Here is a 55,436-nt window from a genome sequence, read left to right as displayed (position 1 = left end):
GCTGCTGACCAGCTCCGCCAGCGAAGGCGCGGCCTGGGACGTGATCTATCTCGATCCGATGTACCCGGAGGACGGCAAGAGCGCCCTGCCCTCCAAGGAAATGCAGGTGCTGCGCGACCTCACCGGCGGCGACGCCGATGCCGACAGCCTGCTCGATCTCGCCCTGGCCTGCGCCCGTCAACGGGTGGTCATCAAGCGGCCTGCGAAGGCGCCCTGGCTGGCTGGCCGCAAACCCGGCCTGGAGCTGAAAGGCACCCAGGCGCGCTTCGACATCTACCTGCCGTCGCCCAGGCCCTGAGGCAGTGCCGCCCCCGGCTGGCTGCGCTTGAGCCGCAGCCAGCGCGCGACGGTACGCAGCAACACTTCCGGATCAATGGGCTTGGCGATGTGGTCGTTCATGCCCGCAGCCAGACAGCTTTCACGGTCGCCGCTCATGGCATTGGCGGTCATCGCCAGCACCGGCAGGTCGTGGAACTGCGGCTGCTCGCGGATGCGCCGGGTAGCGGTGTAGCCGTCCATCACAGGCATCTGCAAATCCATCAGCACCGCGTCGAACTGCCCCAGCGCCAGCTGCGCCAGGGCCTCGCGACCATTGCCGGCGGTGCCGACCACCGCGCCGGCCTGGCGCAGCATCTCGCTGGCCACTTCCAGATTGATGGCGTTGTCGTCCACCACCAGCAGGCGCGCGCCCTTGAGCAGGGTCTGGCTGTCCGCCGGTTCCAGTGGCGGGCTGCGCCAGTCCGGCGCAGCCGGACTCAGCTTGAGCACGAAGGAGAAGCAGCTGCCCTTGCCAGGCTCGCTCCGCGCACTGAGATCACCGCCCATGAGATTCACCAGCTCCTTGCTGATGGTCAGGCCCAGCCCGGTACCGCCGAAGCGTCGGGTGGTGGAGCTGTCGGCCTGGGTGAAAGCCTTGAACAGGCGCGCCATCTGCGCCGGCTGGATGCCGATGCCGGTGTCGTGCACCGCGAACCGTAGCTGGGCCCCGCTGGCGTCCTGGCCTAGCAACTCCACCTCCACTCGCACTTCCCCGGTTTCGGTGAACTTGATGGCATTGCTGATCAGGTTGAGCAGCACCTGGCCGAGGCGCAAGGGATCGCCGACCAGATCGTGCGGCAGCGTCTCCGGCCGTTGCAGGCTCAGCCGCAGTCCCTTGCTGGAGGCGCGCTCGGCCATCAGGCCCTCGACCCGATCCAGCACGTTCCAGAGATCGAAAGGGATGTGCTCCAGACTCATCCGCCCGGCCTCGATCTTCGAGAAGTCGAGAATGTCATTCAGCAGGCCAAGCAGGCTCTGGGCGGCATCTTCGACCTTGCCGAGCTGCTCGCGCACGCCCGGCTCGGCGGTCTGGCCGTGGGCGAGGTGGGTAAGACCGATGATGGCGTTCATCGGCGTGCGGATCTCGTGACTCATGTTGGCCAGGAACCGGCTCTTGGCCTCGTTGGCGGCATCGGCCTCTCGGCGTGCCTGCTGCAGCGCCAGTTCCAGCCGCTTCTGGTCGGTGACGTCGATCCAGTAGCCGTTGAGCAGCACCCCGCCCTCCTCCTGGAAGATGTTGGCGGAGGAGCGCAGCCAGCGCAGCTGCTCGCCACCGCTACCGGGGACGCTGACCCGGAACACCTGGGTGTGCTCGCTGCCGTTGAGCACGGCATCGCTGATCGAGGCCATCAGCGCCGAGTAGTCCTCGGGGTAGACCCGGTCCAGCACGGTCTCGAAATTGGCCAGCGCCTGTTCGCGCGACACCCCGAAGACCTTTTCGACACCGGCGCTGACGAAGCGCAGCGACATCGGTTTCCGCTGCGGACGAAAGATCTGGTAGACCGCGCCGGGCATCGAGTTGGTGATGTCGCGCAGCAGGCGTTCGGCCTGGCGCAGGGCCTCGGTACGCGCCTCCACCCGTTGTTCCAGCTGGTGGTTGAGCGACTCCAGCTGGCTCTGCGCCCGCTCGCGCCGGAACGCCAGGCCCAGCTGCTGCGCCACGCCCTCCAGCAGCTGCTGGTGGCTGGCCTCCAGCGGCGTCTCGGCGTCGAGCGCGAACACCCAGACCCCGCCCACCGTGGTGCCATCGGTATGGATCGGCGCGAACAGGCCGCGCTCGCTCTCCCGGAATGGCTCGGAGCAGCTGCGGTGGCTGTCGAGATCGACACGGGCGCAGACCCGGTCGGCCTGCGCCCAGGCCTCCGGCAACAGCACGGTGACCCGCCGCAGCATCTCGGCGAAATCGGCATCGACCCAGCCCAGCAGGTCGGCCACCCGGTACAGGACCTGCTGCTCGCGCATCCGGTCGGCGAGATCGCTCTGGCGGGCGGCGACGCTGCGGTCGCGGGCGTGCAGATCGTCGATCAGACGGCCAATGCTCAACACCAGACTGCCCAGCTCATCCTTGCCCTGATAGTCGACGCTCGGCACCGGCCGCCCCTGCCCGACCTGTTGCACCGCCAGCGACAGTTGTTCCAGCGGCCGCGAATAGCGGCGCGCCACCCGGTACAGGATGGCACTGGCGACCAGTACCGCCAGCAGCAGCAACCCGGCCAGCAAGGCCTGACCGGGCCGGGCAAGCTGTGCCACCTCGCGCTGACTGCGCGCGTGGAACAGACGCCAGCCGGTCGCTTCGACGATGGCGGTCCCGACGAAGGCGGCGTCCAGTCCCGGCCAGCTCAGATCCCGCTGGCTGGCGGCCGCTTCATGCAGCTGCCCGGCGATCAACGCGGCAGCGGCGCTGCCGGCCGGTGCGAAATCGGTATAGGGTCGGCCCAGCCGGCTGGCCTCGCGGGCGTAGAGAATGCGTCCGGCCGTGTCGAGCAGCAGCCAGTCGCTCGCCGCCGTCGATACATCCGCCGCCAGCAGGCGCGGCAACAGGTCGAGCCGCAGCTCGGCGCGCAGCGCGCCGGCAAACTGCCCGTCGCGATAGAACGGCACCAGATAGGCCAGCACCCAGCTCGGCGCCGGGCCGGGCAACAGATCGGGGGCCGTCCACTGCGGCTTTCCTCCGGCCTTGACCTCACTGAACCAATCGGGGTCGGCAGCGCCTGCGGTTACGGTGGAGGACGGCGTCTGCGCCCGGCTGCGGTACACGGCGCGGCCGTCGGCATAGCGCAGACCGAGCCCGTACAGGACTCCCGGCCGTGCCAGCAGCCGATCCAGCCACGACCGCAGCTCGGCTTCCGGCAGCTCGTCCCGCAGTGCGAGCAGATCGGCGCTGCGCTCGGCGTCAGCGGCGGCCAGCCGCAGCGCCAGAGACAGTTGGTCGGCGCGCCGCGCCGTCTCCATCCGCACCTCGGCCCGCTGGACCCGCTGCTCGCTCTGGTAGAAGTGCAGGAGGGTCAGCAGGCCGAGCAGACCCAGCACCAGCGCGGTGGGCAGAATGGCGCCGAGGACGATCTTCTGGTGTAGGTTGAGTCGCATGTCCCGGGTCGGCCTTCGTCGTTGCGGACTGGGAAGGCCACAGTTCACTGACGTCGCGGCAAGATGCCACATCCGCCATCAAATCGTTACACAACTCGCCTAGCGTTCCCGGCATGCGCCTGCTGACCCTGATCCGCCACGCCAAATCGTCCTGGGACTACCCGGGGCTCACCGACTTCGAACGCCCGCTCAACGACCGCGGCCGAAGGGACGCGCCACGCATGGCACAGCGACTGGCGCGCCGCTGTAAGCCGCCCCTGCTGCTGCTCAGCAGTCCCGCCACCCGGGCGGTGACCACCGCCCGGCTGTTCGCCGAGGCATTGGGCGTGGACTTCGACGAAGTGCTGATCGAACCGCGCCTTTACGAGGCCAGCCGCAAGACCCTGCTGGAAGTGATCGCCGGCCTGCCCGAGCGCCGCAGCCAAGTCCTGCTGTTCGGCCACAACCCCGGGCTCAGCGAACTGGCACATACCCTGGCCGCCTGTCCCTTCGACGAGCTGCCGACCTGCGCGGCCGTGCAGCTGCAACTCGACATCGCCAGCTGGGCCAAGGTCGGCCCTGGCTGCGGCAAGCTGCTGCACTACGGATTCCCGAAAGACGGCCTGGATTGAACCCCGCGCTTCAGGACAGCGCCAGGCCGGCGTGGCGCTGTTCGCGGCGGCTCCAGTAGCGGTCGTGAAAATGCGCCGCCAGGGTATTCAGGAATGGCTCGACCAGGGCACTCATGCCACCCGCCACCAGACTGCCAGTGAAGGCGTAGGTGACGCTGAAGGCGATGCCGAAGTGCAGCAGGGCGAAGCTCAGGGTCTTTTTCATCGCGGCGCTCCCGCCGATGGGAAGGCCTCGAATGATATTGATTCCCAACCGATCCGCCGCAACCCGGCATTGATCGCGCCGATAGCAGCCGCCAATCAGACGCCGGTCAGCGGCCGCAGGCCCTTGGCAAAGCGCTGGCCGTTCTGGACGTAGTGGCGCGCCGAAAGTGTGATGAAGGCGATCTCCTGCGCACTCAGTTCACGCACCACCTTGCCCGGGCTGCCCAGAATCAGCACTCCCTCGGGGAAGCTCTTCCCTTCGGGGATGACCGTCCCCGCACCGACGATGCTGTTGCGGCCGATCACCGCGCGGTTGAGCACCACGCTCTGGATGCCGATCACACAGTTGTCGCCAATGCTGCAGCCGTGCAGCATCACCTGGTGACCGATGGTGCAATCGCGGCCGATGTGGAGCGGCACGCCGAGATCGGTGTGCAGTACCGAGCCGTCCTGGACATTGCTGTTCTCGCCGACGGTGATCGGCTCGGTATCGCCGCGCAGGGTGGCACCGAACCAGACGCTGCTGCCGGCGTGCAGCACCACCTTGCCGATCACGGCGGCGTTGTCGGCGATGTAGTGGCCTTCGCCCAGCAGTTGCGGACGGTGTTCATCGAGGGCGTAGAGCATGGGTGGGGCCGGCGGAAAGGGGCTGCGAAGAAAACCACATCCCGGGCGGACAAGGAAGCGGGAATCCGGCTTTCCCAAGCGCCATCGCCGGCTACACTGATCCCGACCCCGATCTGGAAGATGCCATGCACAGCCTCGCCCAGCTGCTTGCCGGACTGTTGGACCGCATCCTCGCGGTGGTGCTGGCGATCACCGCTGCCCAGGCACCGATCTACTACGCGCAGTACCTCCAGGTGCTTTCCGGCGTGCGGCTGGAAGCCGAGGCGCGCTACCTGGAACTGCAGCGGGAAGCCCAGCAACTGCATATGAGCGTCGAGGCCTTCGTGACCCGCCACGAGGCCAACGCCGATCCGGCGTTTCAGGCCTCCGGCCGCATCCATCGCAGCACCCTCAGCCGCTACCGGCAGTACGACGCCGCCTGGCAGGCGCTGAGCAGCGCCAGCGCCGACCAGAAGCCGGCGCGGCTGTGGCGCCACTTCGATCCCCGCATCCATGCGGCCGTGCGGTTCACGCCCGGTCTGCCGCTGAATCGCGAAGGCCTGGTCTGGGCCGGCATCGGCCTGCTGCTGGCCTGGCTGCTGGCCAGCCTGGGGCGTTGGTTATTGCTGCCCTCGCCGCGAAGCCGCAACGCCCTGCGCTGAGCCGAAACGGGTGCCAATGAAAAGGCCCGGTGCTTGCGCACCGGGCCTGCTTTCCCGCGTGGGGAAGCTTACTTGCCGGCGCTGGCGTTCAGGCGCTTGAGCACGTCGGCGGTGACGTCCACCGCCGGGCTGGCGAACACCGGGTCCTGCACGATCAGGTCGGCGCCCTTTTCCTTGGCGACCTGGGCAATCACGTCCTTGATCTTGGACATCATGTCCTGGGTCAGCTCGCGATCACGGTTCTGCAGATCTTCCTGGAACTTGCGCTGGGCGAAGTTGAGATCGACCTGGCGGGCGTTGAGGTCCTTCTCCTTCTTGGCGCGCTGGTCGGCGGACATGGTGTCGGCGTCGCGCTGATAGGCCTTGACGTCGTCGCCGAAGGCCTTGCCCTGGGTTTCGATGTCGGCGCGGCGCTTTTCGAACTCGGCCTTCATCTTGGCCTCGGCAGCCTTGAACTGCACGGAGTCACGCACCACGTCGGCGGAGCGGACCACCAGGATCTTGGTCTCCGCCTGGGCGGCGGTGGCAGCGGCGAACAGAGCAAAGGCAGCAAGGGCAATACGGGTACGCATAAGAGGTTCTCGGTGATCGATTGTTGTGGTTGAGACGACGAGGCCGGCCCGGCCTCAGAAACCAGAGCCGAAAGTGATCTGGAAGCGGTCCACCTCGTCCTGCGGCTTGGCGTTGAGCGGGAACGAGTAGGACAGCTGCAACAGACCGAGGAAGGGCGTGAAGTAGGACACCGCCAGACCCATCGACTGACGCAGCTCGTTGACCTCGAACTGCCCCGGCTCGGCGAAGATGTTGCCGACATCATAGAACAGCGACACCCGGCTGCTCTTGCCGTCGGAATCCAGCGGCGTCGGGATGATCAACTCGGTCTGCGCGGTGGTGCGCAGCTTGCCACCGTAGGGATTGTTGAACGGCGTATCACGCGGCCCCAGCGTGCCGTCCTTGTAGCCGCGAACGGTGCGGGGACCACCGGCGAAGTAGTTCTCGTACGGCGGCACCGTGCTGCTGTCGCCATAGGTATCGACGTAGCCGACGGTGCCGTCGAACTCGATGAAGAACTTATAGAACAGCGGGATGTACTGCTGGTGCTGGTAGAACAGGTTGTAGAACTCGATGCCGCTGCCCGGCACCGTCACGTCCAGATTCAGGCGGTTGAGCGTGCCGCGGCTGGCGAAGAAGGTGCGGTTGCGGGTATCGCGGGTGATACCGGTGCGCAGGGTGAAATCGGTGAACGAGGAACCGTTCTCGCGCACGAAGCGCAGCACTTCGTCGGCGGAATAGGCCGGGAAGGTCTCGATGGCGGTCTGGGTGACACCGCCGCCGATGCGCAAGGCGACGAACTCCGACAGCGGGATGCCGTAGGTGAGATCGGCGCCGATGGTGTTGGAGTTGAAGCCGGAGCTGTAGCGGATCACCGACTCCGCCTTGCGGTAGTAGGTGGAGATGGTCTGGCTGATGCCGTCTTCGGTGAAGTACGGATTGGTCCAGCTGAAATTGAGCTGACGCGAGTACTGCGAGTTGTCGATGGACAGCTCGACACGGTTACCGGTGCCCAGGAAGTTGGTGTGGGTCAGGCTGGCGTTGACCAGGAAGCCCTGGGCGCCGGAATAGCCGACACCGAACTGCACCGATCCCGGAGCGCGCTCCTTGATCTTGAAGCTGACGTCGACCAGGTCGTCGGAGCCCGGCACCGGCTTGGTGTCGACCTCCGCTTCCTCGATGAACGGCAGACGCGTCAGGCGCACGCGCGAGCGTTCCACCGCCGACTTCGAGAACGGCGAAGCCTCCAACTGGCGCATTTCGCGGCGCAGGGTCTCGTCGTTGGTATCGCCGTGACCGGTGAAATTGATCCGGCGCACATAGGCGCGCTTGCCGGGCTCGATCACGTAGTTGAGGCTGACCTGCTTCTTTTCTTCGTCCACTTCCGGCAGCGGCGTGACCTTGGCGAAGGCGTAGCCAACGTCGGAGAGCGCCGCTTCGATGCGATTGGCCGACTCGGTGGCTTCCTTGCGCGAGAAGGTGTCACCGGGCTTGGTCGACAACAGGCGGAACAGGAACTCCTCGTTGAGGATGGTCTCGCCGCTGAACCGGCGATCCTTCAGCGAGTACTTGTCGCCTTCCTCGACGTTGACGGTGATGAAGATGTCCTTCTTTTCCGGCGACAGCGCCACCTGCACGGAAGCGACGTTGAACTTCAGGTAGCCGCGGTCCTGGTAGTAGGACTGCAGGGTCTCGAGGTCGCCGCCCAGCGATTGCTTGGAGTAGCGGTCGGACTTCTGGAACGGCACCCAGTTGGTCGGCTTGAGCTGCAACTGCTCCTTCAGCTCCTTAACCGGGAAGGCGGTGGCGCCGAGGATGTTGATGTCCTTGATCTTGGTGACCTTGCCCTCGGTGACCTTGATCTTGATGTCAACACGGTTGTTGGCGAGGTCGGTGACCGTGGTGTCGATGCCGACGTCGTAGTAGCCGTTGGCGTAGTACTGGCGGCGCAGTTCCTGCTCCACCTGGTCGAGCAGCGCGCGCTTGTAGGTTTCGCCATTGGCGAGGCCGAGATCGGCCAGGGATTTCTTCAGCTCGTCGCCGCCGATCTTCTCGTTGCCCTCGATCTCGAACTTGACGATCTGTGGCCGCTCCTCGACACGGATCACCAGGGCATTGCCGTCACGCAGCAGTTGCACGTCCTGGAACAGGCCAGAAGCGTAGAGCGCGCGGATCGCCTGCCGGGAGGTGATGTCGTTGAGCTCGTCGCCGGTGGTCAGCGGCAGATAGGTGAGGATCGTGCCCTCGTCCAGGCGCTGCAGGCCCTCGGCGCGAATCTCGCGCACGGTGAACGGTTCTAGTGCCCAGCTGGCCGGGATGAAGAGCAGTGAGGCGCACGCGGCGAGCGCGCGCTTTCGGAGCGAGATGGTCAAAGTGGGCCCTGAAGTCTTGCTTGAGAAAGGGTTCAGCCAATCAAGCGTGAAAGGTCATTATAGAAGGCAAGACCCATCAAAAGCGCGAGGAAGGTCAGGCCGAACTTCTGGCCCAGCAGCTGGACGCGTTCGGACAGCGGCGCGCCACGAACCATCTCGACGGCGGTGAACAGCAGATGACCGCCATCCAGCACCGGCACCGGCAGCAGGTTGAGCACCGCCAGACTGACGCTGACCAGGGCCAGGAAGCTGAAGAAGGCCGCCGGCCCGATACTGGCCGAGAATCCCGCCGCCTCGGCGATCTGCAAGGGTCCGCTGACGTTCTTCACCGACACTTCGCCAGTGAACATGCGGCCGAACATCTTCAGGGTCAGCATCGACATCCGCCAGGTCTGGTCGATGGCGGCCGGGATCGCCGCCAGCGGCGGCAGCCGGTCCTCGGCGCGCAGGGCATCCCAGCGGGCGCCGTCGATGTTGATGCGGGCACCAAACCGGCCGAGGCGCTTTCCATCCTCCTCGACCTGGCCCAGCAATACCGCCTTGCTGAGCGTCTGGTCACCCCGCTGGAAGGCGATCTCGGTGACCACGCCAGGGTGCGCGCGCACCCAGGTGGCCCAGGCCTGCCAATCGCTGATCGCCTCGCCATCGCGACTCAGCAGGCGATCTCCGGCCTGGAAGCCGGCCTGTTCAGCCGCCCCGCCCGGCTCCACCGTGGAAATCACCGGCTCGATCAGGGGCTGGAACGGCGACAGACCGAGATCGTCGAAGAGCCGCTCGGGGTCGATGCGCACGCCCTCCAGGCTCAGCGCCAGCGTCCGCCGCTGCTCCGGCTGATCGACCGCGCGTTGCAGTTCCAGCTGCAGGCTGTGCTGGGCGACCACCTTCTCCAGCAGCAGGGTGCGTAGCTGGGTCCAGGTGGCCACGGCCTCGCCGTTGACGCGCAGGATCACCTCGCCTTCCTGCACCCCGGCGCGGGCGGCGGCGGAGGCGGCCGGTGGCGCCTGCACCACCGGCTTGAGGCCGGGCTGGCCGAGCACCAGCACCAGCCAGAAGAAGGCCACCGCCAGCAGCAGATTGGCCACCGGGCCGGCGGCGACGATCAGAAAGCGCTTCCACGGCGGTTGGCGGTTGAAAGCTTGCGGCGCCTCGTGGGCGGCGACCTCGCCTTCGCGCTCGTCGAGCATCTTCACATAGCCGCCGAGCGGGATCGCCGCCAGCACGTACTCGCAACCGTCGGCACCGCGACGGGTGATCAGCGGCCGGCCGAAGCCGACCGAGAAGCGCAGCACCTTCACACCCAGGCGGCGAGCCACCCAGAAATGACCGAACTCGTGAAAGGCCACCAGCACGCCGATGGCCACCACGAACCACAGGGCACTGCTCAGCACATCGTTCATCGGGACTCCCTCTTAAGCATCCTGCGCCAGCCGGCGTTCAGCCTCGCCGCGCGCCCAGGCATCGACCGCCAACACGGCCTCAAGTTCGTCGCCAGTGACGAGGTCCGCAGAACCTGCCGCCTCCAGCACCCGCTCCACCAGGCCGGCGATGGCGGTAAAGGCCAGGCGACCGTCCAGAAAGCGCGCCACGGCCACCTCGTTGGCAGCGTTGAACACATTGGGCGCGGCACCGCCGGCGCGCAAGGCCTCCCGGGCCAGGCGCAGCGCCGGGAAGCGCAGGGGGTCGGCCGGCTGGAAGCGCAACTGCGCCAGCTGCCGCCAATCCAGCCCTTCCACGCCCGACTCCCAGCGCTGCGGCCAGGCCAGCGCATGGGCGATGGGCGTACGCATGTCCGGCCGCCCGAGTTGCGCCAGGGTGGAGCCGTCGTCGTACTCCACCATCGAGTGGATGATGCTCTCGGGGTGGATCACCACCTCGATCTGCGCCTCGCCGAGTCCGTAGAGCACCGCCGCCTCGATCAGCTCCAGACCTTTGTTCATCATGGTCGCGGAGTCCACCGAGATCTTCCGCCCCATGCTCCAGTTGGGATGACGTACCGCCTGCTCCGGGGTCACCGCCGCCAGGTCCGCCAGCGGCGTCTCCCGGAACGGCCCGCCCGAGGCGGTCAGCAGGACCCGGCGGATACCCGGCGGCACCGGTGCGCCGCAGCGGGCCTGGGCCGGCAGGCACTGGAAGATGGCGTTGTGCTCGCTGTCGATGGGCAGCACGGTGGCGCCGCTGGCGGCGGCGGCGCGCATCATCAGCGCACCGGCCATCACCAGGGGCTCCTTGTTGGCGATCAGCACCCGCTTGCCGGCCTGGAGCGCCGCCAGGGTCGAGGCCAGGCCGGGACTGCCGGCGATGGCAGCCATCACCTGATCGGCCTGCGGGGCGGCGGCGATGAAGTCCAGCGCGGCGCTCCCGGACTCGACCCGCGTCGGCAAGCCTTCCGTCCGCAGCGCCTGACGCAGCTGCTCGGCGGCGGCGGCCTCCACCAGCACCGCCCACTCGGGCCGGAACTGCCGGCACAGCGTCAGCAGGCCGGCGGCATCGCGATGAGCACTCAGCGCCCAGACTTCCAGCTTGTCGGGATGCCGGGCGGCGACATCGAGCGTACTGCGACCGACCGAGCCGGTGGCGCCCAGAACCACCAGACGCTGCCGCACAGTCATAGGCCGGACAGGCGCAGGCCGAGATAGAACACCGGCGCGGCGGCGAGAATGCTGTCGATACGGTCGAGCACCCCGCCATGACCGGGCAGCAGCTTGCCGCTGTCCTTCAGGCCACGCAGGCGTTTGAACAGGCTCTCCAGCAAATCACCGACGACGGACAGGGCGGCGGTCAGCACCGCGATCAGCACCAGCAGGCCGAGCTGCACGGGCGATTCGAAGCGGAACACGTAGGGGCCGGCGGCCAGCGCCCACAACGCCACCAGCACCAAGCCGCCCAGCGCACCCTCGACGCTCTTGCCGGGCGACACCGCCGGCGCCAGCTTGCGCTTGCCGTAGTTGCGGCCGACCAGGAAGGCACCGATGTCGGCGGCAAAGACGATGAACAGCATGAACATCAGCCGCCAGGCGCCCTGGTCCTGGGCGTGCAGCGCCGACAGCGCCAGCAGGGTCGAGGGGATCAGCAACAGACCCAGCGGCGCCATCCGGGATGGCGGCCAGGGGCCCTGGGCGAAGTTGGCCGGGAACCCGCGCACCAGACCGAAGGCATACAGCCACCAGACCAGGGCCAAGCCACACAGGGCCGGCACGCCCCAGGCCAGGCCGTGCAGCGGCCAGACTGCGGCCAGCGCCAAGGCCATGACCAGCAGATACGCCAGACGCGGCGCCAGCCGGGCCAGGCCCATCAACGCGGTCCACTCCCAGGCGGCCGCCAGGCCGACCAGGCAGAACACCAGATAGAGCTTCGGCGTGGGCAGCAGGAAGATCGCCGCCAGCAGCAGCGGCAGTAGTACCAGGGCAGTCAGTACGCGCGGGATGAGCATCGCCGGTCCTAGCTGGCCTCGGGCACGCGCCCGAAGCGGCGCTGACGACCGGCGAACCAGGCGAAGGCCTCCAGCAGGTCATCCGCGCCGAAGTCCGGCCACAGGGTGTCGCAGAAATACAGCTCGGCGTAGGAGAGCTGCCAGAGCAGGAAATTGCTGATGCGGATCTCACCACCGGTACGCACCATCAGGTCCACGGCCGGCAGGCCGGCGGTGACCAGGCGCTGCTCGATGGCCTGCGGCGTGACGGCGATCCCTTCAGCGGCAGCACGGGCGGCGGCCTGGGCGATGTCCCATTGACCACCGTAGCCAACCGCGATCAGCAGGGTGAGGCCCTGGTTGTCCTTGGACATGGCCTCGGTGTCGCGCATCAACTGCTGCAACTCGGCCGGAAAGGCGCTGTGCTCGCCGATGAAACGCCAGCGCACCTGATTCTTCATCAGCGAGCGGATCTCACGCTTCAGCGTCTGCACGAACAGCCGCATCAGCAGGCTGACCTCTTCTTCGGGACGGTGCCAGTTCTCCTGCGAGAAGGCGAACATGGTCAGCACCTCGACGCCAGCGGCGGAAGCGGCACGCACAACCCGCCGCGCCGAGCGCACCCCGGCATGGTGACCAAAGGCGCGCGGACGCATCTGCTGTTTCGCCCAGCGGCCATTGCCGTCCATGATGACGGCGACGTGGCGTGGGTGAGACGGGTCTTTGGGCGACAGCCGGTGGCTGTCGCCCCCGTCGAACGCCCGTCCAGGGATGGACGGGCCGGGGGTGGTCATGCCCACAGAGGCCTCGCCAGGGACGGCCAGCGTGAGGCTGGGTAAACAGATGGAACCGCAGAAGTCATGTCAGCCCAGCCCCCTCACATCGACATCAGCTCTTTTTCCTTCACCGCCATCAGCTCTTCAGCCTTGGCGATGTGCAGGTCGGTAAGCTTCTGGATGTCGGCTTCGGCACGCTTCTCGTCGTTCTCGGAAATCTGCTTGCTCTTGAGCAGATCCTTGACCGCCTGCATGGCGTCACGACGGGCACCACGGATGGCGACGCGGGCGCCTTCGGTCTCGTTCTTCACCACCTTCACCAGGTCCTTGCGGCGCTCCTCGGTGAGCGGCGGCAGGATGATGCGGATGCTCTGGCCGGCGGTGTTCGGGGTCAGGCCCAGGTCGGACTTCAGGATCGCCTTCTCGATCGGGCCGGTCATCTGCTTTTCCCAGGGCGAGATGGCGATGGTGCGGGCGTCTTCCACCACCACGCTGGCGACCTGGGAGAGCGGCACGTCAGAGCCGTAGTAGTCGACCAGCACATGGTCGAGCAGGCCGGCATTGGCGCGGCCGGTACGCAGCTTGCTGAAGGCGGTCTTGAGCGCGTCCAGGCACTTGAGCATGCGCTGGGTGGCGTCTTTCTTGATGGGATCGATCATGGCGTAGTCCTGGGAGCAGCCAGGCCGGAGGCTGGCGGAGTATGGGAATCGGTCGACGCTGCGGCTAGACGGTGACCAGGGTGCCGATCGGCTCGCCGTTGACGATGCGCAGCAGCGCACCCGGGCGGTCCATATCGTAAACCCGCAGTTTCATCTTCTGGTCGCGGCACATGACCATGGCGGTCTGATCCATGACGCCCAGGCGCTTGTTGAGCGCCTCGTCATAGCTCAGATGCTCGTACTTGGTGGCGGTCTTGTCCTTGAACGGATCGGCGGTGTAGATGCCATCCACCTTGGTGGCCTTGAGCATCAGGTCGGCGCCGATCTCGACCGCGCGCAGGGCGGCAGCGGAGTCGGTGGTGAAGAAGGGGTTGCCGGTGCCGGCGGCGAACACCACCACCCGACCGTTTTCCAGATGGCTGACCGCGCGGCGACGGATGAAATCCTCGCAGACCTCGTTGATGCGGATCGCCGATTGCACCCGCACCTCCAGACCCAGGCGCTCGACCGAATCCTGGATCGCCAGCGCGTTGATGACGGTCGCCAGCATGCCCATCTGGTCGCCGGTGACCCGGTCCATGCCGCCCCGGGCCAGGCCCTCGCCACGGAAGATGTTGCCGCCGCCCACCACCACCGCCACCTGCACCCCGGCGTCGATCGCCGACTTGATCTCGCCGGCGACGAAATTCATCACGTCGGGGGCGATGCCGAAATTCAGTGACCCCATCAGCGCCTCGCCCGACAGCTTGAGCAGGATGCGTTTGTAGACCGGGGCGGGAGCGGAGTCAGACGGCATGGGCAGAAGTCCGAAAGGCAGTTAAAGCAAGGCCCCGTTACCGGGGCCTTGCAGGATGCAGCAATTGTACCGCTTCGACCTTAGCCCTTGGCTGCCTCGGCAACCTCGGCGGCGTAGTCGGTGACCTTCTTCTCGATGCCCTCGCCCACCGCCAGGCGGACGAAGCGGGCAACCGCCGCGCCCTTGGCCTTGAGGGTCTTTTCGACCGGCTCGTCGGCCTTGGCGCCGTAGGCGTCGTTCTTCACGAACGGCTGGCCGTGCAGGGAGATTTCCGAGGTGAACTTGTTGATCTTGCCGTCGATCATCTTGGCGACGATCTCGGCCGGCTTTTCCTTGTACGGCTTGCCGGTTTCCTCGGCCAGCGCCTTGGCTTCGGCCTGCTCGGTAGCCACCTGACCCTCGATGATCTTGCGCTCGGCGGCAATCGCCTCGGCGGAGACATCGGCGGAGGAGAGCACCTTCGGCGCCATCGCGGCGACATGCAGCGCCAGGTCCTTGGCCAGGGTCTCGTCGCCGGCGTGCAGGGCCAGCGCGACACCGATCTTGGTGCCGTGCAGGTAGTGCACCGCCGGGCCGGCGGCCTTGGGAACGACCTCGAAGCGGCGGATGGTGATGTTCTCACCCAGCTTGGCAACCAGGGCGCGGCGCTTCTCGTCGAGCGTCGCGTCGCCGTCCTTGAGCGCCACCAGTTCCTCGACGCTGCCCGGCTTGTGGGCCAGGGCGAGACGGGCGGCGGCATCGGCCAGGGCGACGAAATCGTCAGCCTTGGCGACGAAGTCGGTCTCGGAGTTGACCTCGACCAGGGCGATGGCATCGGCACCGGTGGCGACCGCGATGCGGCCTTCGGCGGCGACACGGCTGGCCTTCTTGTCGGCCTTGACCATGCCGTCCATGCGCATCTTCTCGGCGGCGGCGTCGATGTCGCCTTCGGTCGCGACCAGGGCCTTCTTGCAGTCCATCATGCCGGCGCCAGTGCGCTCGCGCAGTTCGGCAACCAGCTTGGCGGTGATATCAGCCATGTTGCTTAGGCCTCCGTACGGGCAGCGGGCTTGGCGCCACGGCCGGCACCGGGACCGTTGCGGCGCGGAGCGCCACGGTCGTCACGGCGCGGCGGCTTGCGGGCGCCACGGTCTTCGTCGGCACCTTCCACCGGCTCCGGACGCGGAGCGGTGGTGATGGTGCCCTTGCCTTCGATGATGGCTTCGGAGATGGCGGTGGCGTAGACCTTGATCGCGCGGGTGGCGTCGTCGTTGCCCGGGATCACGCACTCGATGCCGGACGGGTCGTTGTTGGAGTCGACCACGGCGATCACCGGGATGCCCAGCTTCTTGGCTTCGGCGACGGCGTTCTTCTCGTAGCCGGTGTCGATGATGAACAGGCAGTCCGGCAGGCTCGGCATGTCCTTGATACCACCCAGGGACTTGCGCAGCTTCTCGATCTCGCGGGTGAAGTTGAGCTGTTCCTTCTTGTTCAGACGGTTGATGGTGCCGTCCTCGACCTGCTTCTCCATCTCCTTCAGGCGCTTGATCGAGAGCTTGACGGTCTTGAAGTTGGTGAGCATGCCGCCCAGCCAGCGCTGGCTGACGTAGGGCATGCCGGCGCGGACGGCCTCTTCCTGCACCACGTCGCGGGCGGCGCGCTTGGTGCCGACGAACAGGATGCGGCCACCGTTGGCGGCCAGCTTGCCGGCGAAGTTGCAGGCGTCCTTGAGCAGCGGCAGGGTCTGCTCGAGGTTGATGATGTGAATGCGGTTGCGGGCGCCGAAGATGTAGGCTTCCATCTTCGGGGACCAGTAGCGGGTACGGTGGCCGAAGTGGGCGCCGGCTTCGAGCAACTGGCGCATAGTGACGTTAGACATGGTTCAAGCTCCGATGGGTTAGGGCTGATCGCGCGGTGCACACCGGGAACCCGATGCACCCAAAGGCCGCGCGAATGAGTTAACTCCCTGGATTGCCAAGGCAATTTCGGGATGTCCGGGGCGGGATTGCCTCCGGAGGGCGCGCTTTATACCATGCGCGGCCTTTTGGAACAACGAGTTGCGGCGCTTAAGCCAGGGTTCTATGACCATTACTATCAAAACCCCTGCCGAGCAGGACGCCATGCGCGCCGCCGGTCGAGCCGCCGCCCAGGTACTGGAGTTCATCGCTCCGCAGGTCAAGTCGGGCGTCACCACCGGCCAGCTCAACCAGCTCTGCCATGACTACATCACCGGCGAGCTGGGCTGCGTGCCGGCGCCGCTGGGCTACGGCGGCTCGGGCAGCCGGCCGCCGTTCCCGAAGTCGGTCTGCACCTCGATCAACCATGTGGTCTGCCACGGCATTCCGGGCGAAAAGCCGCTCAAGCGCGGCGACATCGTCAACATCGACGTCACCGTCATCAAGGACGGTTTCCACGGCGACACCAGCTACATGTTCTGCGTCGGCGAGCCGCCGGTGCTGGCCAAGCGGCTGGTGCTGGTCGCCCGCGAGGCGATGCTGGCCGGCATCCGGGTGGTCAAGCCCGGCGCCCGGCTCGGCGACATCGGCTTCGCGGTACAGAAGGTGATCGAGGCCAACGGCTTCTCGGTGGTGCGCGATTACTGCGGCCACGGCATCGGCCGGATCTTCCACGAAGACCCGCAGGTGCTGCACTACGGCCGCCCCGGCACGGGAATTGAATTGCAAGAAGGCATGACCTTCACCATCGAACCCATGGTCAACGCCGGCCGCCACGAAACCCGGCTGCTGCCGGACGGCTGGACGGTGGTCACCAAGGACCACTCGCTGTCCGCCCAGTGGGAGCACACCGTGCTGGTTACCCACAACGGGGTCGAAGTCCTCACCCGCCGGCAAGGCGAGGTTCTGTGAGCGCCGAGCTGGATCTCGCCGAGGACACCGCCGCCGAGGTGTTCTCGACCCGCAAGGTGCGCGGCCGCCTGCGCGCGCCCGGCCGGCCGGCCATCGCGGTCTTCAAGGAAACCCTGGCCTGGGGCAAGGACCGGCTCTATGGCCTGTTCCACGACGGCGCTCCCGCCGACGTGCTGGTGCGCGCCCGCTCGCTGCTAATCGACGAACTGCTGCGCGAGGCCTGGGAGCGGCATCTTGGCCCGGCCGCACCCGGTCTGGCGCTGCTGGCGGTCGGCGGCTACGGTCGCGGCGAACTGCTGCCGCATTCCGACATCGACCTGCTGCTGCTGCACGATGCCGAGGCGCTCGACGGCTACAAGAGCCAGCTGGAGCCGTTCTTCGCCTTCCTCTGGGACATCGGCCTGGAAGTCGGCTCCAGCGTGCGTACCGTCGCCGACTGCGCCCGCATCGCCGCCGAAGATCTCACGGTCATCACCAACCTGCTGGAATCGCGGTTGCTGACCGGCGATCCGCGGCTGGCCCAGGAGCTGGCCGAGCAGATCGGTCCGGATCACATGTGGCCGGTGGCGAAGTTCTTCCACGCCAAGCTGGAAGAGCAGCGCCGGCGCCACGCCAAGTACGACGACAGCGGCTACAAGCTGGAGCCCAACGTCAAGGAGTCTCCCGGCGGCCTGCGCGACATCCACACCATCGCCTGGGTGGCCAAGCGCCACTTCGGCGCCACCTCGCTGACCGAGTTGCGGGATGTCGGCTTTCTCACCAAGCAGGAGTGCGACGAGCTGTTCGCCGGCCAGGATTTCCTCTGGCGGGTGCGCTTTGCCCTGCACATGGTCACCGGCCGCCACGAAGACCGCCTGCTGTTCGACCATCAGATCCGCATCGCCAGCCTGTTCGGCTATGTCGATCTGCCGGCCGAGGACGGCCAGCGGCAGGACAACCGCGCGGTCGAGCAGTTCATGCAGCTCTACTACCGCACCATCAAGTCGCTGAGCTGCCTCAACGACATGCTGCTGCAGCTGTTCGAGGAGGCGATCCTCGACCAGCACGACGACCCGGCGGAGGTGAACGTACTGAACGCCCGCTTCCAGGTCCGCAAGGGCGTGATCGAGGCGCGCGACGACCAGGTGTTCAAGAGCCAGCCCTGGGCGCTGATCGAAATCTTCCACCTGATGCAGACGCATCCGGAAGTCGACAGCGTGCGCGCCGAAACCCTGCGGATGATTCGCCGCGACCTGCGCCTGCTCGACGACAACGTGCGCCAGGACCGCCGCGCGCGCGGCCTGTTCATCGACCTGTTCCGGGTCGGCGACGGACTCACCCACGGCCTGCGGCGGATGAACCGTTACGGCGTGCTGGGCCGTTACCTGCCGGCGTTCGGCAAGATCGTCGGGCACATGCAGTACGACCTGTTCCACACGCTGACGGTGGACGAACACATCCTCTACGTGGTGCGCAACGCCCGCCGCCTGGCGATGCCGATGTTCCGCCACGAGCTGCCGTTCGCCTCCGAGGTGCTGGAGCGCCTGGCCAAGCCGGAGCTGCTCTACCTCGCCGCCTTCCACCACGACCTCGCCAAGGGCCGAGGCGGCGACCACTCGGAACTGGGTGCGGTCGACGCCGAGAAGTTCTGCATCGAGCACGGCCTTTCGCATGCCGACGCCGAGCTGGTCGGCTGGCTGGTGCAGAACCACCTGCTGATGTCGCTCACCGCCCAGAAGCAGGACGTGCAGGATCCGCAGGTGGTCGCCCACTTCAGCGAGCGGGTGCAGACCCGCGAACGTCTGGACTACCTCTACCTGCTCACCGTCTCCGACATTCGCGGCACCAACCCCAAGCTCTGGAACAGCTGGCGCGACTCCCTGCTCAAGGAGCTTTACAAGGCTACCGCCCGGGCATTGGAGCAGGGCATCGGCAGCGTCTACACCCTGGAGGAGCGCGCCGGCATCCACCGCGCCCAGGCCCTTGCGCGCCTGGCCCAGCAGGGCATCGAGGCCGAGGTGGCGAAAGCCGTCTGGGCCCGCTTCGACACCGACTACTTCCTGCGCCACACGGCGGACGAGCTGGCCTGGCATCTGCCGGAGATCCTGCGCGCCGGCGAGGCGCCGGTGGTGGTGGCGAAGAACTTCGAGGACCGTGGCACCACGGTGTTCCTGTACTGCCGCGACCGCGATCATCTGTTCGGCCTGTCCACCGGCGTGCTGGCACGCCTGGGCCTCAACATCCTGGACGCCCGCCTGCACACCACCGCCGACGGCTATGTGCTCGACAGCTACGTGGTGCTGGAAGCCGACGGCTCGCCGATCAACAACCCACACCGCTTCGCCGAGATCGCCGAGCGCTTGGTGAAGGTGATCGCCGACCCGGCGATGACCGTCGTCGATGTCAACCGCCGGCTGCCCGCCAAGCTCAAGCACTTCAACACGCCCACCAGCGTCCACATCAGCCAGGACAGCGCCCGCAAGCGCACCATGCTGGAGCTGGTGGCGGCCGACCAGCCGGGTCTGCTGTCGCTGATCGGCCGGGTGTTCCACAAGCGCGGCATCCTGCTCGACGCCGCCAAGATCGCCACCATCGGCGAGCGCGCCGAAGACGTGTTCTATCTCACCGACCGCGAGCACCAGGCGATCACCGACGAGACCGCCCTGGAAGCCTTGCGCGAGGTGCTGATCCGCACTCTGGATCGCCCTGCCGACGCCTGAGCAAACACCCCGGCTCGCCAGCGCCGGGACCTGTCCATCGGGAATGGCAATCGCCATTCCCAGCCCGCCAAACCAAGACCAATGACCGACCGCACGCTGCAAACCACCATCGAATCCGCCTGGGACAACCGCGACCAGCTGGACCGCAACGACCCCGCCATCCGCGACGCGGTCGCTGCCGCCATCGAGGCCCTGGACAGCGGTCGGGCGCGGGTCGCCGAGCCGGGCGCCGAAGGCTGGAAGGTCAACGAGTGGCTGAAGAAAGCCGTGCTGCTGTACTTCCGACTGCACGACAACGCCCCCATCGCCATGGGTGCGCTGTCCGGCTACGACAAGGTGCCGCTGAAGTTCGCCGGCTGGAGCGAGGCGCAATTCAAGACTCAGGGCGCCCGGGTGGTGCCACCGGCGGCGGTGCGCAAGGGCGCCTACATCGCCCCCGGCGCGATCCTGATGCCCAGCTACGTCAACATCGGCGCCTACGTCGGCAAGGGCACGATGGTCGATACCTGGGCCACGGTCGGCAGCTGCGCGCAGATCGGCGCCAACGTGCATCTCTCCGGCGGCGTCGGTATCGGTGGCGTGCTGGAACCGCTGCAGGCTGCGCCCACCATCATCGAGGACGACTGCTTCATCGGCGCCCGCTCCGAGGTGGTGGAAGGCGTGGTGGTGGAAAAGGGCGCCGTGCTGTCGATGGGCGTGTTCATCGGCCAGTCCACGCCGATCTACGACCGCGCGACCGGCGAGATCAGCTATGGCCGGGTGCCGTCCTACAGCGTGGTGGTGCCCGGCTCCCTGCCCCGCGATGGCGGCCGCTACAACCTGACCTGCGCGGTGATCGTCAAGCGTGTCGACGCCCAGACCCGCGCCAAGACCGGCATCAACGCCCTGCTGCGCGACGACTAGCGCCGCCCCTGGCCGGGCGCCGATCCGCGCCCGGCTTGCCGGCCATCCCCAGGCTCGCCATAGTCGCCGCACCTGCCCCTGGCGCCCCCACATGGCCGACCGCCCCAGCGAAGACCTCGAAGACATCCTGCACTGGCTGAATGCCCATTGCGTGCGGCTGTCCGACGGTGTGCCCGCCACGCTGCTGCAGCAGAAATGGCAGGCCGGCCGCCGCGATCCCGCTCACCTGCGCGACGGCCTGGCGCAGCTGTTCGCCCAGGGCCAGATCGCGCTCACGCCCGACCTCGAACCGCCGCACGTGCGCTTCACCGCCAGCGGTTATGCGCGGCTGCTGGAACAGTTCGACCGCGCGAGGCGGCCAGCGCCCGCCGGTACCGGGGCGGAGGCGACCGAACCGGTTCCGGCGACAACTTTGCCGCCGCCGGCGCTGACGGGCGCGCCCGCGGAGCTGCCGCTGGCACCGCCGCAGCGCTTCCTGCGTCACGGCCAGCCGCCCACCGAGATCGCGCTGCGCAACCAGCTGCTGGACATCTACCGCGACCTCAAGCTCAAGCCGGGCAGCCAGATCATCGCCATGACCCTGTCGCGCTACTGGCAGGAGATGGGGCTGCGCGCCGGCGACCTGCGCATCGCCATCGACGTGCTGGTGCGCGACGGTTACCTGATCTACAGCAGCCTGCGTTTCGAGCCGCATTGGCGGCTCACCGAGACCGGCCACGCCTATGTCTGCGCGCCGCTGACCCCGGCACCGCTGCTCGATCTCGCCGAACCGCTCACCCAGCCCGAGGCCCACGGCTTGAGCGAGGAGGAGCTGCGTCGGACCGGCCTGGCGCTGTTCCGTGGCGCGGCCAGCGAATGGCGCTCGTTCGAGGGGCTGGAGAGCGACTGGCGGCGCGGCCGCGACAGTCTGCTGCACAGCCTGGATCTGCTCTGGAAAGCCGGCCTGATCGAACTGCGCCTGGGCATGCCACTGGCGCTGCGACTCACCGAGCAGGGCGCCGTCCTGCGCGACAAATCGGCTGGCGGCCTGCGCCGCCTGATCGGCCTTTGAATTCCTCTTCGTCTGTCTCCCCTGCAATGCCCTACGACTCGCCGGTACTCGAACTCACCACCCAGCTCATCGCCCGCCGCTCGCTGACCCCCGACGACGCCGGCTGCTGCGCGCTGATCGCCCAGCGCCTGGAAGCGCTCGGCTTCCGCAGCGAATGGATCAATGCGGGCGGCGTCACCAACCTCTGGGCCAGCTACGGCAGCGGCGCGCCGCTGAGCATCCTCGCCGGCCACACCGACGTGGTACCCACCGGCCCGCTGGAGCAGTGGCACAGCGATCCCTTCGCGCCAGAGATCCGTGACGGGGTGCTCTACGGCCGTGGCGCCGCCGACATGAAGTCGGGCCTGGCGGCGATGATCTGCGCGGTGGAGCGCCTGCTCGCCGCCGGCCCGGTGCGCGGCACGCTCGCCTTTCTGATCACAAGCGACGAGGAAGGGCTGGCCCAGTACGGCACCCGCCATGTGGTGAAAGTGCTGGCCGAGCGCGGCATCAAGCCGGACTACGCTATCGTCGGCGAGGCCAGCAGCAACCAGCAGCTCGGCGACCGCATCATGATCGGCCGCCGTGGTTCGCTGAACGGCGTGCTGAAGGTGTTCGGCAAGCAGGGCCACGTCGCCTATCCGCACAAGGTCGAGAACCCGATCCACCGTTTCGCACCGGCGCTGGCGGAACTGGCCGCGACAGTCTGGGACCAGGGCAATGCGCACTTTCCGCCGACCTCCTTCCAGGTCTCCAACCTCAATGCCGGCACCGGCGCCAACAACGTGGTACCGGGCGAGTGCGTCGCGGTGTTCAACTTCCGCTACTGCACCGAGTCCACCGAAGCCAGTCTGCGCGAGCGCGTGCATGCCATCCTCGACAAGCACGGCCTGCGCTACGAGCTGGCTTGGCAGCTATCCGGCGAACCCTTCCTCACTGAGCAGGGCGCGGCGATCAGCGCCGCCCAGGCGGCGATTGCCGAAGTCACCGGCCTTACTCCCGAGCTGTTCACCGGTGGCGGCACCAGCGACGCCCGTTTCATCAGCCCCTGGGGCGCGCAGACCCTGGAAATCGGGCCGATCAACGACTCCATCCACAAGATCAACGAGCATGTGCGAGTCGCCGACCTCGAGCCGCTGTCGGCGATCTATGAGGGCACCCTGAAGCGGCTGATGCGCTAGAAAACCCGCCTTCCGCCGCCGGCTTCAGGCCGGCGGCAGGCCCGGCAGCCGCAGCGTCATGAACACGCTGTTCGGGTCCTCGCGGTAGTCGCCGAACGGCCCGCAGTACTCAAAGCCGAAGCTCTGGTAGAGCCGCTGCGCCGGCTGGAAGGCGGCCATCGAGCCGGTCTCCAGACTCAGGCGCTGATAGCCGCGCGCCCGGGCGACCTCGATCAGATGGGTCAGGATCGCGCGCCCGGCGCCGCGCCGGCGCAGGGCCTCCGGGGTACGCATCGACTTCACCTCGCCATGGCTGGCGTCCAGCTCCTTGAGCGCGCCGCAGCCGAGCAGCGTCGCGCCCTCCCAGGCGGACCAGAAGCTGATGCCCGGCTGGCGCAGCTTCTCGATATCCAGCGCGTGCACGCTCTCCGGCGGCGACAGCGCGTACATGCTCTGGAGGTGCTCGTTGAGCAGGGCGTGGATTTGCGGTCGCGAAAGATCGTCGATCTCGATCTGCATGGGCGGGCTGGCGGACAGTGAACCGCGCAACAGTAGCGCAGCGGCGACGCCAAGCTGAACCCCGCCGCCCGCGCCCGGTCAGACCGATTACGCAGGGCCAGATTGCCATCGACCGATGTCACTGAGGCCATAGGTCGAATCCGCTCGCGGGCGTAGCGTCGAACCCAGTCATGCAAGACGAGGAGAACGACATGGACAACCCACAGCCGCAGCGCCGCGATCTGCATTTTCCGCTCGATGCCGGCCGCATCAACGACTGGCACAGCCGGGGCGAGCACGTCAGCCAGTTCTTCAACACCATGTCGCTGTACTTCCCCGAAGGCGAGAAGTTCTTCATCCAGGCGGTGCGCCACTACCGGGATCGGGTCAGCGACCCGACGCTGCAGCAGGCGGTCACCGCCTTCATCGGCCAGGAGGCCATGCACGGCCGCGAACACCGGGTCTACAACCAGTTGATGCAGGACGCCGGCCTGCCCGCCGAGCGCATCGAGACCTTCTCGCTCAACCGCCTGAAGATGGCGCACAAGATCTTCCCGCCGTCGATGCAGTTGTCGATGACCATCGCCCTGGAACACCTCACCGCGATCATGGCCGCGCACCTGCTGCGCACGCCGGAGGTGCTGGGCGGCGCGGCCTCGGCGCCCGACTACGTGCGGCTCTGGCGCTGGCACGCGCTGGAGGAAACCGAGCACAAGGCGGTGGCCTTCGATGTCTGGAAGACGGTGATGCCCAATACCCTCGGCAGCTATCTGAAGCGCTGCTGGGGGCTGATCCAGACCAGCTGGTTCTTCTGGCTGTTCACCGCAATCTTCCACTGGAAGATGTCGAAGGCGGCGCATCCCAAGGAAAGCCATCTGCGTGGCTATCTGCGGCTGTTCGGCTTCCTGTTCATCAAGCCCGCCGCCTGGCTGGCGCTGGCGCCGGCCTGGTTCGCCTACTTCAAGCCCGGCTTCCATCCCTGGCAGCACGACAACCGCGAAGCGCTGGCGGAACTGCCGCAGTTGGTCAGCGAGGTCCGCGCAGGCGCCTGATGGCGACGGCGCGCGCGCCGCTCTACCATCGGCCCTCGCCCCGCACTCCAGCCAGCCCGTGGTTCCTTCGTTCTCGCCCGCCCCGGGCCTGCGTTCCGCCTTCCTGCAATCGGTACTGGCCAGCAAGCGCCCGGTACGCTGGCTGTGGCGGCGGCGCGGACTCGACCTCAACGCGCTGTCCAGCCTGCGGCACTTCCTGGTGCGGGACGAGTCCGGAGCGGCCGTCACCCTCACCGGCTGGCACACACCCAGCGCCAATGCGAAGGCGCTGGTGGTGCTGATCCACGGCTGGGAAGGCGGGCAGGATTCCAGCTACCTCTATGGTCTGGCGTGCAGCCTGCACCGCGCCGGCTACGCCCTGGTGCGACTGTGCATGCGCGACCACGGCAGCACCCACCACGGCCTCAACGAGCAGATGTTCCACTCCGCCCGCCTGCGCGAAGTCGCCGAAGGCGTGCTGGCGGCACAGGCGCTGGAACCCGGCCTGCCACTGTTCGTGGTCGGCTTCTCGCTGGGCGGTAACTTCGCCCTGCGCATGGCCTTGCGTGGCGGCGAGTACGGGGTGAATCCCCGACTCAGCATCGGTATCTCACCGGCGATCAATCCGCGCTCGACCCTGATCGGCATCAACGAGGGGCCCAAGCTGGTCAACCGCTACTTTCTCGACAAGTGGCGCAAGACCATGGACGCCAAGGCCGCCGCCTTTCCTGGGCGCTACGACTTCAGCCGCCATCGCGCCATCGCCGACTTCACCGAGATCACCCGCGCCTTCGTCGAGGACCACACCGAGTTCGAGACCCTGGACCATTACCTGGAGCAGTACACCCTGACGCCCGCCATGCTGATGGCCAGCCCGCAGCCGCTGGCCATCCTCACCGCCCGGGACGATTCGGTGTGCCCACCGGCCGACTTCGAAGGCCTCAAGGCCGGTGGCAAGGTCGTCGCCTACGCCGCCACCGAGCGCGGCGGCCACTGCGGCTTCATCGAAAACTGGAAGCTGGATAGCTGGGCGGAAGCGCGGGTACTGGAACTGCTGGCGCAATCCTTGGCCAGTTAGCGATTTCCCTCCCCCGCTCGCGGGGGAGGGTCAGGGTGGGGGCGTTTCCCGCGAGCTTCCCGCAATCAGCGCCTTCGCTACAGGAAGCAAGGCCCGGTTTCGCGCACTTCGACAGTCGCCCATTCCGTCGCCGGGCATTCGGCGGCGACCGCCAGGGCTTCCTCACGGCTGCCGCAGGCGAGCAGGAAGAAGCCGCCGACCATTTCCCTCGCTTCGGAGAACGGGCCGTCGAGCAGATGGTCGCGACCCTCACGCTTTTGCAGGCGCACGCCCTCTTCATCCGACTTCAGCGATTCCACCGCCAGCAGCAGGCCGCGCTCCTTCAAGCCGGCGCCGTACTCGACCATGCGCTGGTAGAGCGCGCGGCCCTCGGCCTCGCTGCGGCTGGCGCGCTGGCCGCGCGGTTCGTTGATGAGCAGGACGAAGGGCATGGCGGCTCCTAGTCGTTGATGACGCCGGCGGCGACGTGACCGGTGGGCACCACCCGCGCGGCGGCGTCGCAATGGCGGGTCTGGTCGTCGAAGAAGAAATCCGGCTCGAATTCCTGCAGGAAGGCGCTCTTCTCCAGTCCTCCCAGGAACATCGCCTCGTCCACTTCCAAGCCCCAGTCCAGCAGGGTGCGGATGGCGCGCTCGTGCGCCGGCGCGCTGCGGGCGGTGACCAGGGCGGTGCGCAGGCGCATCGGCGGCGCCGGCTCCACGGTCTCGCCCTCGCCCGCCCGCTTCATACGGTGCAGCGCCTCCAGCAGCGGCTTGAACGGCCCCGGTGGCAGCGGCGTGGCGTAGCGCTCGGCCTCGTGGGCCTGGAAGGCGTCGAGGCCATTGGCCTGGAACACCCGCTCGGCCTCGTCGGAAAACAGCACGGCGTCGCCGTCAAAAGCGATGCGGATCTCCTGCGGGTGCGCCACCGCCACGCGCGCCGACTCGGCATAGACCCGCGCGGCGGGAAAGCCGGCGTTGAGCGCGTCACGCACGTCGGCCTCGTTCATCGACAGGAACAGATGCGCGTGCAGCGAGCGCAGGTAGCCGAACGGCGAGCGGCCACGAGTGAACACGCAGCGCTCGATGGCCAGGCCATGCGCCTTGGTGGAGCGCAGCACCCGCAAGCCCGAGACCGGGTCATTGCGAGACAGGATCACCACCTCGACGCGCTGCTGCTCCGGCGTGTTGAAGGCCAGGAGCTTCTGCACCAGCGGAAACGCCACACCCGGCTTGGCTGGCGTATCGAGACGGTCGAACTGCAGGCGCATGTAGGCGCGGTCGTCGGTCTGCTCGAAGACGCGGTTCTCCTCCTCGAAGTCGAACAGCGCCCGCGAGGACAGCGCGACCACCAGCTTGCCTTCGAGCGTCGGCATCAGGGCGCCGCCACCACGGCGAGCGTGCGCGGCTTCGCCTTCTTCGCTGTTGCGATCAGCGCCTTGTCGAAGCTGCGGAAACCCTGCTGCCGCTGACTCAGCGCCAGATGCAGGGCATCGGCGAGGTCCATGCCCTGCTCCGCCCAGGACAAGCCCAGGGCCACCGCCTCGCCCTGGTCGCAATGCAAATTCGGCAGCCCCAGCAACGCGCGCAGATCCTCGATCACCTCCTGCTCGGAGGCACGCACGCAGCCCAGCACCCAGGCCAGTTCCAGAAAAACCGTCACCGGCACCCAGACCGCCGTCTTGAGCAGCGCATCGGCCCGACGCACCTGCGCGGCATCGTCGCGCAGCACGAAGCGGGCAAGCACATTGGTATCAACGGCCTGCACGGCTGCTCAGGTCCTTCTCTAGCAGCTTCTCGCCGATGCGCCGACGCAGCTCGGGCTCGGAGAGCTTCCGCGCACTCGCCTTGGCACGCCCGACAAAACCCTCGCGAACCTGCTCGAAGCTGACCCGCGGCACACCGGGGTAGCGCTCCGACGCACCCGAGCCCGCCACCGGCCGTAGCAACAAGCCATCCGGCACGACTTCCACCGAAAGACGCGCACCCGGAAGCAGTTGCGCCGACTGGCGTGCCTTGGCCGGAATCACGACCTGGCCTTTGGTGGAGAGTGTGGTGTGCATCTTTGCAAGCCCGAAGTAAGACGCCAGGTAAGATGCGCCCGTCCCACTAGCTGGTCAAGCTACCAACCAGGGCTCAAGCGCTCCGAGCGGGCCCTCAGGTCACCTTGGCGCGCTTGATCGCGTAGCTGAGCAGGCCCGGCAGATGGCGCTTGAGGCGCACGAAGATCGCTTCCTTGCGGCCGATCAGCGCCTCTTCGCGGCCGGCGGCGACCGCCGCCCAGATCTGCCGCGCGCATTCGGCCGGCTCCATGCCGTGCAACTGGCCGGCGTCCATCACCCCGTGCTGACCGCCATCGGCGGTGATGGCATTGAGCGAGACATTGGTCTTGATGAAGCCGGGGCAGATCAGGGTGACCTGCACGTTCTCGCGCCAGACCTCGGCGCGCAGCGCGTCGTAGAAGCCGTGCAGCGCGTGCTTGGCGGCGGCATAGCCGGACCGCAGCGGCGTGCCGACGTAACCGACCACGCTGGAGATCACCACCAGCGTGCCACGCTTGCGCGCCACCATGCCCGGCAAGAGCGCCTTGGTCAGCGCCACGCAGGCGAAGAAGTCCAGCTCGAAGATGCGCCGGTAGACCTCCATCTTGGTCTCCAGCACGGTGCTGCGCTGACTGATGCCGGCGTTGTTGACCAGCACGTCCACCGGCCCGAAGAAGCTGGTGGCCCTGGCGGCCAATGCCTCGGCATCGAAGGCGGTGAGGTCCACCGGCAGCAGCGCCACGTTCTGCGGATTGAGGCAGGCCGCGCGCACCCGCTGCAACTCGGTCTCGCGGCGGGCGCTCAGCACCAGCCTGGCGCCCTGCTCGGCGGCGCTGATCGCCAGCGCCTCGCCGATGCCGCTGCTGGCGCCGGTGATCCAGACCACCTTGTCTTGCAATTGCCTCATGGGCTCCTCAGGGGATGTCGAGCACGATCTTACCGTGGGTGTTCTTGCCCTGAATCATCGCATGCGCCCGCGCGGTTTCCGCCAATGGCAGGCGCGCCGCGATCAGCGGCTTGAGCCGGCCCTGCGCCACCCATTCCGAGAGTTGTTCGAGGTCGGCGCGCTTGGAGCGCACGACTACCAGCCGCGCCCGTTTCAGTGGCGACAGCCGGGTGAGCAGATGATCCCGGATGTTGCGCGCGCTTGGCACCGTGCTGACGTAGCAGCCTCGTGCCGTCAGCAGTGGTTTCACCGCGCCATAGCGCTGGTTGCCGAACACGTCGAAATAGGCCTGATAGCGGCCGGGCAGCCGGGCCGGATCGGTCTGGCGGTAATCGAACACCTCGTCGGCGCCGAGACCGCGCACCAGCTCGGCGGAGTCGGCGCCACAGATCGCGCTCACCCTCGCCCCCAGCGCCTTGGCGATCTGCACCGCCAAGGTGCCGACGCCGCCCGAGGCACCGTGGATCGCCACCCGGTCGCCGGGCCGGACGCCGGCGAGGTCGCGCAGCGCCTGCAGTGCGGTCTGCGCCGCCAGCGGAATGGCGGCGGCCTGGGCGTAGTCGAGCCCGGCCGGACGCGGCGCCAGCTCGTCCGCAGGCAGCGCCACGTACTCGGCAAAGGCGCCGGCACGCCAACTCTGAATCATCCCGTACACCGGCTGCCCTGGCGTGTAGCCGCGCACACCCTCGCCGACCGCTGCCACCTCGCCGGCCAAGTCGTAGCCCATGCGCTTCGGGAACCCAGGACCGGCCAAGCGCTTGAATTTGCCTGAACGCACCAGCGCATCCTTGGGATTGAGCGCGGCGGCATGGATGCGTACCAACACCTCGCCAGCCGCCGGCTGCGGCTCCGACCTGTCTCGTAGTTCGATGACCTCGGGGCCGCCGTAGCGGTCGTATTCGATGACTTGCATGGTCTGGGCCGTGGTCTTTACAAAGTGCAGCGTTAATCGGTCGGCAGAGTCTCCTGCCGAGCCAACATCATCCCCTTATCGACCGGGCCTGAGCCATAGGCCACCGAGAAAGCCATCTGCAAACAGCGGTGGATTGCTTACCCAGCTGACCACCTTTTGCACGCCTCGAAGTTGTCTCGTTGAAACCAGAAGCGGCCACTGGCGCCTTGACTACCGACGACGATTAAGCGGCAGAAGCAGCCGGTCAGACACACTCCGACTCAGCGCCGCGCCACGCAGCGGTCTTTCTGCGTAATCCAATTGTTGGGTGACGGCTCATAGAGCGTTTCATACCGCCATCACCGCAGGGGTGTCCTCCACGAAAGCGTCAGCCATCATCATCCTGTAGTGCGCGCTGTGTCCTGACTTCTCGAAGATTGCCCTGAACACTTTTAGGTAGGCATCCACCATCGTGTCCTCAATCGAGACGTACAGATCGTCGTGCGCGTAGTGCGAACCGTCATGCACCCACGAGCAAAGCGATTTGCAGATTATCTTCTCTTTTCCTTCAAACATTGCGCACAACCCATCAAATTCGATACCGCCTAGAATCTTGAAGTAGTTCTCCAAGATTCGTCGAAGCGTGTTTTGAATGGCTATATTTGATCGCTCTGGTTTGCGAACCTCCGCCCATAGCAACTCGTAGGATGTCTTGATTGGGTTCGTCAGATGCTTGTCGAGCTTTGAGATCAACCCGGACTTGCGCACGATCCAAAATGTTTCCTCTTTCATCGCAACGTCCTTGCGCTTAGGGTTATAGGTGACCTCCTTGTGAAAGTAGACGTTATGCGTGAGAACGAATATCTGTTTGACGTAACCGGTTCCAGCACGCACTTCATCGAATAGTCCTTTGATGAGACTGCTGACGATGAAGAGAATGTCGCTATCAAGACTCGAGACAGGGTCGTCAAAGACAACAATTCGGTCCGTGGTCATTCCGCTGTCAGACTCGCTACCTTTAAGCAGGTGGTAGAAATAGAGAAAAGTGACGAAAGTTTTCTCGCCCTCGCTCAAGGTTGCCTTGGCGTCGGAGCCATCCAAGCGAACCAGTTTGTAGGACGTTCCATTCGCGGCTTTCGCAAGCTTGAAACCTTGAAACCCGAATGACAGAAGCAGACTGTTGATCCCGTCTATCGTGGGCTGGATGCTCGTAGTTTTTTTCTCCAGCTCGCGAATCTCGATTTCCTTCTTAACCTTCTCAGTCGTCGCTGTCGTTATCTGGTCTTTTATCGATGTGATGGCTTTGTCCAAGCCTTCTTTCGCTGTCTTGAAAGCAGCGAGGTCGGTCTTCAGTTCTTCGAGGACGAACTTCCATACTTGGGCAGTCAGCGTCGCGCGCTCCTTCGCAAGGTTAGCGACCATCTTGTTGTGAGCAGTCACTTGGGTGTTGGCGACATCAATCAGCGTACTAATCGCTGTGCAGACGTTGCCCAGTGGCTCCAATTCGACTACCTGGCTAGCCTCCTTTTTCTTTCCGGCAAGACGCTGGTTGTTAACTATGATGCGCGCAGCAAGTAGCTCTTTCTCTGCCTTTAACTTCTCGACATCAAGAAACTTGGGCGGCGAGGCAATGGTCACGGATATTTGTTGCTGAACCCGAGCTGCTTCGGTGGCGTAGTTCGCAGCAAGGTCGTCAACCTGCTTGCTGTCGGCCATGAATGACTCATCGAAATACTCGTTCAGACTCCGTGCAAGTGCGTCGGTCGTGTCCTGTTGGCAGAACGGACAGATTTGATCGTTCGCTGCGTAGAATCGACGACCCTCACGGACCCAATCGCTGTTCCCGAGTTTTCTAATCATTGCAGCGATATCGACGTCATCCTTGCCGATAACCCGCTTCGTCAAAATTGGATTCGTCTCATGTGAGAGGAGTTGGGACGTGTCGAGCGCTGTGACTGCTGTCTCCGTCATGGGCGTCGGTCCAAAGACACTTCCAGCTTTCGTTTCCAACTCCGCCAAAGTCAGGAGTGTCGCAGTGTTAGACGTTTGCTCTTGAAGCACTTTCCCCTTGAATTTTTCTGAATTGTTCCTAAAGCCCTCGAAGCCGCCCTGCAGTTTCGCGTCATGCTTCTGCTTCTGCACCCAGCACTTTTCTTTGAATCCGTTCTCAAGTGCAGCCAACTCGCCCTTTTTTCCGCCGCTTCCATCTGCACCTTGCAATCCCAACGTTAGGGTTGCAACTTTGGTTGTGATGGCGTCGAGTTCAGTTTTCGCGGCCGCGATTTTCGCAGCGACATCAAGTTGTTTCTCGCCCAACGTAAATACGCCTTTCAGCTCGGTCGATTGGTTGAAGTTCCTTTCGACGAAGTCACGGTTGTATACCAGTGGCTGAAGTGTTGCTCCTGCTCTCCAAATAACCTTGCAACTTGGAAAAGCTGGCGCATCCGCAATCACTCGGCTGACGGTCGTCTTTCCCGCGCCGTTCGAGCCGAAAAAGAAATTAAACTGAGAAAGCGCATTAAGTTGCTCGGACGTGCCGCTGAAGGTCGCCACTCCGGAAATAGTGATTGATTCGATCACGGCCCCTGTCCCCTTGCTTTGATTGTCGAGGCGTTCCCGACGCCTAGTTTTGATACTGCCGTTCTCGAACGGCCGAAGCAATCTCAAGGTGCCGACTGAAAGTCAGCTGTGGGCTGCTTTGCCCCACTCCCGTAAACCGCCCGACAATCCGCTCGCGCGCGCTCCGCAGCCAGCAGTGGTGCTGACCACCCATTCCGGCATCTGGCCGTCAATAGATCGAGTCTCGTGGCACTACTCCAAGTCCATATTTCTTGCACTTGGCCATAAAAAACCCGCCAGCACCTCTCGGTGCGGGCGGGTCTTTCGGTCGCGGTAGCGAGGTGGCTTAGGCCGCCTTTTCCAACGACTTGTCCCACTGACCCAGCGCGGCGAGGCCGTTCATCTTGGCGCGGTGCAGGTGGGCGGCCTTGCCGGCTTCCACGTTGCTGCCGCCCCAGGCCTTGAGCGCGGCGGCCTGCAGGGCGCGGCCGTAGCTGAAGGTCAGGCCCCAGGTGAAGCCGCCGATCTTGTTCATGGAGTCCAGGTGGGCGGTGGCCAGCTCGTCGCTCTGGCCGCCGGAGAGGAAGGCGATGCCGGGGACGGCGATCGGCACGCGGCGCTTCAAGACGCGCAGGGTGGCTTCGGCGACTTCCTGCACGCTGGCCTGCTCGGGGCACTTGATGCCGGGCACCACCATGTTGGGCTTGAGCACGATGCCTTCCAGCAGCACCTGCTGGGCGGAGAGTTCCGCGAACACGGCGTCGAGCACGATGTCGGTGACTTCCTCGCAGACCTCGATGCTGTTGTCGCCGTCCATGAGGATTTCCGGCTCCACGATCGGGACGATGTCGGCTTCCTGGCAGAGCGCGGCGTAGCGGGCCAGGGCGTGGGCGTTGACGTGGATGGCGTAGTCGCTCGGGGCTTCTTCGTTGATGGTGATGACCGCGCGCCACTTGGCGAAGCGGGCGCCGGCGGCCTTGTACTTCTGCAGGCGCTCGCGAAGGCCGTCGAGGCCTTCGGTGATGGTTTCTTCCAGACCGCCGCCGGCCAGGGGCTGGGCGCCCTTGTCGACCTTGATGCCCGGGATCACGCCCTTGGAGGCCAGCAGTTCCGGGAACGGCACGCCGGCCAGGCTCTTCTGGAACAGGGTTTCCTCGAACAGGATCACGCCGGAGGTGTGCTGCTCGAAGCCGGGAGTGGTGAACAGCATGTCGCGGTAGGCCTGACGGTTGGCCTCGGTGTTCTCCACGCCGATCTTGTCGAAGCGCTTCTTGATGGTGCCGGTGGACTCGTCGGCAGCAAGGATGCCGCGGCCGGGAGCGACCATGGCCTTGGCGGTGGCGTTGAGAATCTGTTCGTTCACGTAAAAACCTCGTTCGGATTGTCTTTAGGGCGCTGAAAACCGGCGGGATTTTACCCGTAGCCGCCCCTGGCGTCATCGCCGGGCCGGGGGAATCGGGGCCGCAGGCAGCACCAGGGGCCGGTCTGGCTGCCAGGGAGGCGGGTGGCGCAAGGTGTTGCCAGGGCATTCCCAGGCTGGAATGGCGCCCTCTTTCCTCGCGGTGCGAAGCAGCCCCCTCCCTCGCTTGCGGGGGAGGGTTGGGGAGGGGGCGATGATCGGAGCGGACCAGGCTGGTAGCCCAACCCCTGCGGTCGCACTCGCCGCCCGCCCCCATCCCGGCCTTCCCCCGCAGGCGGGGGAAGGAGACCCGCCGGGTCAGCCTCCAGGCGAATACAGCGAGCTAGCGCCGCAGGAAAGGATTGGCCGGTTGCACCTTGAACCAGGCCGCGTAGAGCGCCGGCAGGAAGGTCAGGGTCAGCAGGGTGGCGACGATCAGGCCGCCCATCAGGGCGATGGCCGCCGGGCCGTAGAACACGCTGCGCACCAGCGGGATCAGCGCCAGCACCGCAGCGGCGGCGGTGAGCATGATCGGCCGGGCGCGGCGTACCGCCGACTCGACGATGGCGGTCCAGGGATCGTGGCCGGCCTTGATGTCCTGCTCGATCTGGTCCACCAGGATCACCGAGTTGCGCATGATGATGCCGGCCAGCGCAATCACCCCGAGCAGGGCCACGAAGCCGAAAGCGGTCTGGGTGATGAGCAACGCGAAGGCGGCGCCGATGATCCCCAGCGGCGCGGTCAGCAGCACCAGCATGGTCCGCCCGAAGTGCTGCAACTGGATCATCAGCAGCAACAGGATCACCACCAGCATCTTCGGCATTTCGGCGTTGATCGAATCATTGGCGACCTGATTGGCCTCCAGCGGCCCGGCGATGCCGATGCTGTAGCCCACCGGCAGCCGCGACTTGATCTCGCCCAGCTGGGCGTCGATGGCATAGGCGGCATCCGGCGACTGGATGCCGTCCAGCACCTCGGCCTGGATGGTGATCGCCCAGAGCCGGTCCCGGCGCCAGAGCACGCCGGGCTCGAAGCTCGGCACCGCCTTGCCGAAGTGCGAGAACGGCACCGACTGCCCGGTGACGGTGGGCATGTAGGCGTCCTTCAGGCTGCCGAGCTGGTCGCGTTCCTCCAGCGGCTGGCGGGCGATGATCTCCACCTCGCGATTGCGCTCGCGGTAGCTGCCGATCGGCGTGCCGGACAGGATGGTGTTGCTGGCGCCACGCACGTCGTTGGAGCTGATGCCGAGCACCCGCAGCTTTTCCTGGTCGACGTCGATCTTCATCACCGCGATCGGCTCGTGCCAGTTGTCGTGGACGTTGCGGACCATCGGGCTGGCACGCACCACCGCCTTCACCTCTTCGGTGAACTGCCGGACCACCGTCGGGTCCGGGCCCTGTACACGGAATTGCAGAGGCCAGCCGGTCGGCGGCCCATTGGGCAGACGGTCGATCTTGGTCCGCACCTCGGGAAACTCGTCGTCGATCCAGCCGTGGATGCGCTTGCGCAGACGCTCGCGGGCCTCAAGGTCCTTGGACAGCACCATGAACTGCGAGATGTTGGTGTGATTCAGCTGCTGGTCGAGCGGCAGGTAGAAGCGCGGGCTGCCGGAACCGATGTAGGCAACGTAATCGCTGACATCGGGGTCCTGGGCCAGCTTGGCTTCCATGCGCTTGGCCACGTCTTCGCTGGCGGCAAAGCTCGAACCCTCGGGCAGCCAGAGTTCCACCATCAGCTCCAGGCGGGTGGAATCCGGGAAGAACTGCTTGGGGATGAAGCGGAAGCTGAACACGCCGACCAGGAACAGCAGCAGGGTGGCGACGATCACGGTCCAGCGGTATTCGACGCACCAGTCGATCAGCCGCCGCAGACGCTGGAACCAGGGACCGTTGAACAACTCGTGCTGTTCACCGTCCGGCAGCCGGTGCTCCTTGAGCAGCAGGTAGCCGATGTAGGGCGTGACGTAGACCGAGGCGAACCAGGAGACGATCAGGGCAATGCCGATCACCTGGAACATCGACTGCGTGTACTCGCCGGAAGCCGACTTGGCCAAGCCCACCGGCAGAAAGCCGGCGGCGGTGATCAGGGTGCCGGTGAGCATCGGGAAGGCGGTGGAGGTGTAGGCGAAGGACGCCGCCTTGAGCTTGTCATAGCCCTCCTCCAGCTTGCGGGCCATCATCTCCACCGCAATCATCGCGTCGTCGACCAGCAGCCCCAGCGCCAGCACCAGGGCGCCCAGCGAAATCTTCTGCAATTGCAGGCCGATGGCATCCATCACCATGAAGGTGACGCCCAGCACCAGCGGGATGGTCAGCGCCACCACCAGGCCGGTGCGGAAGCCGAGCGAAAGGAAGCTCACCGCCATCACGATCACCACCGCTTCCACCAGCGAGCGCACGAAGCCGCCGACGGCTTCCCGCACCACCTTCGGCTGGTCGGTGTACTGCTCGATCTCGATGCCGACCGGAAAGGCCGAGCGCAGCTGGGCGACGCCGATCTCCAGACCCTTGCCGACGTGCAGCACGTTGGCGTCGTTGCGCATGACGATGCCGAGCGCGATGGCCTCACGGCCACGATGGCGAATCTTGCTCAGCGGCGGGTCCTGGTAGCCCCGGTAGACCTTGGCGAAGTCACCCAGACGGAAGCTGTTTTCGCCGACCCGGAAGCGACTGTTCTCGATGTCCTGGAGGCTGTCGTAATGGCCGTCGACGCGCACGAAGATGGCCTGCTCGTCGGTATTGAGCACGCCGGCCGGCGTCATCGCGTTGTAGCCGTTCAGCGCCGCCTGCAGCTGCTGGAAGCTGATGCCCAGCTGGGCGAATTTGCGGTAGGAGAACTCGACGTAGACCTTCTCTTCCTGCTGGCCGAGCACCTCCACCTTTTCCACGCCCGGCACCCGCAGCAGGCCATTGCGCGCCTGGTCAACGTAGTCGCGCAGCTCGGCGTAGGTGAAGCCGTCGGTGGTGAAGGAATACATGGCGATGTAGGTATCGCCGAATTCGTCGTTGAAGAACGGCCCGATCAGGTTGCTGGGCAGCGCGCTGCGCACATCGCTGGCCTTCTTGCGCACCTGGTACCAGATGTTCTTGACCTCCTTGACCGGCGTCTCCTCGCGCAGGAACACCATCACCGCCGCCTCGCCCGGCTTGGCGTAGCTCTGCAGCTTGTCCAGATACGGGGTTTCCTGAAGCTTGGCTTCCAGCGGATCGACCACCTGCTGCGCCATCTCGATGGCGGTCGCGCCCGGCCAATAGGCGCGCACCACCATCACCCGGAAGGTGAAGTCGGGATCTTCCTTCTGCCCCAGCTTCAGATAGGAAATGCCGCCGGCGATCAGCAGCAGCACGATCAGGAAGCGGGTGAAGTTGGCGTGCTCGATGGCCCAGCGCGAAAGATTGAAGCGTCCGGAGGTTTCCATGCGCGGCTCCGGCTCAGCCCGCCGCCGGCTTCGGCGCCGTAGGCAGTGCCGGTGGCGCAGCCAGCAGCTTCACCTTCTGCCCGGCGTGGAGGTAGGCGGCGCCGGCGGTCACCACCACCTCGCCGGCACCCAGCCCGGCGCCCACCAGCACCTGATTGCCCTCGACGCCCGCAAACTGCACCGGTTTGAAGCGCACGCTCGAACTCTGTGGTTCCACCACCCAGACTCCGGCCTTGCCGTCCTGGGTGACCATCGCCGAGGACGGCAGATGGATCAGGTCCGGCTGGCCCGGCAGCGGAATGCTCACCGTCGCGGTCATCCGCAGCTTCATCTCCGGCGGCGGCTCGGCGACGCTGATCCGCAGCGCATAGGTGCGGGCATAGGGATCGGCCGCCGAGGACAGCTCCCGGATGCGCCCCGCGTAGCTCTTGCCCGGCTGCGACCACAGCGAGACCGTCACCGGCATGCCGACGCTGAGGCTGCTGACCCGGTCTTCCGGGATCGCGGCAGCGACCTCAATCTCGCCCCGGCGCGCGATCTGGATCACCGGCTGGCCGGCGGCCACCACCTGGCCGGCCTCGGCCAGCACCGCAGTCACCACGCCATCGCTATCGGCCAGCAAGCGCGAGTAGGCGGTCTGATTGGTTTGCACCGCCGCCTGCGCCACCACCGCCTGGGCCTGGGCCTGGGTTGCCTTCAGCTGGGTTTCCTGGCGGTCGTACTCGGCCTTGCTGATGAAGCCCTTGGCCAGCAGCTCCTTGACCCGGCGGTAGTCCAGTTCGGCCACCTCGGCCTGCGCCCGCGCGGCGGCGACCTGTGCCTGGGCGGCGGATTCGCTGAGCACCAGATCCTTGGGGTCGAGCTGGGCCAGCAGCTGGCCGGCCTTCACCTGCATGCCGACATCCACCTTGCGGCTGACCAGCTTGCCCGGCACCCGGAAGCCGAGCGTCGACTCGTAGCGGGCGCGCACCTCGCCGGAGTAGCGGTGCTCCGCCGAGGTCTGGCTGGCGCCGACGGTGAGGGTGCGCACCGGACGGATGTCCTCCACCGGCTCGGGCGCCTTGCCGCAGGCCGCCAGCACCAGGCCCATCGCCGCCAAACCGAGCCGAATCGCAGTTTTCATTTCCCTCTCCTCACGACATGCAGACCGGCCGGGCCGGGCATGAATTAAAAGTGACGACTTTCAGCAATCGTCACGAATCAGACGAAAAAATCAGCCCTTGAGAGCACGAACCAGAAACTCGCCCATGGCGGCGGCCTGGCGCTTGTGATCCTTGGCGAACTGCTCGGCGACGATCTGCGGGTGGCAGAACGGCAGCATGGCGTTGTTGACGCAGGTCTCGACGAAATCGAGGTCGGCCTTGGCGAACTCGCCGGACTTGATGCCCTCGGCGATCAGCCCGCGGACGATGGAGCGGATGCGGCGGATGTGGGCGTCGATCACCCCCCACTGTTCGCGCATCGCCTTGGCACACAGCTCGTGCACCTCGGTGTCTTTCAGGAAGCGTTCGCAGGAGAAGGTGTGCATTTCCAGCAGCAGCTTGCGCAGGCGGTCGGCCGCCGGACGCTGCTCGGCCACCACCGCCTCGGCCTTCTGCTCGACCTCGGTCAGCAACACCTCGGTGATCGCCTCGTTGATCGCCGCCTTGCTCTCGAAGAAGCGGTAGATGTTGGCCGGTGACATCTCGCATTCGCGGGCGATGTCGGCCACCGTGGTCTTGGCATAACCCCAGGCGCGGAACAACCGTTCCGCTGTCGCCAGAATCTGGCCACGGACCTCGGGCTGGGTAAGGGAGGCGCTACGCATGTGACGAATACTAAATTTCGTCAGTCGTGATTGGCAACACCCCGGCCACTCCGTCGCCCCAAAAAAGCAGGGCGTTGCCACCGGCCCTGCCCCTCAGGCCGGCGCCTTGCCGGAATCCATGCGCGCCAGGTCCAGCATCTGCTCGCGCAGCCAGGCGCGCGCCGGCTCCTCCTCGTAGGAGGGATGCCAGTAGAGATGTACCTGCACCGCCGGCAGCTTCAGCGGCAGCGGCAGGACCTGCAGACCGAAGCGCTCGCGCAGCCACTCGGCCTGGGTGCGCGGCAGGGTCAGCAGCAGGCGGGAGGCGGCGACCGCGCGGGCGGCCGCCTCGTGACTCTGGCAGCGCAGCCGCACCCGGCGCTCGATGCCGAGCCGCCCCAGCTCGAACTCCTCCATCGCCGGCCCGCTGCGCCGGGAGGAAACCGCGACATGGTCGGCGCGGCGGTAGTCGGCGGCCGTCAGACGCCGGGCGTCGGCGGCGACCACGCAGTAGCGGTCCTCGAACAGCGGCCGGTGGCGCAGACCCTGTACTGGCTGGGCGATGTCCACCGCCAGGTCCAGGCGGCCGGCGGCGAGATCGGTCTTCAGCTCGCTGCGTTCGATGCGGACGCTGCTCAGGCTTGCCTCCGGCGCTGCCTCGGCGAGGCGGGCCAGCAGCGGCGGCAGCAGCATCGGCTCCATCTCGTCGGCCATCGCCAGCCGCACCCGGCGCAGTTCGCGGGCCGGATCGAAATGGCGCTCGGGGCGCAGGATCGACTCCAGGCTGACCAGGGTTTCGGACAGCCGTGGCGCCAGCTGCTCGGCGCGCGCCGTTGGCACCAGCTTGCCGGCCTGGCGCCGGAACAGCGGGTCGTCGATCTGGTTGCGAAGGCGCGCAAGCGCATGACTGACCGCCGGCTGGCTCAAATGCAGCGCCGCCGCCGCCTTGCCCAGGTGGCGCTCGCGGTAGACCTGATCGAAGACCCGCAGCAGGTTCAGATCCAGCCGCGACAAGCGGCCACGTTCATTCGTTTCCTGCATAACGCCCCATTCAGACAAATCAGTTCATGAATCGACGGCGGCAGCATACGATGCCGTCCACTACCGAGGAGCACCGACATGGACTTTGAACAAAGCGCCAAGAGCAGGGACTACACCAAGCGGGTCCGGCAATTCATCAAGGAGCACATCGCCCCGATCGAGAAGCAGCACTGGGACGAGATCCACGAGCAACGCCACGGCGGCGACTGGAAGAGCTGGCGCATCCCCGACCATGTCGAGAAGCTCAAGGCCATGGCCAAGGCGCAGGGCCTGTGGAACCTGTTCCTGCCCGACCCGGAGCTGGGCGCCGGCCTTTCGGTGCTCGACTACGCGCCGATTGCCGAGGAAACCGGCCGCAGCCTGATGGCGCCGGAAATCTTCAACTGCAACGCCCCCGACACCGGCAACATGGAGGTGCTCTGGAAGTACGGCAATGCCGCGCAGAAGGAGCAATGGCTCAAGCCGCTCCTGGCCGGCGAGATCCGCAGCGTGTTCTTCATGACCGAGCCGGATGTCGCCTCCTCCGACGCCACCAACATGCGGGCGACGGCGATCATCGAAGGCGACGAGATCGTGCTCAACGGCAAGAAGTGGTGGAGCTCGGGCGTTGGCGATCCGCGCTGCAAGATCGGCATCTTCATGGCGCTCACCCCCAACGAGCAGCTCGGCCGCCACAGCCAGCACAGCATGGTGCTGGTGCCGATGGACACGCCCGGGGTGAGCATCGAGCGCATGCTGCCGGTGTTCGGCGACTACGACGAGCCGCACGGCCACGGCGAGGTGCACTTCAAGAACGTGCGTCTGCCGCTCGGCAATGTCATCGCCGGCCCCGGCCGTGGCTTCGAGATCGCCCAGGGCCGACTGGGCCCCGGCCGCATCCACCACTGCATGCGCTGCCTGGGCGCTGCCGAGCAGGGCCTGGATCTGGCCATTGCCCGTGGCATGGCGCGCACCGCCTTCGGCAAGCCGCTGCTCAACCTGGGCGGCAACCGTGAACGCATCGCCGACGCGCGCATCGCCATCGACCAGGCGCGCCTGCTCACCCTCTATGCCGCCTGGAAGATCGACAAGGTCGGCCCGCTGCAGGCGATGACCGAGATCAGCGCCATCAAGGTGGTCGCCCCCAACGTGCTGCAGAGCGTCACCGACATGGCGATGCAGATCCACGGTGGCGCCGGCATGTCGCGCGATACGCCGCTGTCCGGCTTCTTCGCGCAGGCGCGTTCGCTGCGCCTGGCCGACGGCCCGGACGAAGTGCACAAGGGCGTGATCGCCCGCATCGAGCTGGCCAAGCGCGGATATTCCAAATGACCCAGGGCCGCATCGAAGACCGTGGCGGCGCGGTGCGTGAAGGCGAGGAACTGCCGGCCGCGACGATCAGCGCCTGGCTGCGCAGCCTCGGCGTCGAGTTGCAGGGCGAGCCGCAGATCACGCAGTTCTCGGGCGGGGCCTCCAACTGGACCTACCGCCTGCAGTACGCCAACCGCGACCTGATCCTGCGCCGCCCGCCCTCCGGCACCAAGGCCAAGGGCGCGCACGACATGGGCCGCGAGTACACCGTGCAGTCGGCGCTGAAGCCGGTGTTCCCCTACGTGCCGAACATGGTCGGCCTGTGCAAGGACGAGTCGCTGATCGGCAGCGAGTTCTACGTGATGGACCGCATCGCCGGCATCATCCCGCGCAAGAACCTGCCGCGCGGCCTCAGCCTGACTCCGGAACAGACCCGCCAGCTGTGCACCAACATGCTCGACAAACTGATCGAGCTGCACCGCGTCGACGTGCAGGCCGCCGGTCTCGGCAGCCTGGGCAAGGGCTCCGGCTATGTGCAGCGGCAGATCGAGGGCTGGTGCGACCGCTACAGCAAGGTGCCGACCTGGAACGTCAGCGCCTTCAAGGGCGTGCAGGCCTGGCTCAAGGCCAATGCCCCCAAGGATGTCGCCAATGTGCTGATCCACAACGACTGGCGCTTCGACAACCTGGTGCTGTCCAGCGAGGATCCGACCCGCGTGATCGGCGTGCTCGATTGGGAGATGGCCACCCTCGGCGATCCGCTGATGGAGCTGGGCTGCATCATCGCCTACTGGTCGGAGGCCGGCGACGACCGCTTTGCCCAGTACATGCGCCGCCAGCCCACCCACCTGCCCGGCATGTTCAACCGTAAGGAAGTGGTCGAGTACTACCTGGCCAAGACCAGCTTCAAGTGCGAGAACTGGGCCTTCTACGAGGCCTACGGGCTGTTCCGGCTGGCGGTAATCATCCAGCAGATCTACTACCGCTATCACCACAAGCAGACCCGCAACCCGGCGTTCAAGAACTTCTGGATCATGGCCAACTACCTGGGCTGGCGCGCGCGCCGCGTCATCAAGGAATCCGGCATCTGACATGGGCACGATCTACCTGATCCGCCACGGCCAGGCGAGCTTCGGCCACAGCAACTACGACCAGTTGTCCAAGCTCGGCTTCGAGCAGGCGCGGGTGCTCGGCGAGCACCTGCGCGAGCGGCTGCCGAAAGTCGATGCGGTCTACCAGGGCAGCATGCGCCGCCATCGGGAAACCGCCGAAACCTGCCTGGCCGCCATGGGCCTGAGCCTCCCGGTACAGGAACTGCCCGACTACAACGAGTACGACCACGAGGAAGTCATCGCCCGCTACGAGCCGCGCTACGCCGACAAGCGGGTGATGCAGGTGGAGCTGGCGCAGACCGGCGAACCCAAGCGCGCCTTCCAGGCGATGTTCTCGCAGGCGGTGGACCGCTGGATCTCGGGTAGCGCCGATGGCGACTACCGCGAGTCCTGGCGTGCCTTCAAGGACCGCTGCGACCGCGCCCTGGACGCCACCATCGCCCAGCTCGGCGACTCCAAGACCGCCCTGGTGTTCACCTCTGGCGGCGTCATCAGCGCCCTCACCCAGCGGCTGCTGCGCATCCCCGAGCACGAGCTGATGACGCTGAACTGGAACATCGCCAACGCCAGCCTGAGCAAGCTGCTCTACAGCCGCCGTGGCATCAGCCTGTCCAGCTTCAACGAACAGGGGCATTTCGAGGGCCGTCAGAGCGAGTTGCTGAGCTTCCGCTGAGCGCGCAGGCCAGAGCCCAGGCTTGGTCGCCGATCCGCCGGCGACGGCCTTCAGTCGCTGGCGGCGGTTACTGCGGCGGCCTCGGCGTTCAGCGCCTCGCCGGTCTGGCGCGGCGCGGTCAGCGGCTGCGGCTTCAGGCGGTTGCCGTGCATCAGGTCACGGCCGGCTTGCAGACCGCCGGTGAATTGCAGGTCCAGCCGTTCGAGATCGCGGCGACGGACATCGGCGGCGATCTCCGCCGCTTCGGCCTCCGGCACGCCCAGCAGCTTCAACGCGGCCTCGCCGAAGGCGCTGGCGCCGTCGAAGGTTTCGCGCACCCAGTAGTCGACATCGGCGGCCATCAACTGCAAGGCGTGCTCGCGGTCGTAGGCACGCACCAGTACCTTGGCTTCGGGGAATTCGTGACGCGCCAGCTCGACGATCTTCAAGGCCGCCACCCGGTCGTTGACGCAGACCGCGATGGCGCGCGCCTGGCTGGCGCCCGAGGCGTGCAGCACGTCGAGACGGGTGCCGTCGCCGTAATAGACCTTGAAGCCGAAATCGGCGGCGCTGCGGATCATGTCGGTGTCGGTGTCGATGATCGCCACCTCGATGCCGCGCGCCAGCAGGGCCTGGCTGGCGACCTGACCGAACCGGCCAAAGCCGATCACCAGCACCGAGCCGCTGAGATTCTCGGCGCGATCCACGCCGTCGAGCGATTCGCGATCGCCGGGCACCAGCCAGCGCAGGGCCATGACCGCCAGCGGCGTCAGCGCCATCGACAGGATGACGATGGCGGTGAACATGGCATTGGTGGTGGCGTCGAGGATGCCGCCGGCGAGGCCTGCGGCGTAGAGCACGAAGGCGAATTCGCCACCCTGCGCCATCAGCACCGTGCGGTGCATGGCGTCGGCGTGGCAGGCGCCGGTGAGGCGGGCAACGCTGTAGATGCCCAGGCCCTTGACCACCATGAACAGCAGGGTGCCGCCCAGGATCAGCGCCCACTGGGCGCTGAACACCGACAGATCCAGCGACATGCCGACGCTGAGGAAGAACAGGCCGAGCAGGATGCCGCGAAACGGCTCGATGTCCGCCTCCAACTGGTGGCGGAAGCTGGATTCGGATAGCAGCACGCCGGCCAGGAAGGCGCCCATCGCCATCGACAGGCCGCCCCACTGCATCAGCAGGGCGGCGCCCAGCACCACCAGCAGCGCCGCCGCGGTCATCACCTCGCGGGCGCGCGAGGCGGCCAGCAGCCGGAACATCGGGTTGAGCAGCCAGCGGCCCACCAGTACCAGGGCGGCAATCGAGACCAGGCCCAGCGCTACCGCCAGCCAGCGCGAGCCGGTCACCGCCTCGGCCGGCGTCGGCGCCAGGAAGGCCACGGTGGCGAGCAGCGGCACAATCGCGAGGTCTTCCAGCAGCAGCACCGAGACGATGCGCTGACCGCGCGGCGCCGAGGTCTCGCCACGCTCGTCGAGCAGCAGCATGACGGTGGCGGTGGAGGTCATCACGAAACCCATGGCGGCGACGAAGGCCGCCGCGCCGCCCAGGCCGGCGAGCAGGCCCAGCCCGGTCAGCAACAGGCCACAGAGCAGCACCTGCGCCAGCCCGAGTCCGAAGATCTGCCGGCGCAGACTCCACAGCCGCGAAGGCTGCATCTCCAGGCCGATGATGAACAGGAACATCACCACGCCCAGTTCGGCCACGTGCAGGATGGACTGCGGATCGGAGAACAGACCGATCCCGAACGGGCCGATCAACAGACCGGCGGCGAGATAGCCCAGTACCGAGCCGAGCCCGATGCGCTTGAACAAGGGCACCGCCACCACGCCGGCAGCCAACAGGGTGACCACGCTGATCAGTTCACTGCCCGCCGCTTCCGTGCTCATGCTGCTGTTTTCCCCGGTCGTGTGTTGAACCGCCATCGTCGCTGGCGGATGGCTGGCGGCAAAGCCTTACCGGATCGTCGCAGACTTTCCCGGCCGATCCCAGCCGCCACTGGCACTGGACTGCGGCGGCGCGGCTAGCGGCTCAAACGGCGGTGCAGTTCCTGGGCGTCCAGGCCGTCGATCTCGGCCAGCTTGCTGGTGGAAGTCTCGCCCCGCACGATGCGCACCGCCGACTTGGGCAGGTGCAGCACTTCGCAGAGCAGGTCGACCACCGCCTGGTTGGCCTTGCCCTTCTCCGGCGCCACGGTCACCGACAGCTTGAGCGTCTCGCCCATCCAGCCGGTCACCGCATTGCGCGAGGCCTTGGGCGCGACCTTGAGCGGCAAGCGCAGCGGCGCCGACATCCCGGGCTAGGCGATCTTGTCGAAGAACTGCTTGGCCTTGCTGAGCCAGCCCGCCGACTCCGGCGTGTGCTTGCCGCTGTCGCCGTCCACCGCCTCGCCGAAGGCGCGCAGCAGGTCTTTCTGCTTGCGGTTGAGGTCTACCGGCACCTCCACCACCAGATTGCAGATGAGATCGCCCTGCGGGCCGCCGCGCACCGACTTCACGCCCATGCCGCGCAGCTTGAAGGTCTTGCCGCTCTGGGTGCCCTCGGGAACCTTGAGGCTGGCCTTGCCCTTGAGCGTGGGCACCTCCAGTTCACCGCCCAGGGTGGCGGTGACGATGGACACCGGCACCGTGCAGTAGAGATCGCTGCCGTCGCGCTCGAAGAACTCGTGCGGCTTGACGTTGATCTGCACGTACAGGTCGCCGCTCTGGGCGCCACGGTCGCCGGGCTCGCCCTCGCCGGACAGGCGGATGCGGTCGCCGGTATCGACGCCGGGGGGAATCTTCACTTCCAGGGTCTTGTCGCGCTTGAGCTTGCCGACGCCACGGCAGCTCTTGCAGGGATCGGTGACGCTCACCCCGCGCCCACGGCAATGCGGGCAGGTCTGCTGCAGCACGAAGAAGCCCTGGCGCACCTGCACCTGGCCGGACCCCTGGCAGGTCGGGCACTCGCGCGGCTTCTTGCCGTCGGCGGTGCCGTGGCCATTGCAGGCCGAGCAATCGTCCCAGGTGGGGATCTTGATCGACTCGGTGACACCGAACACCGCCTGCTCCAGCGTCAGCTCCAGCAGGTAGCGCAGGTCGGAACCCCGGCGCGGCCCGCCACGGCTGCCACCACCGCCACCGAAGATGTCGGCGAAGACATCACCGAAGATGTCGGAGAAGCCACCGCCACCAAAGCCACCACCGCCGGCACCGCCACGCTGCAAGCCTTCGTGACCGTACTGGTCGTAGATCTTGCGCTTCTCGGCGTCGCTCAGAACCTCGTAGGCCTCGCTGATCTCCTTGAACGCCTCCTCGGCCGCCTTGTCACCCGGATTGCGGTCCGGGTGATGCTTCATCGCAAGCTTGCGGTAGGACTTCTTCAGCTCCTCTTCGCTGACGCTTCTGACGACGCAAAGAACTTCGTAATAGTCGCGCTTACTCATGACCGGGAGCGGGAAGTGGTGAAAGGCAGAGACGATGGATCAGCGGCCGCGCCGGCGGCCTGACAGAAACAGAAAAGACGTGAGACACCCGGGAGCGTCTCACGTCTTGGGGACCACTGCTTACTTCTTGTCGTCCTTGACCTCGGTGAACTCGGCGTCCACCACGTCGTCGGACTTGGCACCGGCACCGGCCGCGCCCGCCGCACCCGGTTCGCCGCCAGCGGCGCCGGCCTTCTCGTAGGCGCGCTGCACCACCGGGTTGGACACAGCCATCAGCGCCTGGGTCTTGGCGTCGATCTCGGCCTTGTCGTTGCCCTTGGCGGCTTCGCGCAGCTCGTTGACCGCCTTCTCGATGGCCGCCTTCTCGTCGGCGGACACCTGCTCGCCGAGATCCTTCACCGACTTCTCGACCGCGCCGGCCAACTGGTCGGCCTGGTTGCGGGCGGAGACCAGCTCGGCGAACTTCTTGTCCTCTTCGGCGTTCAGCTCCGCGTCGCGCACCATCTTCTTGATCTCTTCTTCCGAGAGACCGGAGTTGGCGGTGATGCGGATCGACTGCTCCTTGCCGGTGGCCTTGTCCTTGGCGGTGACGTGCAGGATGCCGTTGGCGTCGATGTCGAAGATCACCTCCACCTGCGGCATGCCGCGCGGTGCCGGCGCGATGCCGGTCAGGTCGAAGCGGCCGAGCGACTTGTTGGCCGCCGCAATCTCGCGCTCGCCCTGGTAGACCTGGATGGTCACCGCCGTCTGGTTGTCGTCGGCGGTGGTGAAGGTCTCGGACTTCTTGGTCGGGATGGTGGTGTTCTTCTCGATCAGCTTGGTCATCTTGCCGCCCAGGGTTTCGATGCCCAGGGACAGCGGGGTGACGTCGAGCAGCAGCACGTCCTTGCGGTCGCCGGACAGCACCGAACCCTGGATCGCGGCGCCGGCGGCGACCGCCTCGTCGGGGTTCACGTCCTTGCGCGGTTCCTTGCCGAAGAACTCCTTCACCGCCTCCTGCACCTTGGGCATGCGGGTCTGGCCACCGACCAGGATCACCTCGTCGATGTCGCTGGCCTTCAAGCCGGCGTCCTTCAGCGCGATGCGGCAGGGCTCCAGCGACTTGGTGATGTAGTCCTCCACCAGCGACTCCAGCTTGGCGCGGGTCAGCTTGAGGTTGAGGTGCTGCGGCACGCCGTTGACGGCGGTGATGTAGGGCTCGTTGATCTCGGTCTGGGTCGAGGACGACAGCTCGATCTTGGCCTTTTCGGCGGTCTGCTTCAGGCGCTGCATGGCCAGCGGATCCTTGCGCAGATCCTGGCCGTGCTCCTTCTGGAACTCGGCCGCGATGTAGTCGATCACCTTCTGGTCGAAGTCCTCGCCACCCAGGAAGGTGTCGCCGTTGGTGGCCAGCACCTCGAACTGCTTCTCGCCGTCCATGTCGGCGATCTCGATGATCGAGATGTCGAAGGTACCGCCGCCCAGGTCGTACACGGCGACCTTCTTGTCGCCCTTGACCTTGTCGACGCCGAAGGCCAGCGCGGCCGCGGTGGGCTCGTTGATGATGCGCTTCACATCCAGGCCGGCGATGCGGCCGGCGTCCTTGGTGGCCTGGCGCTGGCTGTCGTTGAAGTAGGCCGGCACGGTCACCACCGCCTCGGTCACCGGCTCGCCGAGATAGTCCTCGGCGGTCTTCTTCATCTTCATCAGCACTTCGGCGCTGATCTGCGGCGGCGCCATCTTCTTGCCGCGCACTTCCACCCAGGCGTCGCCGTTGTCGTTCTTGACGATGGCGAAGGGCGAGTGCTGGATCGCCTTCTGCACTTCCTTGTCGTCGTAGCGGCGGCCGATCAGGCGCTTGGCGGCGAAGATCGTCGCCTTCGGGTTCATCACCGACTGGCGCTTGGCCGAGCGGCCGACCAGGGTCTGGCCGTCGTCGGTGTAGGCGACGATGGAGGGCGTGGTGCGCTCACCCTCGCTGTTCTCGATGACTTTGACGTTGTTGCCTTCCAGGATCGCCACGCAGCTATTGGTGGTGCCGAGGTCGATGCCGATGATCTTGCCCATGGTGAGTACTTGCTCCGCGTTGTTTCGTTGACTGCTCTGTAAGTAAGTGGACTGCCGCCGTTTTCAAGTGGCGCGGCGGAACGAATCAGCCGCCGCCCTGGCTCACCACCACCAGCGCCGGGCGCAACAGGCGGTCGTGCAGGCTGTAGCCCTTCTGCATCACGCTCAGCACATGATTGGCCGGCAGCTCGCCACCGGGGGCCATGCTCATCGCCTGGTGATGTTCGGCGTTGAACGGCTGGCCGTGGGGGTCGATCTGGCGCACACCATGCTTTTCCAGCGCCGACAGCAACTGCTTGAGCGTCATCTGCACGCCGTCGACCAGCGCCTTGGCGACGCCGTCCGGCACGGTGCCGGCGGCCTTCAGGCCCAGTTCCAGCGAGTCGGTGATGTGCAGGAAGTCCTTGAGCACTTCCTCGGAGGCGAACTTGCGGGCCTTGGCGGCCTCGTTCTCGGCGCGGCGGATGCGGTTCTCGGCTTCGGCGGCGGCACGCAACTGGGCGTCGCGGGCGGCGGTCAGCGCCAGTTGGGCTTCGGCGAGCTGGTCGCGCAGGCGCGCCAGCTCGGCTTCCGGGCTCAGACCCGGTTCGGGCGCGGCGGCGGCATCCGGCGTCGGATGGTGGGCGTCGGTCATGGTTTCGGGGGTAAACAGTGTGGCGGCGCGCCGGCGGCGCGCTCAGGGACTCAACTGGGGTTCAGGCGTCCGCTTTCAAGCCCTGCGAGAGGACTTTGGCTGTCTCGGCAACCAGCGGGATGATGCGATTGTAGGCCATGCGGGTAGGGCCGATCACGCCCAGCACCCCGGCCACCTTGCCGTTCACCGTGTACGGCGCCGACACCACGCTGCACTCGTCCAGCACCCGGTAGCCGGACTCCTCGCCGATGAAGATCTGCACGCCGTCGGCGGCCAGGCACTGGTCGAACAGGCCGAGCAGGTCGCGCTTGCGGTCGAGGGCGTCGAACAGGCCGCGCAGGCGCGCCATGTCGTTCATTTCCTGGAAGCCCAGCAGGTTGGCGCCGCCGGAGACCAGGTACCCGCCCTGCGGATGGTCGTCGCCGCGCAGTGCCGCTTCGGCCATCGCAGCAGCCTCGCGCAGGATCAGATTGACCCGGCCCTGGGCGTCGGCGACCTCGTCCACCATCGCCCGCCTGAGGCTGACCAGATCGCGGCCGGCGAAGTGCTCGTTGACGGCGTTGGCGAAGCGCTCCAGCTCGTCGGCGCCATAGGGCCGGCTGGTGTGGATCACCCGGTTCTGCACCTCGTGCTGGTTCACCACCAGGATCACCAGCACCCGGTTGTCGGACAGCGGCAGGAACTGGATGCGGCGCAGGACCGCCAGGTTGCGCTTGGGCACGGTGACCACGCAGGCCATCCGCGAGAGCTGCGAAAGCAACTGGCTGGCGGCCTGCACCAGATCGTCGGCGGCGCGGTAGCCGGGGGCCAGCTCCTCGGCAATCTGCACCCGCTCCTGCTCCTCCAGATGTTCGGGCGAGAGCAGCTGGTCGATAAAATAGCGGTAGCCGCGGGTGGTGGGGATGCGCCCCGCCGAGGTGTGCGGCGAAGCGACCAGGCCGAGCTGGTCGAGATCGGCCATGACATTGCGGATGGTGGCCGGCGAGATGCCCAGCGCCGCCGCCCGCGACAGGGTGCGCGAGCCGACCGGCTCGCCGTCCTGGATATAGCGCTCGACCAGCAGCTTGAGCAGGTCGGCGGCGCGCGGGTCTAGGCGGGAAGTCATGACCGCAATGTGGGAATCGGCGGCACGGCTGTCAAGAGTCAAATGGCAGCTTATTTGTCGCGCCCGCCCCCTACAATCGGTCCATGTCCCAGACCCGCTCCCCGTCCAGCCAGCCCGCCGTCGCGCCCTTCCCCACCGTCGGCGTGATCGGCAAGCGCACCGATCCTTCGGTGAAGGGCACCCTGCTCGGCATCTGCGCCCTGCTGCGCGAGCTGGGCCGGGAAGTGTTGGTCGACGAGATCCACGCCGATACCGCCCGCAAGGCCGGGGTGCCGGCGGTCAGCCGAGCCGAGCTGGCCGCCCGCTGCCAGCTGGTGGTGGTGGCCGGCGGCGACGGCACCCTGCTCGACGCCGGCCGCAGCCTGGCCGGTCATGAGGTACCGGTGCTGGGCGTCAACCAGGGCCGGCTCGGGTTCATGGTCGACGTCAATCCGGAAGAGCTGCGCGAGGCCCTGCAAGCGGTGCTGGCCGGCGAGTACCTCACCGACGACCGCCTGCTGCTGCACACCCGCATCCAGCGCGCCGACGGCAGCGAGACAACGCCGGTGCTGGCAGTCAACGACGTGGTGCTGCGCAATCTGGCGAGCATCCGCATGCTGGAGTTCGAAACCTGGCTGGGCGAGGAATTCATCAGCCAGCACCGCGCCGACGGCATGATCGTCTCCAGCCCCACCGGCTCCACCGCCTATGCACTGTCCGGCGGCGGCCCGGTGATCCATCCGGCGGTGGCGGCCATCGCGCTGGTGCCGATCTGCCCGCACACGCTCAGCGACCGCCCCATCGTCGTGCCCGCCGACCGGCCGGTGAAGCTGGTGCTGCGCGGCGCCGACAACAGCAAGGCGACGGTGACCTGCGACGGCCAGGTCAGCGAGCCGCTATCCCCCGGCGACACCGTCGTCGTCAGCCGCGCGCCGCACCCGCTGCGCCTGCTGCATCCGCACCGCTACCACTACTTCGACGTGCTGCGCGACAAGCTGCACTGGGGACGCGGCCCGGCGCGCGGTTAAAATCCCGGCCTCTACTCCAACGACGCCGCGCGCGCCCGATGCTCAGACAGTTGCAGATCAGGAACCTCGCGATCATCGACGAGGCGCAACTGGACTTCGCCGCCGGTTTCACCGTGCTCACCGGCGAGACCGGCGCCGGCAAGTCGATCCTGCTTGATGCCCTGGGTCTGGTGCTGGGCACCCGCGCCGATCCGGCGCTGGTGCGCCAGGGCAGCGACAAGGCCGAGATCAGCGCCGAGTTCGACCTCAGCGACTCCACCGCCGCGCGCGACTGGCTGGCCGAGCACGAGCTGCTCGACGCCGACGACGGCCAGCTCTGCCTGATCCGCCGGGTGGTGCACGCCGAAGGCCGCACCCGCGCCTTCGTCAACGGCCAGGCGGTCAACGCCGGCCCGCTGCGCGAACTGGGCGAGCAACTGGTGGAGCTGTTCGGCCAGAACGAGTCGCAGACCCTGCTCAAGCCCGAGGTGCAGCGCGGTCTGCTCGACGATTACGGTGACCACGGCACCGAGCTGGCCGCCGTGCGCGCTGCTGCCGGCGCGGTACAGCAGGGCGAGCAGGCGATTGCCGCCGCCCGCGCCGCCGCCAGCCGCGATCCCGCGCAGCTCGACTACCTGCGCCACCAGGTGCAGGAATTGGAAGCACTGAACCTGCGCGAGGGCGAGCTGGAAGAGCTGGAAGCCGAGCATCGGCGTCTGGCCAACGCCGGCCGGCTGATCGAGGACGGCAACCGCGCGCAGGAGCTGCTCTACGGCGGGGAGGCGGCGATCTACGATCAGCTGTCCAGCGCCAGTGACCTGCTCGCCGGCTTGGCCGGCCTGGAGCCGGGCTTCGCCGAGGCCGAGAACCTCGCCGCCGCCGCCCAGGCCCAGGTGCGCGAGGCCGCCGACCAGATCCAGCGCCTGCTGGATCGCCTGGAACTCGACCCCGAGGCACTGGAGCGCTGCGAACGCCGTCTATCGGCCCTGCATGATCTCGCCCGCAAGCACCGGATCCGGCTCTCGGAGCTGCCGGCCCATCAGGCCGGCCTGCGCGCCGAACTCGACGCGCTGGAGCATGCCGCCGGCGGCCTCGATGCTTTGCTGGCCACGCAGGCCGGTTTGATCGCCCGCTATCGCGCCGCCGCCACCCAACTCAGCGCGGCGCGGCGCAAGGCCGCTGGCGCTTTCGGCGCGGCGGTCACCGCCGTGGTGCGGCAACTGGGCATGGCCAATGCCCGCTTCGAGGTCGCGGTGGACGCCGCCGCCGGCGAGCGTGTGCGCAGCCACGGCGACGACGAGGTGCGCTTCGATTTTTCCGCCAACGCCGGTCAGGCGCCCCGGCCCCTGTCCAAGGTCGCCAGCGGCGGCGAGCTGTCACGCGTCTCGCTGGCGATCCAGGTGTGCAGCCAGACCGCGCGCGGCGGCGGCGTCGCGACCATGATCTTCGACGAGGTGGACGCCGGCATCGGCGGCGGCGTCGCCGAGGTCGTCGGCCAGAAGCTGCGCGAGCTGGGCGGCCAGCGGCAGGTGCTCTGCGTCACCCATCTGGCGCAGGTGGCGGCGCAGGGCCGCCAGCACCTGGGCATCCGCAAGGAGGTCAGCGACGGTCAGACCTACACCCGCGTGCGGCCGCTGGAAAAGGACGCGCGGACACTGGAACTGGCGCGCATGCTCGGCGGCCAGGACATCACCGCCGCGACCCAGGCACTGGCGCGAGACCTGCTCAAGCGCGCCGGCTAGCCCTCTGCCCCGAGCCTTGAGGGGAGCCGGGAAAACTGCGACTCAGCGGGTCTTGCCGCCGCGTCCTTCCTGCGCCTTCACGTACATCACCAGGCTGTGGCCGATGATCTCGTAGCCGTGCTTCTCGGCGATCTCGTGCTGCAGGCGCTCGATCTCCGGGCTGACGAACTCCACCACCTTGCCGGAATCGACATCGACCATGTGGTCGTGGTGGTCACCGCGCTCCAGCTCGAACACCGCGTGACCGCCCTCGAAGTGGTGGCGCTTGACCAGGCCGGCCTGCTCGAACTGGGTCAGCACCCGGTAGATGGTGGCCAGACCGATGTCGGCGTCTTCGTTGAGCAACAGCTTGTAGACATCTTCCGCCGACATGTGGCGCATGGCGTTGCCCTCGAGGATTTCGAGGATCTTCAGGCGTGGAAGAGTGACTTTCAGGCCGGCGTTGCGGAGGTCTTGGGATTCCATGGCGTCGTGTCTGGCTAGCGCTCCCGGGCGGGGGCTTTCCGCTATTATCGCCGCTCGATTCATTCCGGCCAACGACATGCGCGTGCTGTTGATTGCGGTGCTGGGGCTCGCCCTCTCCGCCTGTAACCTGATCTACAAGCTGCCCACCCGCCAGGGCAACGTCATCGAGCAGAAGCAGTTGGATCAGCTCAAGGTCGGCATGACCCGGGACCAAGCCCTGTTCCTGCTCGGCACGCCGATCGCCGCCAGCCCGTTCCGTGCCGACCGCTGGGACTACCTCGGCTACTACAAGTCGCCGCGCGGCCAGGTCAGCAGCCGCACCGTCACCCTGTATTTCGAGGCCGACAAGCTGGCCCGCATCGACGGCGCCGCGCCGGTCGCCGGCGCCAGCAGCCTCGACACGCCCGACGCCAAATCGGTGATCGAGCAGCAGAAGAAGGACAAGGTCGAGGCCGAACGTGCCGCCGAACCCACCGAGTCGGGCGTGGTGCTGACGCCGGAAAGCGCGCCGCAGGCTCCCTGAGCCCAGCCTAGCGCTGGCGCCGCGCGCGGACCGCCCGGACCTGCGCGCGCCGCCGCTCCTTCGGATCGGCCTCCAGCGGCCGCAACAACTCCACCCGATCCCCGGGCTGCAAGCGGGTCTCGCCTGCCGCCAGACGACCGAAGATCGCCAGGGCCGGCCAACCGCCCGCCAACTCCGGATACTGCTGCCGCAAGCCGGAGCGCTCGACCGCCTCGGCCGCCGTGCACCCGTCGGGCACCTGTAGACGGATCAGCAGTTGGCGCTCGGGCCGGGCGTACACCACCTCCACCTCCAGCAGAACGGTTTCAGCGGCGACCATAGATCGCCTCGGCGCGCGCCTTGAACGCGGCGATCACCCCGGCCACCGCGCGTTCCATCTGGCCGCCGAACAGGCTTTCCAGCGCGCGCGGACCGAAATCCAGCTCCACCCGCAGACTGGCCTTGCTGGCACCTTCCCCCAGCGGCAGGAAGCGCCACTCACCGCTGAGTTGCCGGAACGGCCCGCGCAGCAACCGCATCTGCAAGGCGTGCGCGCCATCGTCTTCCACCCGGCTGAGGTTCTCGGTGGCGAAGCTGTCGCTCAGGCCGCTGATGCGGAAACCCAGACGCGCATGCACCAGCGCGCCCTGGCGCTGCTCGATGGCGGCCGAGGTGCAGCCGGGCAGGAACTCCGGGTAGCGCTCGACATCCTCGACCAGCGCCAGCAATTGCGCCGGCTCGAAGGCCAGTAAAGCGGAGCGTTCGACGCGCGCCATGGGCTGTTGATCTTGGGAGTGATGAGGGTGGACCTATAATTCTCGTATGAGCAAACCCAAAGAGAAAGGCAAGGAGCCCGAGCGCACCATCGCCCTCAACAAGCGCGCCCGCTACGAATACTTCATCGAAGACAGCTACGAAGCCGGCCTGATGCTGGAAGGCTGGGAGGTGAAGAGCCTGCGCGAAGGCCGCGCCCAGATCACCGAGGCCTACGTCATCATCAAAAACGGTGAGGCCTGGCTGATCGGCGCCCATATCACCCCGCTCAAGCAGACCTGCACCCACGTGCTGGCCGACGCCACCCGCACCCGCAAGCTGCTGCTCAACAAGAAGGAGCTGAGCGCCCTGGTCGGCAAGGTGGAGCGTGCCGGCTACACCCTGACGCCGCTGGACCTGCACTGGAGCCACGGCCGCGCCAAGCTGGCCGTCGGCCTCGCCAAGGGCAAGAAGCAGCACGACAAGCGCGAGACCATCAAGGAGCGGGACTGGCAGCGCGAGCAAGGCCGGATCATGCGGCACCACGCTTAAAGCTCCGAACCCAGACATCCATTGCCAGTCCGGCGCCGACTCGCCTGCCTCCCATCCCCGCCGAGGGCGGGGCCCCTGGTCAGTGGCTCGCGTCGCTACTGGCAGCGCGAGCAGGGCCGGATCATGCGGCACCACGCTTAAAGCTCCGAACCCAGACATCCATTGCCAGTCCGGCGCCGACTCGCCTGCCTCCCATCCCCGCCGAGGGCGGGGCCCCTGGTCAGTGGCTCGCGTCGCTACTTGGCAGCGCGAGCAAGGCCGGATCATGCGCCATCACGCCTGAGACTCCCTACCCGCATCGAACCATTCGAGCGAGCATGTGTCTCCCTCCCCCGCTTGCGGGGGAGGGCCGGGGTGGGGGCGTTCAGACTCCGCGCAGAGTCTGCCTCCGAGGCTGCACATTGAACCCGGGGGCTTGAACCACCCCCGCGTGCTACCATCTTCACTACACGGGGGTGACATGGCTTCGACGGCGATGTTGAAACCTGACGTGCATGCCGAGGTGCAGTGGCCCTCGTTAATCTCTACTGCAAACAAGCTAGTTGCGAACGACGCTAACTACGCCCTCGCCGCTTAATCCCGGTGAGCGGTTGCCTCGGTGGTGTTGATGCCCCGTACGCAGCCGTCGACTCTCATCAACTCGCGCAAACGTCCGCCCTTGGCGTAAGTGCTAAAACCCTAAGGGGATAAGTGTTGGCGTTCCGTGCCTGTCCGGCAGCCCGCATCGAAAACCAATGATTAGGCTACGCATGTAGAGCGAAGGGCGGAGAATCGTCGGACGCGGGTTCAATTCCCGCCACCTCCACCAATTC

Annotated in this window: 52 protein-coding genes and 1 other RNA gene (1 of these 53 cut by a window edge); 18 read left to right on the top strand and 35 right to left on the bottom strand. The window is 66.7% G+C overall.

What is annotated here, in order from left to right; genetic code table 11:
* Positions 1 to 298, top strand: partial view of a class I SAM-dependent methyltransferase gene (locus ED208_RS08540; RefSeq protein WP_158608487.1) — the final stretch only. It extends 365 nt beyond the left edge of the window; only the last 298 of its 663 coding nucleotides appear in the window; the start codon falls outside the window, past its left edge; its stop codon occupies positions 296 to 298.
* On the opposite strand, the gene ED208_RS08535 is transcribed toward ED208_RS08540, so the two are convergent.
* Positions 274 to 3,405 (bottom strand): ATP-binding protein, encoded by a 3,132-nt coding sequence (locus tag ED208_RS08535; RefSeq protein ID WP_158608486.1) that lies wholly within the window; start codon positions 3,403 to 3,405, stop codon positions 274 to 276. The genes ED208_RS08540 and ED208_RS08535 overlap by 25 nt on opposite strands.
* A 113-nt stretch (positions 3,406 to 3,518) precedes the next feature.
* Here ED208_RS08535 and ED208_RS08530 point away from each other — a divergent pair, with 113 nt between their 5' ends.
* Positions 3,519 to 4,016: a SixA phosphatase family protein gene (locus tag ED208_RS08530; protein WP_123211463.1), complete on the top strand. Its 498-nt coding sequence runs from the start codon at positions 3,519 to 3,521 to the stop codon at positions 4,014 to 4,016.
* A gap of 10 nt (positions 4,017 to 4,026) precedes the next feature.
* Here ED208_RS08530 and ED208_RS08525 read toward each other — a convergent pair whose 3' ends face one another.
* Positions 4,027 to 4,221 (bottom strand): DUF2061 domain-containing protein, encoded by a 195-nt coding sequence (locus ED208_RS08525; RefSeq protein ID WP_123211462.1) that lies wholly within the window; start codon positions 4,219 to 4,221, stop codon positions 4,027 to 4,029.
* Positions 4,222 to 4,316: 95 nt separating this feature from the next.
* Positions 4,317 to 4,847, bottom strand: a complete 531-nt coding sequence (locus tag ED208_RS08520) for a gamma carbonic anhydrase family protein (RefSeq protein WP_123211461.1) — start codon at positions 4,845 to 4,847, stop codon at positions 4,317 to 4,319.
* A gap of 125 nt (positions 4,848 to 4,972) precedes the next feature.
* Between ED208_RS08520 and ED208_RS08515 the strand changes: the two genes are divergently transcribed.
* The gene (locus ED208_RS08515) at positions 4,973 to 5,488 is read left to right on the top strand and encodes a DUF2937 family protein (protein WP_123211460.1); all 516 of its coding nucleotides are present in this window, start codon (positions 4,973 to 4,975) and stop codon (positions 5,486 to 5,488) included.
* A 68-nt stretch (positions 5,489 to 5,556) separates the two neighbouring features.
* On the opposite strand, the gene ED208_RS08510 is transcribed toward ED208_RS08515, so the two are convergent.
* The 10 genes from ED208_RS08510 to rpsB all read right to left on the bottom strand — a co-directional run bounded on the left by ED208_RS08510 (position 5,557) and on the right by rpsB (position 15,910).
* A complete protein-coding gene (locus tag ED208_RS08510) occupies positions 5,557 to 6,060 on the bottom strand; it encodes an OmpH/Skp family outer membrane protein (protein WP_123211459.1) in 504 nt (167 codons plus the stop codon).
* Positions 6,061 to 6,114: 54 nt separating this feature from the next.
* A complete protein-coding gene (bamA, locus tag ED208_RS08505; RefSeq protein ID WP_233574945.1) occupies positions 6,115 to 8,325 on the bottom strand; it encodes an outer membrane protein assembly factor BamA in 2,211 nt (736 codons plus the stop codon).
* A gap of 119 nt (positions 8,326 to 8,444) precedes the next feature.
* A complete protein-coding gene (rseP, locus tag ED208_RS08500) occupies positions 8,445 to 9,809 on the bottom strand; it encodes an RIP metalloprotease RseP (protein WP_123211458.1) in 1,365 nt (454 codons plus the stop codon).
* A 12-nt stretch (positions 9,810 to 9,821) separates the two neighbouring features.
* Positions 9,822 to 11,021, bottom strand: a complete 1,200-nt coding sequence (dxr, locus tag ED208_RS08495) for a 1-deoxy-D-xylulose-5-phosphate reductoisomerase (protein WP_123211457.1) — start codon at positions 11,019 to 11,021, stop codon at positions 9,822 to 9,824.
* Positions 11,018 to 11,842 (bottom strand): phosphatidate cytidylyltransferase, encoded by an 825-nt coding sequence (locus tag ED208_RS08490; RefSeq protein WP_123211456.1) that lies wholly within the window; start codon positions 11,840 to 11,842, stop codon positions 11,018 to 11,020. Before ED208_RS08490 ends, dxr begins: the two co-directional genes overlap by 4 nt.
* An 8-nt stretch (positions 11,843 to 11,850) precedes the next feature.
* Positions 11,851 to 12,615: a polyprenyl diphosphate synthase gene (gene uppS / locus ED208_RS08485; RefSeq protein WP_123211455.1), complete on the bottom strand. Its 765-nt coding sequence runs from the start codon at positions 12,613 to 12,615 to the stop codon at positions 11,851 to 11,853.
* 83 nt (positions 12,616 to 12,698) lie between these two features.
* Complete coding sequence (frr, locus tag ED208_RS08480) at positions 12,699 to 13,256, bottom strand: ribosome recycling factor (RefSeq protein ID WP_123211454.1); 558 nt, start codon at positions 13,254 to 13,256, stop codon at positions 12,699 to 12,701.
* Positions 13,257 to 13,320: 64 nt separating this feature from the next.
* Positions 13,321 to 14,052 carry a UMP kinase gene (gene pyrH / locus ED208_RS08475; RefSeq protein WP_123211453.1) on the bottom strand — a complete coding sequence of 244 codons (732 nt, stop codon included), beginning with the start codon at positions 14,050 to 14,052 and terminating at the stop codon, positions 13,321 to 13,323.
* An 80-nt stretch (positions 14,053 to 14,132) separates the two neighbouring features.
* Positions 14,133 to 15,071, bottom strand: a complete 939-nt coding sequence (tsf, locus tag ED208_RS08470; protein WP_123211452.1) for a translation elongation factor Ts — start codon at positions 15,069 to 15,071, stop codon at positions 14,133 to 14,135.
* A 5-nt stretch (positions 15,072 to 15,076) separates the two neighbouring features.
* Positions 15,077 to 15,910: a 30S ribosomal protein S2 gene (gene rpsB / locus ED208_RS08465; protein WP_123211451.1), complete on the bottom strand. Its 834-nt coding sequence runs from the start codon at positions 15,908 to 15,910 to the stop codon at positions 15,077 to 15,079.
* 202 nt (positions 15,911 to 16,112) lie between these two features.
* Between rpsB and map the strand changes: the two genes are divergently transcribed.
* From map to dapE, 5 genes are all read left to right on the top strand, one after another.
* On the top strand, positions 16,113 to 16,898 hold the full coding sequence (gene map / locus ED208_RS08460) for a type I methionyl aminopeptidase (RefSeq protein ID WP_123211450.1): 786 nt from the start codon (positions 16,113 to 16,115) through the stop codon (positions 16,896 to 16,898).
* Positions 16,895 to 19,597, top strand: a complete 2,703-nt coding sequence (glnD, locus tag ED208_RS08455) for a [protein-PII] uridylyltransferase (RefSeq protein WP_123211449.1) — start codon at positions 16,895 to 16,897, stop codon at positions 19,595 to 19,597. Before map ends, glnD begins: the two co-directional genes overlap by 4 nt.
* An 81-nt stretch (positions 19,598 to 19,678) precedes the next feature.
* Positions 19,679 to 20,500, top strand: a complete 822-nt coding sequence (dapD, locus tag ED208_RS08450) for a 2,3,4,5-tetrahydropyridine-2,6-dicarboxylate N-succinyltransferase (RefSeq protein ID WP_123211448.1) — start codon at positions 19,679 to 19,681, stop codon at positions 20,498 to 20,500.
* A gap of 91 nt (positions 20,501 to 20,591) precedes the next feature.
* Complete coding sequence (locus ED208_RS08445) at positions 20,592 to 21,551, top strand: hypothetical protein (RefSeq protein WP_123211447.1); 960 nt, start codon at positions 20,592 to 20,594, stop codon at positions 21,549 to 21,551.
* A gap of 26 nt (positions 21,552 to 21,577) precedes the next feature.
* Positions 21,578 to 22,711 (top strand): succinyl-diaminopimelate desuccinylase, encoded by a 1,134-nt coding sequence (dapE, locus tag ED208_RS08440; protein WP_123211446.1) that lies wholly within the window; start codon positions 21,578 to 21,580, stop codon positions 22,709 to 22,711.
* Positions 22,712 to 22,735: 24 nt separating this feature from the next.
* Here dapE and ED208_RS08435 read toward each other — a convergent pair whose 3' ends face one another.
* The gene (locus tag ED208_RS08435) at positions 22,736 to 23,209 is read right to left on the bottom strand and encodes a GNAT family N-acetyltransferase (protein WP_123211445.1); all 474 of its coding nucleotides are present in this window, start codon (positions 23,207 to 23,209) and stop codon (positions 22,736 to 22,738) included.
* Positions 23,210 to 23,400: 191 nt separating this feature from the next.
* Between ED208_RS08435 and ED208_RS08430 the strand changes: the two genes are divergently transcribed.
* Entirely contained in the window at positions 23,401 to 24,240 is an 840-nt protein-coding gene (locus ED208_RS08430; protein WP_123211658.1) for a metal-dependent hydrolase, read from the top strand.
* Between the two features lie 58 nt (positions 24,241 to 24,298).
* Entirely contained in the window at positions 24,299 to 25,297 is a 999-nt protein-coding gene (locus ED208_RS08425) for a YheT family hydrolase (protein ID WP_158608485.1), read from the top strand.
* A gap of 77 nt (positions 25,298 to 25,374) precedes the next feature.
* Here ED208_RS08425 and ED208_RS08420 read toward each other — a convergent pair whose 3' ends face one another.
* The 12 genes from ED208_RS08420 to ED208_RS08365 all read right to left on the bottom strand — a co-directional run bounded on the left by ED208_RS08420 (position 25,375) and on the right by ED208_RS08365 (position 39,358).
* Complete coding sequence (locus tag ED208_RS08420) at positions 25,375 to 25,728, bottom strand: YciI family protein (RefSeq protein ID WP_123211443.1); 354 nt, start codon at positions 25,726 to 25,728, stop codon at positions 25,375 to 25,377.
* 8 nt (positions 25,729 to 25,736) lie between these two features.
* Positions 25,737 to 26,654: a 5'-nucleotidase gene (locus ED208_RS08415; protein ID WP_123211657.1), complete on the bottom strand. Its 918-nt coding sequence runs from the start codon at positions 26,652 to 26,654 to the stop codon at positions 25,737 to 25,739.
* Positions 26,651 to 27,043, bottom strand: coding sequence for a type II toxin-antitoxin system VapC family toxin (locus ED208_RS08410; protein WP_123211442.1), 393 nt, complete (start codon positions 27,041 to 27,043; stop codon positions 26,651 to 26,653). The genes ED208_RS08415 and ED208_RS08410 overlap by 4 nt, the downstream gene beginning before the upstream one ends.
* Entirely contained in the window at positions 27,030 to 27,338 is a 309-nt protein-coding gene (locus ED208_RS08405; RefSeq protein ID WP_123211441.1) for an AbrB/MazE/SpoVT family DNA-binding domain-containing protein, read from the bottom strand. The genes ED208_RS08410 and ED208_RS08405 overlap by 14 nt, the downstream gene beginning before the upstream one ends.
* 94 nt (positions 27,339 to 27,432) lie before the next feature.
* On the bottom strand, positions 27,433 to 28,224 hold the full coding sequence (locus ED208_RS08400; RefSeq protein ID WP_123211440.1) for an SDR family oxidoreductase: 792 nt from the start codon (positions 28,222 to 28,224) through the stop codon (positions 27,433 to 27,435).
* A 7-nt stretch (positions 28,225 to 28,231) separates the two neighbouring features.
* On the bottom strand, positions 28,232 to 29,176 hold the full coding sequence (locus tag ED208_RS08395; RefSeq protein WP_123211439.1) for an NAD(P)-dependent alcohol dehydrogenase: 945 nt from the start codon (positions 29,174 to 29,176) through the stop codon (positions 28,232 to 28,234).
* Positions 29,177 to 29,503: 327 nt separating this feature from the next.
* A complete protein-coding gene (locus tag ED208_RS08390) occupies positions 29,504 to 31,735 on the bottom strand; it encodes an AAA family ATPase (protein WP_123211438.1) in 2,232 nt (743 codons plus the stop codon).
* A gap of 325 nt (positions 31,736 to 32,060) precedes the next feature.
* Positions 32,061 to 33,077: a class I fructose-bisphosphate aldolase gene (locus tag ED208_RS08385; RefSeq protein WP_123211437.1), complete on the bottom strand. Its 1,017-nt coding sequence runs from the start codon at positions 33,075 to 33,077 to the stop codon at positions 32,061 to 32,063.
* 379 nt (positions 33,078 to 33,456) lie between these two features.
* Entirely contained in the window at positions 33,457 to 36,531 is a 3,075-nt protein-coding gene (locus ED208_RS08380; RefSeq protein ID WP_123211436.1) for an efflux RND transporter permease subunit, read from the bottom strand.
* 13 nt (positions 36,532 to 36,544) lie between these two features.
* Entirely contained in the window at positions 36,545 to 37,654 is a 1,110-nt protein-coding gene (locus ED208_RS08375) for an efflux RND transporter periplasmic adaptor subunit (protein ID WP_199720557.1), read from the bottom strand.
* A 90-nt stretch (positions 37,655 to 37,744) separates the two neighbouring features.
* Positions 37,745 to 38,338: a TetR/AcrR family transcriptional regulator gene (locus tag ED208_RS08370; protein ID WP_123211434.1), complete on the bottom strand. Its 594-nt coding sequence runs from the start codon at positions 38,336 to 38,338 to the stop codon at positions 37,745 to 37,747.
* Positions 38,339 to 38,431: 93 nt separating this feature from the next.
* Entirely contained in the window at positions 38,432 to 39,358 is a 927-nt protein-coding gene (locus ED208_RS08365) for a LysR family transcriptional regulator (protein WP_123211433.1), read from the bottom strand.
* A gap of 78 nt (positions 39,359 to 39,436) precedes the next feature.
* Between ED208_RS08365 and ED208_RS08360 the strand changes: the two genes are divergently transcribed.
* The 3 genes from ED208_RS08360 to ED208_RS08350 are packed head-to-tail and all read left to right on the top strand — an operon-like array spanning position 39,437 to position 42,433.
* Positions 39,437 to 40,669, top strand: coding sequence for an acyl-CoA dehydrogenase family protein (locus ED208_RS08360; protein ID WP_123211432.1), 1,233 nt, complete (start codon positions 39,437 to 39,439; stop codon positions 40,667 to 40,669).
* A complete protein-coding gene (locus tag ED208_RS08355) occupies positions 40,666 to 41,739 on the top strand; it encodes a phosphotransferase family protein (RefSeq protein WP_123211431.1) in 1,074 nt (357 codons plus the stop codon). The genes ED208_RS08360 and ED208_RS08355 overlap by 4 nt, the downstream gene beginning before the upstream one ends.
* 1 nt (position 41,740) lies before the next feature.
* Complete coding sequence (locus ED208_RS08350) at positions 41,741 to 42,433, top strand: histidine phosphatase family protein (RefSeq protein WP_123211430.1); 693 nt, start codon at positions 41,741 to 41,743, stop codon at positions 42,431 to 42,433.
* A gap of 50 nt (positions 42,434 to 42,483) precedes the next feature.
* Here ED208_RS08350 and ED208_RS08345 read toward each other — a convergent pair whose 3' ends face one another.
* The 6 genes from ED208_RS08345 to hrcA form a co-directional block, all read right to left on the bottom strand.
* Positions 42,484 to 44,304, bottom strand: a complete 1,821-nt coding sequence (locus ED208_RS08345) for a monovalent cation:proton antiporter-2 (CPA2) family protein (RefSeq protein WP_123211429.1) — start codon at positions 44,302 to 44,304, stop codon at positions 42,484 to 42,486.
* Between the two features lie 134 nt (positions 44,305 to 44,438).
* A complete protein-coding gene (locus ED208_RS08340) occupies positions 44,439 to 44,708 on the bottom strand; it encodes a DUF167 domain-containing protein (protein ID WP_123211428.1) in 270 nt (89 codons plus the stop codon).
* A 6-nt stretch (positions 44,709 to 44,714) separates the two neighbouring features.
* Positions 44,715 to 45,839, bottom strand: a complete 1,125-nt coding sequence (gene dnaJ / locus ED208_RS08335) for a molecular chaperone DnaJ (RefSeq protein WP_123211427.1) — start codon at positions 45,837 to 45,839, stop codon at positions 44,715 to 44,717.
* A gap of 120 nt (positions 45,840 to 45,959) precedes the next feature.
* Entirely contained in the window at positions 45,960 to 47,885 is a 1,926-nt protein-coding gene (gene dnaK, locus ED208_RS08330; RefSeq protein WP_123211426.1) for a molecular chaperone DnaK, read from the bottom strand.
* Positions 47,886 to 47,970: 85 nt separating this feature from the next.
* Positions 47,971 to 48,519 carry a nucleotide exchange factor GrpE gene (gene grpE, locus ED208_RS08325; RefSeq protein ID WP_123211425.1) on the bottom strand — a complete coding sequence of 183 codons (549 nt, stop codon included), beginning with the start codon at positions 48,517 to 48,519 and terminating at the stop codon, positions 47,971 to 47,973.
* A gap of 61 nt (positions 48,520 to 48,580) precedes the next feature.
* Entirely contained in the window at positions 48,581 to 49,624 is a 1,044-nt protein-coding gene (hrcA, locus tag ED208_RS08320) for a heat-inducible transcriptional repressor HrcA (protein ID WP_123211424.1), read from the bottom strand.
* A gap of 83 nt (positions 49,625 to 49,707) precedes the next feature.
* On the opposite strand from hrcA, the gene ED208_RS08315 reads away from it, so the two are divergent.
* Both ED208_RS08315 and recN read left to right on the top strand, forming a co-directional pair.
* Complete coding sequence (locus ED208_RS08315; protein WP_123211423.1) at positions 49,708 to 50,631, top strand: NAD(+) kinase; 924 nt, start codon at positions 49,708 to 49,710, stop codon at positions 50,629 to 50,631.
* Positions 50,632 to 50,669: 38 nt separating this feature from the next.
* Positions 50,670 to 52,352: a DNA repair protein RecN gene (gene recN, locus ED208_RS08310; protein ID WP_123211422.1), complete on the top strand. Its 1,683-nt coding sequence runs from the start codon at positions 50,670 to 50,672 to the stop codon at positions 52,350 to 52,352.
* Positions 52,353 to 52,394: 42 nt separating this feature from the next.
* On the opposite strand, the gene fur is transcribed toward recN, so the two are convergent.
* On the bottom strand, positions 52,395 to 52,817 hold the full coding sequence (gene fur / locus ED208_RS08305; RefSeq protein ID WP_123211421.1) for a ferric iron uptake transcriptional regulator: 423 nt from the start codon (positions 52,815 to 52,817) through the stop codon (positions 52,395 to 52,397).
* Positions 52,818 to 52,893: 76 nt separating this feature from the next.
* Between fur and ED208_RS08300 the strand changes: the two genes are divergently transcribed.
* Positions 52,894 to 53,340: an outer membrane protein assembly factor BamE gene (locus ED208_RS08300; RefSeq protein WP_199720555.1), complete on the top strand. Its 447-nt coding sequence runs from the start codon at positions 52,894 to 52,896 to the stop codon at positions 53,338 to 53,340.
* 7 nt (positions 53,341 to 53,347) lie between these two features.
* Here ED208_RS08300 and ED208_RS08295 read toward each other — a convergent pair whose 3' ends face one another.
* Positions 53,348 to 53,659, bottom strand: a complete 312-nt coding sequence (locus ED208_RS08295; RefSeq protein ID WP_123211420.1) for an RnfH family protein — start codon at positions 53,657 to 53,659, stop codon at positions 53,348 to 53,350.
* Entirely contained in the window at positions 53,646 to 54,095 is a 450-nt protein-coding gene (locus ED208_RS08290; RefSeq protein WP_123211419.1) for a type II toxin-antitoxin system RatA family toxin, read from the bottom strand. The genes ED208_RS08295 and ED208_RS08290 overlap by 14 nt, the downstream gene beginning before the upstream one ends.
* Before the next feature lie 46 nt (positions 54,096 to 54,141).
* On the opposite strand from ED208_RS08290, the gene smpB reads away from it, so the two are divergent.
* Both smpB and ssrA read left to right on the top strand, forming a co-directional pair.
* A complete protein-coding gene (gene smpB / locus ED208_RS08285; protein WP_123211418.1) occupies positions 54,142 to 54,624 on the top strand; it encodes an SsrA-binding protein SmpB in 483 nt (160 codons plus the stop codon).
* A gap of 451 nt (positions 54,625 to 55,075) precedes the next feature.
* Positions 55,076 to 55,432: a transfer-messenger RNA gene (ssrA, locus tag ED208_RS08280) on the top strand.
* The last annotated feature ends 4 nt before the right edge of the window (positions 55,433 to 55,436 follow it).

It is taken from the genome of Stagnimonas aquatica (assembly GCF_003730135.1).
Classification (GTDB): Bacteria; Pseudomonadota; Gammaproteobacteria; order Nevskiales; family Nevskiaceae; genus Stagnimonas; species Stagnimonas aquatica.
Note: the sequence above shows the minus strand (reverse complement) of the source record. Positions and strands in the feature narration are given on the sequence as shown.

Excerpts from the sequence above, each read along its gene's own strand:
- ED208_RS08535 (WP_158608486.1), bottom strand. The coding sequence starts at position 3,405 with ATGCGACTCAACCTACACCAGAAGATCGTCCTCGGCGCCATTCTGCCC.
- ED208_RS08530 (WP_123211463.1), top strand. The coding sequence starts at position 3,519 with ATGCGCCTGCTGACCCTGATCCGCCACGCCAAATCGTCCTGGGACTAC.
- ED208_RS08525 (WP_123211462.1), bottom strand. The coding sequence starts at position 4,221 with ATGAAAAAGACCCTGAGCTTCGCCCTGCTGCACTTCGGCATCGCCTTC.
- ED208_RS08520 (WP_123211461.1), bottom strand. The coding sequence starts at position 4,847 with ATGCTCTACGCCCTCGATGAACACCGTCCGCAACTGCTGGGCGAAGGC.
- ED208_RS08515 (WP_123211460.1), top strand. The coding sequence starts at position 4,973 with ATGCACAGCCTCGCCCAGCTGCTTGCCGGACTGTTGGACCGCATCCTC.
- ED208_RS08510 (WP_123211459.1), bottom strand. The coding sequence starts at position 6,060 with ATGCGTACCCGTATTGCCCTTGCTGCCTTTGCTCTGTTCGCCGCTGCC.
- rseP (WP_123211458.1), bottom strand. The coding sequence starts at position 9,809 with ATGAACGATGTGCTGAGCAGTGCCCTGTGGTTCGTGGTGGCCATCGGC.
- dxr (WP_123211457.1), bottom strand. The coding sequence starts at position 11,021 with ATGACTGTGCGGCAGCGTCTGGTGGTTCTGGGCGCCACCGGCTCGGTC.
- ED208_RS08490 (WP_123211456.1), bottom strand. The coding sequence starts at position 11,842 with ATGCTCATCCCGCGCGTACTGACTGCCCTGGTACTACTGCCGCTGCTG.
- uppS (WP_123211455.1), bottom strand. The coding sequence starts at position 12,615 with ATGACCACCCCCGGCCCGTCCATCCCTGGACGGGCGTTCGACGGGGGC.
- frr (WP_123211454.1), bottom strand. The coding sequence starts at position 13,256 with ATGATCGATCCCATCAAGAAAGACGCCACCCAGCGCATGCTCAAGTGC.
- pyrH (WP_123211453.1), bottom strand. The coding sequence starts at position 14,052 with ATGCCGTCTGACTCCGCTCCCGCCCCGGTCTACAAACGCATCCTGCTC.
- tsf (WP_123211452.1), bottom strand. The coding sequence starts at position 15,071 with ATGGCTGATATCACCGCCAAGCTGGTTGCCGAACTGCGCGAGCGCACT.
- rpsB (WP_123211451.1), bottom strand. The coding sequence starts at position 15,910 with ATGTCTAACGTCACTATGCGCCAGTTGCTCGAAGCCGGCGCCCACTTC.
- map (WP_123211450.1), top strand. The coding sequence starts at position 16,113 with ATGACCATTACTATCAAAACCCCTGCCGAGCAGGACGCCATGCGCGCC.
- dapD (WP_123211448.1), top strand. The coding sequence starts at position 19,679 with ATGACCGACCGCACGCTGCAAACCACCATCGAATCCGCCTGGGACAAC.
- ED208_RS08445 (WP_123211447.1), top strand. The coding sequence starts at position 20,592 with ATGGCCGACCGCCCCAGCGAAGACCTCGAAGACATCCTGCACTGGCTG.
- dapE (WP_123211446.1), top strand. The coding sequence starts at position 21,578 with ATGCCCTACGACTCGCCGGTACTCGAACTCACCACCCAGCTCATCGCC.
- ED208_RS08435 (WP_123211445.1), bottom strand. The coding sequence starts at position 23,209 with ATGCAGATCGAGATCGACGATCTTTCGCGACCGCAAATCCACGCCCTG.
- ED208_RS08430 (WP_123211658.1), top strand. The coding sequence starts at position 23,401 with ATGGACAACCCACAGCCGCAGCGCCGCGATCTGCATTTTCCGCTCGAT.
- ED208_RS08420 (WP_123211443.1), bottom strand. The coding sequence starts at position 25,728 with ATGCCCTTCGTCCTGCTCATCAACGAACCGCGCGGCCAGCGCGCCAGC.
- ED208_RS08405 (WP_123211441.1), bottom strand. The coding sequence starts at position 27,338 with ATGCACACCACACTCTCCACCAAAGGCCAGGTCGTGATTCCGGCCAAG.
- ED208_RS08400 (WP_123211440.1), bottom strand. The coding sequence starts at position 28,224 with ATGAGGCAATTGCAAGACAAGGTGGTCTGGATCACCGGCGCCAGCAGC.
- ED208_RS08395 (WP_123211439.1), bottom strand. The coding sequence starts at position 29,176 with ATGCAAGTCATCGAATACGACCGCTACGGCGGCCCCGAGGTCATCGAA.
- ED208_RS08380 (WP_123211436.1), bottom strand. The coding sequence starts at position 36,531 with ATGGAAACCTCCGGACGCTTCAATCTTTCGCGCTGGGCCATCGAGCAC.
- ED208_RS08375 (WP_199720557.1), bottom strand. The coding sequence starts at position 37,654 with ATGAAAACTGCGATTCGGCTCGGTTTGGCGGCGATGGGCCTGGTGCTG.
- ED208_RS08370 (WP_123211434.1), bottom strand. The coding sequence starts at position 38,338 with ATGCGTAGCGCCTCCCTTACCCAGCCCGAGGTCCGTGGCCAGATTCTG.
- ED208_RS08365 (WP_123211433.1), bottom strand. The coding sequence starts at position 39,358 with ATGCAGGAAACGAATGAACGTGGCCGCTTGTCGCGGCTGGATCTGAAC.
- ED208_RS08360 (WP_123211432.1), top strand. The coding sequence starts at position 39,437 with ATGGACTTTGAACAAAGCGCCAAGAGCAGGGACTACACCAAGCGGGTC.
- ED208_RS08355 (WP_123211431.1), top strand. The coding sequence starts at position 40,666 with ATGACCCAGGGCCGCATCGAAGACCGTGGCGGCGCGGTGCGTGAAGGC.
- ED208_RS08350 (WP_123211430.1), top strand. The coding sequence starts at position 41,741 with ATGGGCACGATCTACCTGATCCGCCACGGCCAGGCGAGCTTCGGCCAC.
- ED208_RS08345 (WP_123211429.1), bottom strand. The coding sequence starts at position 44,304 with ATGAGCACGGAAGCGGCGGGCAGTGAACTGATCAGCGTGGTCACCCTG.
- ED208_RS08340 (WP_123211428.1), bottom strand. The coding sequence starts at position 44,708 with ATGTCGGCGCCGCTGCGCTTGCCGCTCAAGGTCGCGCCCAAGGCCTCG.
- dnaJ (WP_123211427.1), bottom strand. The coding sequence starts at position 45,839 with ATGAGTAAGCGCGACTATTACGAAGTTCTTTGCGTCGTCAGAAGCGTC.
- dnaK (WP_123211426.1), bottom strand. The coding sequence starts at position 47,885 with ATGGGCAAGATCATCGGCATCGACCTCGGCACCACCAATAGCTGCGTG.
- grpE (WP_123211425.1), bottom strand. The coding sequence starts at position 48,519 with ATGACCGACGCCCACCATCCGACGCCGGATGCCGCCGCCGCGCCCGAA.
- hrcA (WP_123211424.1), bottom strand. The coding sequence starts at position 49,624 with ATGACTTCCCGCCTAGACCCGCGCGCCGCCGACCTGCTCAAGCTGCTG.
- ED208_RS08315 (WP_123211423.1), top strand. The coding sequence starts at position 49,708 with ATGTCCCAGACCCGCTCCCCGTCCAGCCAGCCCGCCGTCGCGCCCTTC.
- recN (WP_123211422.1), top strand. The coding sequence starts at position 50,670 with ATGCTCAGACAGTTGCAGATCAGGAACCTCGCGATCATCGACGAGGCG.
- fur (WP_123211421.1), bottom strand. The coding sequence starts at position 52,817 with ATGGAATCCCAAGACCTCCGCAACGCCGGCCTGAAAGTCACTCTTCCA.
- ED208_RS08300 (WP_199720555.1), top strand. The coding sequence starts at position 52,894 with ATGCGCGTGCTGTTGATTGCGGTGCTGGGGCTCGCCCTCTCCGCCTGT.
- ED208_RS08295 (WP_123211420.1), bottom strand. The coding sequence starts at position 53,659 with ATGGTCGCCGCTGAAACCGTTCTGCTGGAGGTGGAGGTGGTGTACGCC.
- ED208_RS08290 (WP_123211419.1), bottom strand. The coding sequence starts at position 54,095 with ATGGCGCGCGTCGAACGCTCCGCTTTACTGGCCTTCGAGCCGGCGCAA.
- smpB (WP_123211418.1), top strand. The coding sequence starts at position 54,142 with ATGAGCAAACCCAAAGAGAAAGGCAAGGAGCCCGAGCGCACCATCGCC.